The following is a 55,896-nucleotide window of genomic DNA, read 5'->3' as shown; positions in this document are numbered from 1 at the left end:
CCGTGGCGAGAAAGTTTATCACCGCGTGCGCATCGGCTTCTCCTCACCGAAGGATAGGAACCAGCTGGTTGCAGGCCTTATGATATTGAGACGTCTGTTGGAAAATGGCGGATCTGCCTACGACGGGGAAATCTGAACTGTTGCAAAATAGCGTCAGGATTGGGGAAAAGACCGCAATCGAAATACAAGCGCTTTACCGCTGAAACCTGCATGTTACCTCTTTCTCATTCCGCTGGTCGGGCGGGAATCAAGGGACAGCAGATGAAATCCGATTTCCGTTCACTCCTGTTGCGCCTCTCGAGTATCGCGTCGGTCGCAGTAATTGCCAGCAGTCTGGGAATGTCATCAGCGGCGCAAGCCGGAGACAAGATTTTCGACGAATTGCGCTTTGGCGCCTCCGCTTCCATCCAGGGCGGCCATTCGGGCGAAGACGGCATCTTCCCCGAAATAACGGCCCTTTTCGACCCGTTCGGCTTCGAGCAGGCGACGGACTGGAAGCAGCAGCTCATGCATCCGCGTGTTCATGTCGGCACCTCTATCGGTACGGCCGGCGAAGCGACCCAGTTTTTCGCCGGTTTCACCTGGACGGTCGACCTCAGCGACAAAATCTTTGCCGAAGCTGGCTTCGGCGGCGTCATCCATACCGGTGAACTTCGCGACAATGACGATGGCCCCGACCTCGGCTGTCGTGTGCTGTTTCATGAATATCTCGGCGCCGGCTATCGCTTTACCAGCAACTGGAATGTCATGGCGCAGATCGCCCATTCCTCGAATGCCAACCTCTGCGACGGTCCGAATGACGGCATGACCCGCGCCGGGCTGATGGTCGGCTATAAATTCTAGTCTTGCAGAGCCGGTCCTCGCGGCACGGATCGGCGCAGACGGCCGTTAAACAGCATGAAGGCGGCATGAAACGTGTCGCCTGTAGGATTTTCCCGACGGAACCTTGTTCAATCCAGTTCAGTCCTATTTGGACTTGGCCGATGCAAAAGCATCGAACCGGCATGTCAAACAATCTTTCCGCGGGCCACGACCGGCCAAGACTCGACTGACGCCAAACCGTTTCCTGCAACGTAAACCGCGTCGACCATGTTGGTGACCACGCACGCGTGGTTCGGCACGATCTGCAGTTTATCTCCCACCGACAGCCCTATTGGCCCGCTGCTAATCAGCCGGCCATGCTCCTCGGATAGTTGGTCGATGACGATATCGTCGCGCCCCCGCACATGGCCGTAACCTATCAGGCCTAAAAGATCCGATGTCAGGATTTTGGAGCCTGCGTCGACGATCACGCGGTTGGCAGCGGGCACAGAGACGACGGTTGTCAGCACGCTGAGTGCGCAATCCTCCCAGCCACAGGCGCCGCGCGACACGAGAGACCGGTCGTTGTAGACGTAGGTTCCGGGGCGATATTCAGTCGTAACCGGCGCGTCTGCTGCGTGCATCATCGAAGGCGTCCCGCCTGACGTGATGACGGGCACCGCGATGCCGAGCGCTTCGATGCGAGTCTTGGCCGCTATCATGAAAGCCTCGACGGCAGCCTCCCCGCCTGCAGGAGGATAGGTCATAAGACCACCGAAAACGACGCCAGGCAGCGTCTGGATAAGGACCGCGAGAGCCTCTGCCGCTTCGGGAGTGAGCACACCGCAACGGTTGGCCCCGGTGTCGCATTCCACCAGGACTGTCAGCGGCTGAAATTCGTTTCGGAAGGCCTCCGAGAGGCCGTTCACGACAGCCGCATTATCGGCAACGACCGACAATTTCACCTTCTTTGCGAGCGCCTTCAGACGTTCAAGCTTCTCAGCGCCGACGATGTTGTAGGTAATCAGCACATCGGTGATTGCACTATCGGCGGCAACCATCGCTTCGGCCTCCGATACCTTTTGACAGGTAATGCCAACCGCGCCGGCCGCAATCTGCAAATGGGCAATCGCCGGCAGCTTGTGCGTCTTGATGTGCGGGCGAACGCGCAAGCCGTGGGTATCCGCGTAATGCTGAAAACGGCCGATATTGGCGGTGGCGATATCGAGATCGATCAGAACGGCAGGAGTTTGAATGGCTGCGATATCCGCGGGCGAAAAAGTCATGGCAAACCTCGTATGGAACGAACCTGCGGTGCGGACAAATGTGCCGCTCTCTGGCGCCGCATCAAATATCAACCATCGCTATTGACAATTCATCAGCCAGGGGACTTGATATGTCAATCCGATAATACGGACAGATGTCCGATATATCGGATTAATCAGAAACACACGGTTCTCAGGGGAACAATCATGACCATATCCTTCCGCGCCGGCCTGATTGCGCTGGCCGCAACTGCAGTTCTTTCAAGCCCGGTCTTCGCCGCCGGAAGTAAGCTCGATGAGGTACTTGCTCGCGGTCATCTCGTTATGGGGACCGGCAGCACGAATGCGCCCTGGCACTTCAAAAGCGCCGACGACAAACTTCAGGGTTTCGATGTCGATATGGGCCACATCATCGCCAAGGCCCTCTTTGGCGACCCTGACAAGATCGAATACGTCAACCAGTCATCCGACGCTCGTATTCCCAACATCACGACGGACAAGGTCGACATCACCTGCCAGTTCATGACGGTCACCGGCGAACGCGCCCAGCAGATCGCCTTCACGATTCCATACTATCGGGAAGGCGTCGGCCTGATGCTGAAGGCCGATGGCAAATATGCCGACTACGCAGCGCTCAAAGCTGCTGGCTCATCGGTGACGATTTCGGTCCTGCAGAACGTCTACGCGGAGTCGATGGTTCACGCGGCGCTCCCCGAAGCTACCGTCGACCAGTACGACTCCGTCGATCTCATCTATCAGGCACTGGAATCCGGTCGTGCGGATGCAGTCGCAACCGACCAGTCGTCACTCGCCTGGTATATGGCCCAGAATCCAGGGAAATATCGGGATGCCGGTTACGGCTGGAACCCACAGACTTACGCCTGCGGCGTCAAGCGCGGCGATCAGGATTGGCTGAATTTCGTCAACACCGCCCTCCACGAGGCCATGACCGGCGTTGAATTCGACGCTTACGCCAAGTCGTACAAGACATGGTTCGGCAAGGATCTGACCCCTCCGCAAATCGGCTTCCCGGTCGAATACAAGTAACTGACCCGAGGGAGCGGGTCTTTCCCGCTCTCTCCCTGAAAAGGGCGGTCTGCCATGGGTTATACGCTGAATTTTGCTGCTGTCTGGCGCAACTTCGATTTTCTTCTTAGCGGCTTGATGTTGAGCCTTGGCTTGGCGGTCGTTTCGATCTTGATCGGGGCTGTCCTTGGCCTGTTCGTCGCATTCGCGCTGCTCTCGAAGAGCCGTGCCGCGGTCGCGCCGGCAAGAATCTACGTCACCGTTATTCGAAATCTTCCTATTCTCGTGCTCGTCCTGTTCGCGTTCTTCGCGCTGCCTCAGATGGGCTTCCGGCTGGACAAGATCAAAAGCTTCGTCTTGGTTCTCTCGCTTTATTCGGGAGCATATCTCGCGGAAGTTTTCCGCGCCGGACTTCTGTCGATTCCCAAGGGATTGAGCGAAGCCGGAATGGCGATTGGCTTGACGTCGATGCAGATACGCACATCGATCATAGCGCCGCTGATGTTCCGCAACGTACTGCCCTCGTTGTCCTCGACAATCATCTCTCTCTTCAAGGACACATCGCTTGCGGCAACGATCGCCGTGCCCGAGCTGACGTTTGCAGCGCGCAAGATCAATGTCGAGAGCTTCCGTATCGTCGAAACCTGGATGGTCACATCGGCTCTCTATGTCGTCACCTGTTTCCTCATTGCCGCTCTGATGCGTTTTGTCGAGCGGCGTCTGGCATTGCCGAGGTAAGCCAATGTCTCAGACCTTTCTCGATCAACTTTGGATCGCCCGTCATGTCATCCTGAATGGCATGGCGATGACCGTATCGATCTCCCTTCTGGCCATTCTCGCAGGCTCCGTGCTCGGCCTCTTCGTAGGTCTGGCGCTGGTCTACGGAAACAGTGTGCTGCGCCTGATCGTACGGGCCTATACGGATGTGATCCGAGGCACGCCCGTTTTGGTGCTCGTCCTCGCGAGTTACTACGTCTCCAGTGCCGTGGGCTTGGAATTGGGAGCATTCGCGGCGGGTGTTCTGGCGCTAGCGGTATTTTGTTCGTCCCACGTGGGTGAGATCGTTCGCGGTGCTCTTCAAGCCATCCCGAAGGGGCAAACCGAAGCCGCAAAAGCGATCGGCCTGACTTTCACGCAGACATTCACCTCCGTCCTATGGCCGCAGGCGCTGCGCCAGTGCCTGCCGGCCTGGGTCAATACGGCGGCGGAAATGGTGAAAGCGTCGACGCTGCTGTCGGTGATCGGGGTGGCGGAACTGCTGCTGCGCACGCAGGAGATCATCTCCCGCAACTTCATGAGCCTGCAATTCTATTTCCTGGCCGGGGCTCTCTATTTCGTCGTCAACTTCGGTATCGAGCGTTTCGGCAGATTCATCGAGCGCAAGACTGCCCTTCCATCCTGAGGAGGCCGATCGATGGCCAAAACAATGCTTGAAATCAAGAGCCTGCGCAAAAGCTACGGCCACCACGAAGTGCTCAAAGGGGTCGACTGCTCCGTCGAAGAAGGCGAGGTCATTTCCATCATCGGCTCGTCCGGCTCGGGCAAGACCACGATGCTGCGCTGCGTGAACATGCTGGAGGAATTCCAGGGCGGCACGATCAGCCTGGACGGCGAAGAGATCGGCTACCACGTTGAGGGTTCGACACGTCGGCGCAAGAGCGAGAAGGAGATTGCCCGCCAGCGCGCGCTCACGGGGATGGCTTTTCAGCAGTTCAACCTGTTCCCGCACATGACCGCAGCCCAGAACGTCATGCTCGGCCTCATCAAGGTCAAGAAGATGCCGAAGAACGAAGCGCGGTCGATCGCGGAGCGTTGGCTCGACCGGGTCGGCCTGTCGGCACGGGCCGATCATTATCCGGGCCAGCTTTCCGGCGGTCAGCAGCAGCGCGTGGCGATCGCCCGTGCGATCGCGATGTCGCCGCGTCTTATGCTGTTTGATGAAGTGACCTCGGCTCTCGATCCCGAACTGGTGGGTGAAGTGCTGCAGGTCATCAAGGGGCTTGCGGCGGATGGCATGACCATGCTGCTGGTCACCCACGAGATGCGCTTTGCCTACGAAGTGTCATCACGGGTCATCTTCATGAATCAGGGGGTGATCTGCGAGGAAGGCAATCCGAAAGAAATGTTCGTGAATCCAAGGACGGAGCGCCTGGCTGAATTCCTGAAGACATCCAGCTTCAACTAAAAAGGAAAATGACAAGAATGACTATCAAGCGTTATGGGGCTGGCGAGACAGGCGCAGGCGGACAGCCACTTCCCTTCGCCCGAGCCACCGAAGCAGGCGGCTGGCTCTATGTTTCCGGCCAGGTACCTATGGAGAACGGCGAGATCGTTGCTGGCGGGATCGTTGCTCAGAGCCGAAAGGCAATCGAAAACCTGATTGCCATTCTCAATGAGGCGGGCTACAGCCTTGAAGACGTCGTGCGTGTGGGCGTGTGGCTTGACGACCCGCGCGATTTCTGGAGCTTTAACGGCGTGTATGCTGAATATTTCGCAGAAAATCCTCCGGCCCGCGCTTGTGTCCAATCCAGCATGATGGTCGACTGCAAGGTCGAAGTCGATTGCGTGGCCTACCGCGCGGATCGCGCCTAGCATTGGAGAGAAAAGCATGGCTGAGGCCGGTATCGACACAGTATCGCGGCGCACCCGAGGACTGGATCGTGCCTTCGAGATCCTCGAGTTCCTGCGAGTGAAGCGACAGCCGATGCGGCCGAACGAGATTGCCGCCGAAATTGGCGCGCCTCGATCTTCGGTCTACGAGCTGGTCAATCTCCTGCTCAGCCACGGCATGCTCGACTACCATGGGGGAGACGGACGCGTTAATCTTGGTCGCCGCCTCTATTTCCTTGGAACGGCCTACGCCGAACAGTTCGATCTGATGCGGGAGTGCGACCGCATGCTGGTGCGGCTGGCCGAAGAAACCCGCGAGACGGCACAGATGTGCCTGCTCGAAGGACGCAAATACACCGTCGCCATGATGCGTGAGGGCATCCGGCCGTTCCGCATCTCCTCGAATGTCGGGGAGCTCGTTTCCATCCCCTGGACGGCGTCGGGCCGTTTGCTCGTTTCGCATCTGAGCGATCAGGAGATTATCGATCTGATCCCGCCGGAGGACTTCGTTCTCCCCAGCGGTCGGCAGATGAAGCCGGCAGAATTTATCGCCCAGGTGCGTCAGGCGTCCCGCGACGGGTTTTTCACCTTCAATAGCGAGGTGGAGAATTTCACGCATTGTTTCGCCGTACCGGTTCATCAAGCCGATGGTGCCTGCATCGCCACCCTGTGCCTCGTAACTCCGCGCGAGGACGGCGTGCGGAATAGAACAAAATATCTGGAGAGCTTGCTTGGTGCAGCCAACGAGATTTCGGAGAAGCTCGGATACCAGCGAGTTCAAAGGTCGGTCGACGTCGGGGGGGCAAGGCAGGGTCTCGGCCAATGTCCGGTAGTCGAATCTCTCGATCTGCGACCTCCAAGTCACCCGTAAGGAACCTAGGATGCCTGCCCTCTGTTGACGGCAGGCATTTTCCTGTCGCGCGCAGTTCTTACATAGGCTAAAGACACGGCAAACGCGCCTAGGCAGGGATTTTCGAGAGCTCATGACCATTCCCAACACTATCAAGATCACGCCGGAACTCATCGCCTCACACGGCCTCAAGCCGGATGAATATCAGCGCATTCTGGATCTGATCGGCCGCGAACCGACCTTTACCGAACTCGGTATCTTCTCGGCCATGTGGAACGAGCACTGCTCGTACAAATCTTCGAAGAAGTGGCTGCGCACGTTGCCGACCAAGGGACCGCGTGTCATTCAGGGACCGGGCGAAAATGCCGGCGTGGTCGATATCGATGACGGCGACTGCGTCGTCTTCAAGATGGAGAGCCACAACCATCCCTCCTATATCGAGCCCTATCAGGGCGCGGCGACCGGTGTCGGCGGCATCCTGCGCGATGTCTTCACCATGGGCGCGCGCCCGATCGCGGCCATGAACGCGCTGCGCTTCGGCGAACCGGACCATCCGAAGACCCGCCACCTCGTTGCCGGCGTCGTTGCCGGTGTGGGCGGTTACGGCAATTCCTTCGGCGTGCCGACGGTCGGCGGCGAAGTGGAATTCGATGCCCGCTATAACGGCAACATCCTCGTCAACGCTTTCGCGGCCGGCCTCGCCAAGTCGAATGCCATCTTCCTGTCGGAAGCCAAGGGCGTTGGCCTCCCGGTCGTCTATCTCGGCGCCAAGACCGGCCGCGATGGTGTCGGCGGCGCGACCATGGCATCGGCCGAATTCGATGAATCGATCGAAGAGAAGCGTCCGACGGTTCAGGTCGGCGACCCCTTTACCGAAAAGTGCCTGCTCGAAGCCTGCCTTGAGCTGATGCAGACCGGCGCCGTCATCGCCATCCAGGACATGGGTGCGGCCGGCCTCACCTGCTCGGCCGTGGAAATGGGCGCCAAGGGCGACCTCGGCATCCTGTTGGAACTCGACAAGGTGCCGGTGCGCGAAGAGCAGATGACGGCCTATGAGATGATGCTGTCGGAAAGCCAGGAGCGCATGCTCATGGTGTTGCAGCCGGAAAAGGAAGAGGAAGCCAAGGCGATCTTCGTCAAGTGGGGCCTCGATTTCGCCATCGTCGGCAAGACCACCGATGATCTGCGCTTCCGCGTCATGCACCAGGGCGAGGAAGTGGCAAACTTGCCGATCAAGGATCTCGGCGACCAGGCGCCGGAATATGACCGCCCCTGGCGCGAATCCGGCAAGCGTGCGCCCCTGCCCGCCAACCTGGTTGCGGCACCGGAAGATTACAACGAAGCGCTGCTGAAGCTCGTCGGCTCCGCCAATCAGTCGAGCCGCCGCTGGGTCTACGAACAGTACGACACGTTGATCCAGGGCAACTCCCTGCAGCTTCCGGGAGGCGACGCCGGCGTCGTGCGCGTCGAAGGCCATCCGCTGAAGGCGCTGGCCTTCTCCTCGGATGTCACCCCGCGTTATGTCGAGGCCGATCCTTTCGAAGGCGGCAAGCAGGCCGTGGCCGAATGCTGGCGCAACATCACCGCGACCGGCGCCGAGCCATTGGCTGCGACTGACAACCTCAATTTCGGCAATCCCGAAAAGCCGGAGATCATGGGCCAGTTCGTCGAGGCCGTGAAGGGCATCGGCGAAGCCTGCCGCGCACTCGACTTCCCGATCGTCTCCGGCAACGTCTCGCTCTATAACGAAACCAATGGTGTCGCGATCCTGCCGACGCCGACCATTGCCGGCGTCGGCCTAATGCCCGACTGGCGCAAGATGGCCCGCATTGGCGGCGCTGCCGAAGGCGACAAGGTTCTGCTCATTGGCACCGACGGCAGCCATCTCGGCCAGTCCGTCTACCTGCGCGACATTGTCGGCAGCACCGAAGGTCCGGCTCCGCAGGTCGATCTCTTCGCTGAGCGTCGCAACGGCGATTTCGTCCGCTCGGTCATCCGCAACGGCCAGGCGACCGCTTGCCACGACATTTCCTCCGGCGGCCTCGTGCTGGCGCTTGCCGAAATGGCGATGGCATCAGGCAAGGGCCTCAAGATCAGCCTCAGCGAAGGCAAGGGTGCTGCGCATGCCCTGCTCTTCGGTGAGGATCAGGCGCGTTACGTGCTGACGGTTCCTGCCGACGTCGCCGATTTCGTCTGCGCCAACGCAGAAGGCGCAGGCGTGCCCTTCCGCCGCCTCGGCACTATCAAGGGCGATGCCCTCGTCATCGACGATCTGATTGCGCTGCCGATTCAGCAATTGCGCGATGCCCATGAATCGTGGTTCCCTGATTTCATGGATAACAGCGGCGAGCTTGTCGCTGCGGAATAATGCGCAAGGAGTAATGATCATGGCCATGAAACCCGGCGATATCGAAGACATGATCAAGGCCGGGATTCCCGGTGCCAAGGTAACGATCCGCGATCTGGCAGGCGACGGCGATCACTACGCCGCCGAAGTCGTTGCGGAAGCCTTCCGCGGCAAGAGCCGCGTGCAGCAGCACCAGATGGTCTATGAGGCGCTGAAGGGCAATATGGGCGGCATCCTGCACGCGCTTGCCCTGCAGACCTCCGCACCGGATTGAGCGGGATTTGCGCCGGCTTGATGAGGCGCCTTCCTTACCGGGCCGGACTCAAAACGTATTATCGAACTGTAGGCCAATTTTAAGTGCTCACCGTGCATTTGTCGGATACCTGGTTGGAGCCACGCCATGCAGATCGATCTGTCAATCAATTCCCGCCATACGGAAGAAATTGTGTCCGGGAAAAGGCCTTTAGCGATCTGGCGAATCTTCATTGCCGTCTACGCGGCCGCACTGGCGATCGCGCTTCTCGACCTTGCCGACGTGCACAGCTTTCTCGGCGACATCGACGATCGCATGCGTGAACTGCAGATACGCCATTTTTTCTCTGCGGGCGGAAGCTGGTACGATCTGAGCCTGCCGGTGATCGCGACCCCGGATGCATATAGCTCTCCGTGGTCGAGACTGATCGACCTTCCTTTTATCGCAATCACCACGGCGCTGGCCCCGGCTTTCGGCCTTGAAAAGGCGATGTCTATCTCGTTCGACATTTGGCCGCCGATGATGCTTTCCTTTTTCTGTTTGCTGGTTGCGATAGTCCTGCGCCCCCAGCTTCGGGCGACTGCCCTGCTGAACTATACCCTGACGATCACGGCAGTCATTCTGATGACATTCGCTGTTTGGGAGTTCGTTCCCGGGCGCATCGACCATCACAATATGCAGATCGTCGGTCTTATGATGATCCTGGCCGGCCTCCAGAAATGGGATAGGTCAGGTGGCATTCTTGCCGGCGTGGGCACCCTTCTGTGCTTCGTCATCAGTCTCGAAGGTCTGCCATTCATCGCTGTCGGCTTCGCCGGCCTGGTTCTGTGCTTTCTTCTGAATGTGGAAGGCACGCGACGAATTTTGTTTGCCGCAGCCACGACAATCCTTGTTCTGACTATCCCCGCCGCGTTGGTTTTCATCGGTCCCAAAGCAAGCCTGTCGATGCAGTGCGACGCCTTCTCCGCGCCCTACATTCTGCTTGCAATCGGCTTCTCCGGCACTCTGGCCGCCGGTGTCGCATTTCTTGGCCACAAACGCCTGCATATGAAGCTTCTCGGCCTCGGCCTGCCGGCCGCCTGCGTCGCAACCGCCGCTGCCCTCTTGTTTCCGCGCTGCCTCTCTGGGCCTTACTGGATGATCGATCCGCTCTCCAAGGCCGATTGGCTGGATAGGGTTTCCCAGGAATACAGTTTCTTTTACTTCCTCCAACATGGGCAATTCTTCATCGTGGTAATGCTGGCAGTGCTCGGCTGTATCGCCGTGATGGCGGTGCCCGGCATAATCGAAGAGACGCGGAAGCATCGCCCTGCGATGGCCATCATCTTTGCGATTGCCGTCACCAGCCTGCTGCTGACACTGCTTCAGACGCGAAATATTCGCTTTGCCTTTGCGTTCATTCCGCTCTTCTTGCCACTCGCCATCCAGCTCGGGGCGCGAATGGAAAGTTCCGTTGCCGATCGATCACGTGGACTTGCGGCATTTGCCGCCGTGCTAGTCATCGTGGCGATCATCCTGTTGCGATTTGCCGTTCCTCCCCAAACGTCGCAGTACGACGCCATCGACTACATGGCCTATGACGAATGTCTGGGGCAGGACTTCTCCGTACTTTCGAGCCAAAAGCCCGGCGGAATTGCGGTGCCGCAAGGGCTGGCTCTGCCCCTTGTCTTCGCAGCACCTGACGGCTTCTCCGTTGCAGCCGTTCCATTCCATCGGGCATCGCCCGGGATGAAGCGAATGTTCGAGGCCTTTACGACACATGACAGCGAAGTCCGCCGCACGGCACTCCTGCCGTTCGATTATGTCGCGGTCTGCCGTTTTCGCCTCGCCGCGGATCCGAACCAGGCGCCGCTTTATGCCGAATTGGCTAAAGGCGGCTCGTGGCCAGGTCTCGAGCGTGTGCCGGCGCCGTCGAAAACGGATTTTCAACTCTTTCGCATAGATCACGCCGCGTTGCGATAAGATGCTCGAAAGCTATGGCATTGCATTCTCGGAAGCTCGAAAGTGCAAGGAGAGAATGAAAGATGGGTCAAGTCATCGATACCGATCTCGTTTCCCCAGGCAAACGCGCGTCATATCTCTTCGAGGCTGTGGAAGGTTCGCCGCTGCCGGTCATCGATCTCTCCCGGTCGCGCTTCAAGGATCGTAATTTTCGCGCGAGTTTTTCGGGACGCATGTTCGGCAATGCCTTCCTCACGCGTTTCAACGCCATTGCGGTTCATCTGGCGCGTGCCTAGAATGAAATTTCCGAGCGCTCCAGCAAGATGCTCCTGCTCGCCTTGCTGCATCAGGGAACCTATGAATAGCTCTTCGACTATCACGCACCTTTCCCCTACACCCGGCCCGGCGATATCCTGCTGCTCGATCTCGATGCGCCACAAAGCGTGACCTTTTCCAGAACTCGCCGTTCTCGGCCTTATCTCCACGGCTGCCGCCTTCGGCCTGCAGACCGTCGCCCAGCGTTATACGACGGCATCGCGGGCGGCTGTTCTGGTGTCGGGCGAAAGCATTTTCGGCGCACTCGGCGCCTATGTCTTTCTCGATGAGCGGCCGCAATGGCATGTGCTGACAGGTGCCTTGCTGATCTTCACGGCGATCATGATCGTGGCGCTTTCCGGCCATGTCCCCGCTGCCAAACTGGAGGTGGAACAGGAGGGGTGAGAGCGGTCAGAGCGGCAGCTTGCTCTGCTCGGGATCGGCAAAGGCCGATGCCGGCATCGGGCCAGCCGTCAGCAGCGTAAAATCGAAGGCTGATTTCATGTCTGGCCCCAGCACATATTGGCGGTGCACGCGTAACTGATCCCCACGGATTTTCTTGTAATGTTCAGGGGTCAGCATATGCCGCACGCGGATATGGATCATGCTCGCCTGCGGCGCATCCGGATGGCCGGAAACGCTGACGACGGGCACTTTGTAGAAGTTGATCGAGTCCGTCAGGCACTGCACGTCGAGCCAGAAAATGTCAGGACAGCGGGCGATCAGGCCGACGCGCGAGCGCAGGAGCGTCGCCGACGACATCAGCGCGCATTGAAGGATCGCGCAGCCAAGTGTGGCAAAGACCACCCGCTTGCCCTTGAAGACATCCGGCTCCCGCTCCAAGAGAATGCCGACGACATGCGCCGCGACGCTGGAGCCCATGCTGTGTGAGGAGATGACATATTCATCGGCCTCCTCCTCGAGTGCCTCGCGCACCGACGTCGCGCATTGATCGAGCCAGTCGTTGAAAACAGGCCTGTCCATGCGCGCCAATGCCACCGCCATTTCCCAGTCGGCGAAAAGATGTAGCGTGTGGAAGCGCTCCGAGAATGGCAGGAAACCGAAGATGAAGAAGATGGCCGCCAGCGGCGCACTCCAGCCGACGTGCCAGCCGGGAAGCCCCAGCCAGTAATGCAGCGTCAGGATCTGCAGCGTGATGACGATTGCAAGCGCCGTCAGGAGGAAGGGAAAGATGAAGAAGAGGCCAAAGCGCCAGGCGTGGCGGAAATAGCCGGCCATGCCGCCCTCGCGCACCACCTGCCAGAAGCTCTTGAAGCCCAAGGCGATCCGGCTTGCCGTATTGCCCTTGCGCAGCTGCTGCACCAGGTCGTTATGGTCGAAGACATGGACGCGCGTCTGCGTCTGCCAACCGTCGGCGCCGGTGTCGACATCGAAGGAAACAAAATCCCCCTCGCTAGCCGTACCCGTTGAAACCTGGTATCCCCACACGGATGCACTCTGCCGGGCGGTGCGCTCATACCGCGCCCGATGCGCTTTTCCGTCCAACGGCTCAAATCCGGGGAAATGCAGAACGACCCGCTTCTCGACGAGTTTCATAAGTCTTTTTCTTCTTTCCGGCGTGTTGTGATCGCCGTTGCTCGACTGACGGTTCGCCCGAAAATGCGGCGAAAAACCGGATAAAACCTTCGAGCCGTCTTGCTAAGCGAACTCTTCCGGAATTCAATGGGGTAAGGCGCATTTCGATAGGATTAAGGGGAATTTTGTGGCCAATCTCGTGAATGAACTGGTGTCAGGCGTCGTCAGTAGCGTGCTCAAGGAAATCCTGAAGAAGACCACGGGCCGTACCACCAAGCGCAAGCGCCGCAAGGCAGCGTCTGCAACGGCGAGCCGCACCACCCGCAAGGCAACGCCGGTGAGTCGCAAGCCTGCTCGCAAGCAGGTCAGCAAGCGCCGCACGGCAGCAGGCCGCAGCAGGCAGCGCCGCGCCTAAAGCCTCCTCCACTGAGAGCTGCAGGGCCGCTTCACCGATACCGAGATTGAAGAGATCAAGATCTGCCGCAATGGGGCGTAACGCATGGGCAACAATCTCTGCCGCTAAGTGTCGCGGATTGGTCTTTTTTGGTTTGGGCGGGTGGAATTCCGCCCTCCGCATGCTATCTAAAGAAAACGATTGAAACGGCGGGCCTTTACCCCGCCTGTTGAAAGGATTAGGTCCCATGAGCGGTATCAACGAATTCATCGAAAACGAGATCAAGAGCAACGACGTCGTCCTTTTCATGAAGGGCACGCCACAGTTTCCGCAGTGCGGTTTCTCCGGCCAGGTCGTGCAGATCCTCGACTACATCGGTGTCGACTATAAGGGCATCAACGTGCTCGCCGATTCGGAAATCCGCCAGGGCATCAAGGATTACTCCAATTGGCCGACGATTCCCCAGCTCTACGTCAAGGGCGAGTTCATCGGCGGCTGCGACATCGTCCGGGAAATGTTCCAGGCCGGTGAGCTCCAGCAGCATCTCCAGGAAAACGGCGTCACCATCAAGACCGCCGTCGCCTGATCGGTCACCGGGCGTCTGTCCGGTTTCCAAATCCGTATTTTGAGTTCGAGGCGCTGCGCCAAGCAGCGCCTTGACCTGTTTATGGGAATTTCATCGTGACCGATTCATCACAAGCCATGTCCGCGGGTCGGCTGCCCATGGGCAAGCTGGAATTTATCGCGCTTGCGGCTTTCCTGATGGCCGTCAACTCGCTCGCAATCGATATCATGCTGCCCGCATTGCAGCAGATTGGCTCCAGCCTCGGTGTCGAAAACGAGAATCATCGCCAGTATGTCGTTTCTGCCTATCTTTTCGGTTTCGGCCTCGCTCAGCTTTTCTATGGGCCGCTTTCCGATCGCTTCGGTCGTCGCGTTCCGCTGCTGATTGGCCTTGCCATCTATGTCGTTTCCGCCTTCGGCATCGCCGTCGTGCCGGCCTTTGCCGGGCTTCTGGCGTTACGCTTCATCCAGGGTCTGGGTTCCGCCGCCACCCGTGTCATTACGATTTCCATTGTCCGCGACGTCTACGGCGGCCGACAGATGGCGGAGGTCATGTCTCTGATCATGATGGTCTTCATGATCGTTCCGGTCATTGCGCCCGGCGGCGGTCAGATCATCATGCTCATCAGTACCTGGCATATGATCTTCGTCTTCATCGGCGCCATGGGGACGGCCGTCGGCACGTGGATGTATCTGCGCCTGCCGGAAACACTTGACCCCGCCAATGTCCGTCCGTTCACGGTCCGCTCGGTGGCACAAGGTTTTGCGATCTTCTTTTCCAACCGCATCGCCCTCTGTTACACCATTGCCAGCACGATCCTCTTTGGCGCGTTGTTCGGCTTCATCAACTCCGCCCAGCAGATCTATGTCGGCATCTACGGGCTCGGCGTCTATATGCCGGTCGCCTTTGCCGCTGTGGCGCTGTTCATGGCCTTCTCGTCCTTCATCAATTCGCAGCTGGTCGGCCGCTTCGGCATGCGTCGCCTGTCGCACGCGTCGATCCTCGGTTTCTGCGCATTGAGTTTCATTTGGCTGATGGTGCAGATATCGGGGCCGCAGCCGATGCCCTTTGTGATCTTCATCATCTTCTTCGCGCTCGTCATGTTCCAGTTCGGCTGGATCGGCTCCAACTTCAATTCGCTTGCCATGGAGCCGCTCGGCCATCTTGCCGGCACCGCCTCCTCAGTGATCGGCTTCATGAGCACGATCGGCGGCGCATCGATAGGTGCCATGATCGGACAGGCCTTCGACGGAACGGCAACGCCAATGATTGCGGGTTACTTCATTGTTTCGCTTGTTGGGATCGTTTTCGTGCTGATCGCCGAAAAGGGGCGGCTGTTCAGGCCGCAGCACGCACCGCTCTCGAAGGACGCATCAATTTCGGACTTCACCGATACCGGGCACTGAAGCTTCCAGACACATCGAGTGGCGGAACGCCATGGTAGGGACTCCGCCGCCCTTCCACATCAAGTTCGGCCGCGTTTGCAGCAGCTCTTCCGTCATTCAGGGGGATTCGAATGACTCCGACACACAAACCACACACGGAAAACCAGGGTTCGGCCCGCATCGGCATGGGTTTCGTCGAATTCGTGGTGACCATCGCCATCATGACCGCCAGCATTGCCATGGCGATCGACAGCATGCTGCCGGCGCTGCCCAATATCGGCCATTCGCTGGGGGTAACCAGCAACAATGACGCGCAGCTCGTCATCGGCGTCTTTTTCTTAGGGTTCGGCGCGTCGCAGATCATCTTCGGCAGCCTGTCGGATGCCTTCGGCCGCCGCAACATCCTGCTCGGCGGCCTGGTCTGCTATGTGATCGGCATGTTTGCCGCCGCGGCCACCGGCAGCTTCGAAATGCTGCTGATCATGCGCTTCGTTCAGGGTATCGGCGGTGCAGCTGTGCGCATCACCACAATGGCGATTGTCCGCGACTGCTTCGGCGGCCGCGAGATGGCGCGCGTCATGTCCTATGTCATGATCGTCTTCATGATCGTGCCGATCGTCGCCCCTTCGGTCGGTCAGCTCATCATCACCTACGCCAACTGGCACTGGATTTTCATCCTGCTCGGCATCATCGCTTCGATTCTCTTCGTCTGGGCGCTGCTGCGCTTGAAGGAATCGCTACCGCCGGAAGAGCGCATTCCACTGTCCTTCGACGCCGTCGCTGACGGCTTCAAGACGGTTCTCACCAACCGCATCACCTGCGGCTACATGATCGGGCTCACCATGTTCACCGGCGTTATCAGTGCCTATGTGATCTCGGTGCAGCAGGTGTTCGGCGAGGTTTACGGCCTCGGCGATTGGCTGCCGATCGCCTTTGCGGCAACCGCGGGCGGCATCGCCGTCGCCAACTTCGCCAATGGCATGCTCGTGCGCACCTTCGGCATGCGCCGCATCTCGCATGCGGCCATGCTGCTCTTCACCATAATCTCTTCGATCGGCTTGGTCGCGGCGCTCGGCGGCACGCCGTCCTTCGCCTTCTCCTATGCACTCTTCTCGATCCTGCTGATCATGTTTGCCGTCATCGCCACCAACTTCACGGCGATCAGCCTGGAGCCGATGGGCAATCTTGCCGGCACGGCAACCGCCATCACTGGTTTCGTGTCGACGACTTTCGGCGCCCTCCTCGGCGGCGGCGTCGGCCAGCTGTTCAACGGCACAGTCCAGCCGCTCTTCGGCGGCTTTACGCTCTTCGGCGCCGTGACCGTTCTCATGGTCCTCTGGGCGGAAAAGGGTAAGCTTTTCACCCATCCCGGCGACAGCCCGCAGATCGACCCGGGCGCCGTGCACATGTAATGGTGCTGCAGCATAAACTGGAAGATCACCATGAGCCGTTTCTGGAGCCCCGTTGTCCAATCCTTGAGGCCCTATGTGGCGGGCGAACAGCCCGTCATTGACGGCTTGGTCAAGCTGAACACCAATGAGAACCCCTACGGCCCATCGCCCCGTGCGCTGGCCGCGATCTCGGAAGCCGTTAACGACACGCTGCGGCTCTATCCCGAGCCGACGGGCCTGAAGCTGCGCGAGGCGATTGCTGCAAGCTACGATCTCGATCCCGGCGAAGTCTTTGTCGGCAATGGCTCGGACGAGGTCCTGGCGCACACCTTCCAGGCGTTGTTGAAGCACGAACTGCCCCTGCTCTTCCCTGATATCACCTATAGCTTCTATCCGACCTATTGCGGCCTCTACGGTATCGACTTCCACGAGGTCCTGCTGGACGAGAAGATGCAGGTCAGGATCGAGGACTATCGGCAGCCCTGCGGCGCGATTATCCTGCCCAACCCGAATGCGCCGACGGGCTCCGCCTTGCCATTAGCGGCAATCGAGGCGCTGATATCAGAGCATCCGGATCAGGTTGTCGCCATCGATGAAGCTTATGTGGATTTCGGCGGCGAAAGTGCCATCCCGCTGGTACGGAAGTATCCGAACCTGCTGGTCGTCCAGACTTTCTCGAAATCGCGCGGCCTTGCCGGCCTCCGTGTCGGTTTCGCCGTCGGTCAGCGGCCGCTGATCGATGCACTGGAAAGGGTCAAGGACAGCTTCAATTCCTACCCGCTGGACAAGCTGGCTCAAGCCGGCGCCGTGGCTGCCTGGGAGGATCAGGACTGGTTACGGAAACATTGCGACTTGATCGTCGCAAGCCGCGAGCGCCTGATTGCCGCTCTCAGGGAACTCGGCTTTGAGGTCCTGCCCTCCTCCGCCAATTTCGTCTTCGCCCGGCATGGAGAACGCGGTGCTGTGGAGCTTGCCGCGGAGCTGCGCAAACGCGCGGTCCTCGTGCGGCATCTCCGCGGGGAGCGCACCGAGAATTTCCTGCGCATCACCATCGGCACCGATGCCGAATGCGACAAGCTCCTGGACGCGCTGAAGCAGATCCTCGCCTGACGGCTCAGACCGTGACGACCTCACGGCGCAGGATGTCCCAGCTTTCCTTGTCGGGCGTGATCAGCAGTCCGCCGGTGACATGATGCGGCAGATAGGCCGAGCCGTCGAAACGGGCGGCATAGCCGCCGGCTTCCTGGCTGATCAGCGTTCCGGCCAGATGGTCCCAGGGCATCAGCTTGTTGTACATCAGGTAATGCACGTGCCCACCGGCAAAGGTGCGGTATTCATGGGCCGCGCAGCGGTAGTTGATGAGGAAGCGCACCTTGGCGAGATTGCCGAGGATTTCGGCGCGCTTCTCCTGCGGCAGGTAGCCGGTCGAAGCCATGCCGACCATCTGGTCGAGCGCGACAGGCTCTGCCACTCGCAGCCGCTGCGCCTCGCCATCCGGCCGCCGCAGCCAGGCGCCGCCGCCCTTCTCAGCCATGACCCAGTCGTCGCCCATCGGATCATAGATGATGCCGGCAACCGTCTCGCCCTTGGAAACCACCGATGCCATGACGCCGAAAGCCGGAATGCCCGAAGCAAAGTTGAAGGTGCCATCGACGGGATCGACGACGATGGCGAGATCGGCACCTTCGAGCTTCTCGAGAAGGGCTTCGTCGGCGGCAACCGATTCTTCGCCAATGAAGAGCGCCTCCGGCCAGAGCCGCGCGGCCTCGACTTTCATCATCCTTTCGGCCTGCTCATCGGCCTCCGTCACGAGGTCGGTCGCCTCCGTCTTGGCGCGCACATCACTGCTGCCCAGCCTGCGAAAGCGCGGCAGGATCTCGGCTTTCGCTGCCTGCCGCAGGAGATCGGCAAGCTTCATCGTATCTATGGCAGTCGTCATAGCGCGTTCCTTTCGGTTTATCGGTAGCCGACGATCTCGTTTCGGATCATCTGCCAGCTTTCCTTATCGGGAGCAGAGATGATGCCGCCGGAAATCTCGCCGGGTCTGTAGGGCGTTCCGTCGAATTTGGCGGTATGCCCGCCGGCTTCCTGATGGGTCAGCACGCCGGCCAGATGATCCCACGGCATCAGCTTGGGGTGACCTATGAAATGCAGCTTGCCCGAGGACACCATCCAATATTCGTAAGCCGAGCAATTGAACGCGAAGGTCATCTTGACCTTCGCCATATTGGCGGCAACACGCGAACGATCCGGCTCGTCCATATGGCTACAGGCCATGGCGCCGATCATACGGCTCAGCTCCAAGGGGTCCGCGACCTTGAGGCGGACAGGCTCGCAATCGCCCTTCTGCTGGAAAGCGCCGGCGCCCTTAAGGGAAACGACCGTGTCACCGAGCACCGGATCATGAATGATGCCGGCAACCGTTTCACCCTTGACGGTCACGGCAAGGATCGTACCGAAAACCGGCATGCCGGCCGCAAAATTGAACGTGCCGTCGACGGGATCAATGACGAAGGCAAGATCGGCATCGGCGAGCGCCGGCACGACCGAACGATCCGCCTCATAGGCTTCTTCACCGACGATGAGCGCGCTGGGAAAGCGCTCGCGGATCGCTGCCGTAAGGTAAGCCTCGGAGCGCAGGTCGGCTTGCGTTACGAGATCGACGGAAGACGTCTTTTCGGAAACATTGGCCGCAGCCGCATTGCGGAAGCGCGGCATGATCTCTTCTTCGGCGACATGCCTGAGGCAATCACCGAGGAACTCTATGTCTTTGTCTGAGAAAATCATTTTGGACTCGTTGCATGGAACTGCTGAGGCTCATAGCAAGTCCATTATGACGTTTGGGTGACGGCCAGCGCAGAAAAGTCGAAAAGTTTCGGATCGAGCAGGTGTGACGGGTTCACATGCGCGAGCGCACGCAGCATCGTGTCCTTGCGGCCGGGCATGCGGCGCTCGATATCGGCGAGCATATCCTTCATCGCATTGCGCTGCAGACCGTCCTGAGAGCCGCAGAGATCGCAGGGAATGATCGGAAACTGCATGGCTGCGGCAAACTTGGCCATGTCGTCCTCGGCGCAATAGGCAAGCGGCCTGAGCACCATCAGATTGCCTTCGTCGTTGAGGAGCTTCGCCGGCATGGCGGCCATCCGCCCACCATGAAAGAAGTTCATGAAGAAGGTTTCGAGGATGTCCTCGCGGTGATGGCCGAGGACCAGCGCGTCACAGCCCTCTTCTTTGGCAATACGATAGAGGTTGCCGCGGCGCAGGCGCGAACAGAGGGAACAATAGGTGGCTCCTTCCGGCACCTTCTCTTTCACGATCGAATAGGTATCGCGATATTCGATGCGGTGTTTGACGCCGATCTTGGAAAGGTATTCCGGTAGCACATGCTTCGGGAAATTCGGCTGACCCTGATCGAGATTGCAGGCGATCAGCTCCACCGGCAGCAGCCCGCGCCACTGAAGATCGAGGAGCAGCGCCAGCAGGCCGTAGGAATCCTTGCCGCCGGAAATACCGATCAGCCAGCGTTTCTGGCCCTTGAGCATGTCGAAATCGTCGAAAGCCTGGCGCACCTGCCGCAGGAGACGCTTGCGCAGCTTGTTGAAGGAGACCGAGTGCGGCGCATCGGCAAACAGCGCATGGCCGATGCCGGCTTCAGCCGTTTCCAGATCATCGGCAATATTGGCTGCGATATTCATCTTCTTACCTGTCTGATGTGCCAGCCCTGCTTAACAGAAACCGCCAGCCCAACCCAGCCTCAATCGCCAAAAACAGACCAGCCGGTGCGCGCTGCGAGCATCTCCAGCGCCACGGCACCAAGCTGCGAATTGCCGACCTTATTAAGGCCAGGCGACCACACCGCGATCGAAGCGATACCGGGCGCGACCGCGAAGATGCCGCCACCAACGCCGCTCTTGCCCGGCAGGCCGACATGATAGGCGAAGTCGCCCGACCCGTCGTAGTGGCCGCAGGTCAGCATCAGCGCATTGATGCGCCGCGCGCGCTTCGGCGACACCACCGAATGGCCGGTCAGCGGATTGCCGCCGCGCGCAGCCAGGAACAGGCCGGCCCTGGCCAGTTGCTCGCAGGTCATCGAGAGTGCGCACTGGTGGAAATAGACGCCAAGCACATGATCGACCGGATGATCGAGATTGCGATAGGAGCGCATGAAATTGGCGAGCGCGAAGTTGCGATAGCCGGTTGCCGTTTCCGAGCGCGCCACCTTGTCGTCGATGGTGATGGATTCGTCGTCAGCGAGGTAACGCACGAAGCGCAGCAACTCGCCGATCGCCTCGCGCGGCGCATGGCCGGCCATGACGACATCGCTGACGGCGATCGCGCCGGCATTGATAAAGGGATTGCGCGGGATGCCGTGTTCATGCTCGAGCTGGACGATGGAATTGAAGGCTGAGCCCGAAGGCTCGCGGCCGACGCGTTTCCACAGTCCCTCGCCCACCTTGCCGAGCGCCAGCGTCAGCATGAAGACCTTGGAAATGCTCTGGATGGAAAAGGCGACATCGGCATGGCCGACGCTGTAAACCTTGCCGTCGACGGTAATGAGCGACATGCCGAACTGATTCGGATCGACCTTGGCAAGTTCGGGAATATAATCCGCGACCTTGCCCTCGCCGATGCGGGGCGTCAGCTCCTTGTAGATGCTGTCGAGGACTGCCTGCAAATCCACCATCTTCCCTCCGGATACGAAAAAGCCGCCCCGAGAGGCGGCTTTTCCAGAATGCGAAAACGCCTCGCGTATTAACGCGAATAGAATTCGACGACCAGATGCGGTTCCATGACAACCGGGTACGGAACGTCGGACAGCGTCGGAACGCGTGCGAAAGTGGCAACCATCTTGTTGTGGTCGACTTCGACATATTCAGGAACGTCGCGCTCTGCGAGCGAAACGGATTCCAGAACCGTAACGAGCTGCTTGGACTTTTCACGAACTTCGATGACGTCGCCGGCCTTGCAACGGTAGGAACCGATGTTGACGCGCACGCCGTTGACCGTAACGTGGCCATGGTTGACGAACTGGCGGGCAGCAAAGACCGTCGGAACGAACTTGGCGCGGTAGACGATCGCGTCGAGACGGGACTCCAGAAGACCGATCAGGTTTTCCGAGGTATCGCCCTTGCGGCGGGAGGCTTCAGCGAAGATCGCGCGGAACTGCTTCTCACGCAGGTCACCGTAGTAACCCTTAAGCTTCTGCTTGGCGCGCAGCTGCACGCCGAAATCCGAAAGCTTGCCCTTGCGGCGCTGCCCGTGCTGGCCCGGACCGTATTCGCGGCGGTTCACCGGGGACTTCGGACGGCCCCAGATGTTTTCGCCCATACGGCGGTCGATCTTGTATTTGGACGATTCGCGCTTGCTCATCGTATTTCCTTTCAAAGTGTTATGACGGTTTGTTGCCAAACCGCGCGAAGGAAACACGCCCTCCTTTGATCCCGTTTCCGAGACCCGACAGGATCTTTCCATTACGCGAACGGATCTGATCCACGGGACATGTCAAATGAAACACCGGACATTGCTGCCCGGTGCTGGCGCGGTCTTTAGGGATAAGTCACAGGATTGTCAAACAGAATCTGCCGCGGCAGGGCCTTTCTCGTCTGCCCGTTCGAGCGAACCGGCAAGTTTGCGCAAGAGTCCGGCCAGCGCCCGACGCTCGTCCTCGTCCAGCTCGTCGAGATGGCCGAGTTCCCGCCTCATGTCTTCGCGGAAGGCGGCTTCGGCCCGGCGGATGCCCTCATCCGTCAGCGCTACTTCGAAGCTGCGCTTGTCCTCGGCCGAGCGTTCCCGTCGGATCAGCCCGGATTTCTCCAGCCTGTCCAGCCGGTGTGTCAGCCCGCCCGAGGAGATCATCAGAAGGCTGTAGAGCTCCGTCGGGATCATTCGGTACGGCGGTCCAGCGCGCCGGATCGTCGCGATCACGTCGAACTCCCCGCGATCGAGATCGAATTCCGAGAATGTCGCCTCGATGGACGGCCGCACCAGATTGGAGATTCGGTAAATGCGCCCGAGAATGCTCATTGGCGTCGTATCGAGATCGGGCAGCTCCTCTGACCAGAGCGCGCGCAACCGGTCGACATGGTCTTGCTTTTCCATGGTCACTCCAAAACTATCTTGACGAGAAGATAAATTGGGAAGATTATCTTCTCGTGAAGATAAATATAGCGAACCTGCCGCGTGATCCAAGGAGGAAATCATGTTCCACGTCATACCGCGTGAAAGCCAGCAGCAGTTCGCCAATCGCACCATCCGTTTTGAGGGCGGCGATTACGGCGCGCCGGTCTCGATCTTCCTGATCGACAACGAGCCTGGCCAGGGCCCGGACCTGCATGTTCACCCCTATACGGAATTGTGGATCGTCCGCTCCGGCAAGGCGCGTTTCACCGTTGGCGAGCAGACGCTGGAGCCCAACGTCGGCGATATCGTCATCGTCAACTCCGAGACGCCGCACTGCTTCAAGAATGTCGGGACGACGCGGCTGGAGCTCACCTGCATCCATGCCAGCCCCGAGATCATCCAGAGCTGGGTCTGAGAGGCTTATTCTGCGGCGCTCTTCAGGGCGTCGGTGTCAGGCGCATCGGCCGAACCCGGTGCGGTCTCAGCCTGCAGGTCCGGGAAGGCGACGATGCGTTTGCCGGTAAAGTCCGTGTGGACGACGATAAGCCCCTGCTCTTCGAAATAGCCAAGCAGCCGGCGTGCGCGCCGGGCAGAATGCGTACCATAGGCGCGCGCGATACGAGCATCCGACGGGCAGGCCTCGCCCCCGATCGCGGCCTTCGCCATCATCAGGAACACACCCTGAAGATCGTCGGTGACGCCATTGGAGAGCGAAAGCGCCGTCGCCCAGGCTTCCCCTGCGGCCATGTCGGGATCGACGCCGGAGCGGGAAACCGCCACGCGCCGCCGGAATTCCTGCAAGGACATCGGCGCTCCCGGAACACGGCGCATGCGCAGCCGTACCAGAAACTCCTGATAGAGAACCGCATCCGTGCGGAAACCGGAGCCCGGATCGTCGAGGATCTCGGAGAGCACGCCGGAAAGCCGTTCCTCGCGTTCTTCGGCCGACAGTTCCGGCTGTGCCGCACGCGGCTCGGCGGCCTGCATGGGGCTGGCGGCCGGCGTCGAGCGCGAGAGCTCGGCCAGAATATCGGTGGTCGGGCGCGGCGCCGGTGGAGCACGCCGCACGATCGGCCGCTGGAACTCCTCCGGATCCGGCGTGAAGATCAGGTCTTCGACATCCTGTGGCGAATCCGGCAGCGGCATCAGCTTGGGGCTCGAAGAGCGCGCCGAGGTCTCGACATTGCCGATCTGGATCGGCAGCGGGCGGCGCGACAAGGCAGGACCGAGGGCGACGAAATGGCCACGCTTCAAATCTCGGAACATTTCCGCCTGCCGGCGGTCCATGCCGAGCAGATCAGCGGCGCGCGCCATGTCGATATCGAGGAAGGTGCGGCCCATAAGGAAGTTCGAGGCTTCGGCCGCGACATTCTTTGCAAGCTTGGCGAGACGCTGCGTGGCGATGACGCCGGCAAGCCCGCGTTTACGTCCACGGCACATCAGGTTGGTCATGGCGCCGAGCGACGCCTTGCGCGCATCTTCCGAGACATCGCCGCCGACCGAGGGCGCAAACATCTGCGCCTCGTCGACCACGACCAGAACCGGATACCAATATTCGCGATCGGCATCGAACATGCCGTTAAGGAAGGCGGCCGCCGCCCGCATCTGCTGCTCGATATCGAGCCCTTCCAGCGTCAGCACGCAGGAAACGCGGTGCTGGCGGATACGGTTGGCAATGCCGGCAAGCTCGGCCTCGGTGCGCTCGCCATCCACGACGATATGGCCGAACCGGTCGGACAGCGTGACGAAATCACCTTCGGGATCGATGATGACCTGCTGTACCCATTGTGCCGATTGCTCGAGGAGACGGCGCAGCAGATGCGATTTGCCGGAGCCGGAATTGCCCTGCACGAGCAGACGCGTCGCCAGCAATTCCTCGATATCGAGCGTCGCCGGGTTGCCGGACGCCATTCCCATATCGATGCCAACCTGCACGTCCAATTCCCCTTACAAATTCCAGCCCCCGTCTCTAGCAGATTCGCAGGCACTGTTGTCGTCAAACCTTTAAAAACCCACAGGGAAAGTCAGGCCTGGAAAGAAGCCTTCACTGCCTCGCGCTCGACGAGATCGCCCGCCATGTCGTTCTGCGTCGGAATCAGCAAACGGGTGCAGAGCAGGCTGACGAAGAGTGGTACCAGCAGGACCGCGAGCCCCACGCGCAAGCCCAGGAGTTCGCCGAGAAAGCCAATGATCGGCGGCCCGATGAGAAAACCGCTGAGCGCCGCGAAGGAGAGTATGGCAACGCTTGAAGCAGGCGGTCGGTCGGTCAGCGAAGCGACGGCCGTCACCGCAAGCGGGAATCCGACCGAGACGCCGACACCGACGGCTGCAAAGCCAAGCAGCGCAAGCGGCGTCACCGGCGCAAGCAGAACGACGAGCATGCCGGCAAGCGAGGCGATGCCGCAGCCGCGGGCAATGGCAACCGCACCGAAACGGCCTTTCATGTAATCACCGCTGAAGCGCCCCGCCGCAACCATGAAGGCGAAAACCGAATAACCGAGGCCGGTTTGCGCACCTTCGGCATTCATGACATCGCGGAGATAGACCGCCGACCAGTCGGCGATCGCACCTTCGGTCATGGTCACGCCGAAGACGAAGGCACAGATCCCGAGCAGGGCAAGGCTGGGCGGCTTGAAGCCGCTCTTTACCTGCGAATTCTCCTCATGGTGACTTTCCGGCAATTTCGGCAGGCGCAGGCTGGCAATGAGCGCGATCGGCAGGACGATGATCGCCGTGATCAGGATCGACCAATGCGGTGAAAGCCCGATGGCAATGGCGCCAACGCCGATCAGGCTGCCGGCCATGATGCCGAAGCTCCAGAAGCCGTGGCAGCGGCTCATGATGATTAGTCCCGTCGCCTTCTCCGTCACATCGGCCTCGACATTCATGCCGAGTTCCACCGTCGAAAGCGCGACGCCGACGATCATCAAGGCAAAGAACAGAAGCACGGTGCTGGGCGCGAAGGCCGGCAGCGAAACCACGGCAAGAAAGAAGATGAAACCGTAGATGATCGCCATGCGCCCGCCGATGCGCGAGACGAGGCGGCCGGCAAATGGCAGGGTGATCAGGGTACCAATAGGCAATCCCAGAAGGGCTACCGCGAGATCGGCGGTGCCGAGTTCCAGCTTCGCCTGGATATCGGGAATGCGCGGCAACCAGGCGCCGAAGGCGATCGGTTGCAGAAAGAAGATCAGCATGACAAGTCTTTGCAGCGACACGGCGCACCTCTTTGCATCTTGAGCGGCAAACAGCTGCTCGCGATTCCCCGCGGGGATCTTGCGTGATGAGACAGGGGAAATAAAGCGCGCAGTGCCTTATCGTGTGCTCAGCCCGAACCCTTGCATCAGCCGCCGCGTGGCAAAATCCGGATTGCCCGAAGTGAAGAAGGCAAAGTCGAAATTGTCAGGATGAACGGCGTCCGCAACGTGCGGTACCAGCGTGCGGGCGCGGCGCGCAATCGCTTCCGCTGGATCCAGCCAGTCCACCGGCCAAGGCGCCAGCCTGCGAAACATATTCGCCATAAAGGGATAATGCGTGCAGGCGAGCACGACGATGTCGGTCTTGCGCCCATCCTTCTCGACAAAACACTGATCGATTTCGGTGAGCACTGCCTCGTCAGAAACGGCGTCACCGCGGATATAGGCTTCAGCCATGCGTGCCAGGTTTTCGGAGCCGACCAGCCGCACATGGCATTGCTGCGCAAAGGACTGGATGAGGTCGCGTGTATAGGCGCGTCTGACCGTGCCGGGGGTCGCCAGCACCGAGACCAGCCCGGAGCGCGTGCGCTCGGCAGCAGGCTTTATCGCCGGCACCGTGCCGACGAAGGTCATCTGCGGAAAGGCGGCGCGCAGGTCGGCGCCCACAAGCGTGAAGGCCGTGTTGCAGGCAATGATGCAGACCTCGGGATCGTAATCTTCGAGCAGCTTGGCGAAGAGCCCGATGATCCGCTCCTTCAGCGCCTGCTCTTCCCAGCCGCCATAGGGAAAGCCGGCATCGTCGGCGATGTAGATAAAACCGCGTTCCGGCATCAGCACGCGCGCCTCGCGCAGCACGGTCAGCCCGCCGATGCCTGAATCGAAGACGAGGATGGGTTTCAGCTCATTTGTCGGCGCTGTCATCGGTCGGGGCACCCTTGGCGGATCGAGTAGAACCGCCTTTGCGCGGGCTGTTGCGCGAAAAGCGGTCGAGAGAGGAGATGACGCCGCGCAGCACGCTGATTTCCTGCTCCGTGAAGGCCCGGCGGGAGAGAACTGCGCGCAGGTTGTCGACCATTTTCGGCTTTTTCGAGGGCGGATGGAAATAGTTGCGGGAATCGAGCGCCTCTTCCAGCTGGTCGAACAGGCCGAAGAGCTGTTCCTTGGTGGAGGGCCGCTGTTCAAGCGCCTGGAACGGCACCGCCTCCAGATCCTCCATGCCGGATTTCATCCATTCATAGGACATCAGCAGCACTGCCTGGGCGATATTGAGCGATGCAAAGGCCGGATTGACCGGAAAGGTGACGATCTCGTCGGCAAGCGCCACTTCCTCGTTGGTCAGTCCCCAGCGCTCGCGGCCGAACAGGATACCCGTCGCCTCGCCTGCTCTGAAGCGGCTGCGCAGGTTTCCGGCGGCAAAGACCGGTGAGCGCACCGGCTTGTAATTGTCACGGCTGCGCGCCGTCGTCGCATAGACGAAGTTGAGATCGGAAATCGCCTCTTCCAACGTAGCGAAAACCTTCGTGCCTTCGATCACGTGATCGGCCTTGGAGGCCGCAGCCTGGGCCCTCTCGTTCGGCCAGCCGTCGCGCGGATTGACGAGGCGAAGATCGGCAAGGCCGAAATTCGCCATGGCGCGCGCCACCATGCCGATATTCTCGCCCATCTGCGGCTCGACCAGAATGATAACAGGCCCTTCGGCCAAAAGTTGACGCTCGCTGTTGGTGCCCGCCATGGTGCTTATTGTACTTCCTATTCCTGATTTACGGGCGCAATAGCTTTGCCGGCCGCAAACGGCAAGTCCTGCGTCTCTGTCGGATAGAGCCGTTCGATGGTCGAGCCGATCATTTCGACGGCGAGCCGCGCCCCTTCCTGCCACAGTGGCAGGTGACGGCTGACGTGCCGCATCTGCTTGCGGGTGACGAGGAAACACTCCGAGCCGCGCGGCGTAAATCTGTCCAGAAGGCCAATATCTGCGGTGATCCGTCCCTTGAGATCCTCGTCGACGGCATCGGCCGTATTGTTGCGGGCCAGAATGCGCGACCAATAGGTAACCGAGAGGAAAATCGCCAGCGTCTGGCGAATTTGTCCCGGCCTGGTGACAATGGACCAGGTCGAGCCGAGCGGGCGCGCTGAGAGCGTGATGTCGCGATAGCAGGCATCGACCTTCTGCGAGATGACGATGAGTTCCGGCTGGCTCTTCTTGTCCGACACGGCCGACAGGAGCTCCTTCAGAGCGTCGAACCACTTGGCGACTGCCGTATCGAGCGCACCGCGCGTGCGTGTCGGCAGGACGAGGAAGGCCACTAGCATTCCCGCGACCGCACCGATGACGGTTTCCTCAAGTCGCAGCTTGAGGAGATCGAAGGTCAGGACACCCATCACGCCATAAACCAGGCAGAGCACGATCGAGATAAAGAAGGTCATCGTCGCATAGGAAATCTGCAGGAAATAGAAAGCAAGGAAGACGCAGGCGATTGAAACCGCGATGGCGGCAGCCAGGTGGTGCGTCAGCAATGTCGCCAGCACCAGGCCGAAGGCGATGCCGAACAGCGTACCGATCGAACGCTGCAGCGCCTTGATGGCAGTATCGCCGCGCGAATTGGTGTTGGTGAAGACGAGGAAGGAGGCAAGCACCGCCCAGAACCAGCGCTCGCGCGACAAGGCGAGCCCGAGCGTCATGGCAATTGCCGCTGCCAGCGTGATCTGCAAGGCCGAGCGCATCAGCGGGTTTCTGAACGAAAAATCGATGTTGGCAGGTGCGCTGGACTCTTCCACCGAAGCGATCTCGGCGAAATCCGACCTGCGTCCGGCATCGATCGTTTCCACGAGCTGCCTGCGCGCGGCGGCGAGCCAGAGGAGCGCACGCACCGTCTCTCCCTGCGGCCGGCCCTCCATGTCGGCGACGGCCTTTTCCTCAGCCGAAAGTACTGCCTTGTCGTCCTCGATCACGGCATGGACCAGAGCAAAAGCCGGCGCACTTTGATAGCTCAGCACGATGGCGCTTTCCGTCGCCAGGTGCGCGTCGAACAGCCGGATCGCCAGTTCCGCGGCCGGCGGTGAAGCACCATCGAAGACGCCGCCCGGCGGGCGCGGAATGAAGCTTTCGGCCATCAGCACCACTTCCTTCAGCCGGTCTTCCAGCTGGCGCAGTTCCTGCCGGTCGGCCTCATCGACCTTTCCATCCGTTGCAAGTGCCGCGAGCTTGAAGAGGATCTGGTTTATGCGGCCTCGCACGCTCTCCAGTGAGCGCAGGAGGTCGCGCCGCCAATTGTCTGGCAAAAGCACCGCCCTCACCCAATGGCTGACGAGCGCAGAGACAACTGGGCCGATCACGACCACAGGCAATTCCCCGATCGTCGGGTGGAAGTAGGCGCCCATAAAATAGGAGGTGAAGGCGAACATGCCGATGGCAAATCCACGCGGCCCATAAACACGCGCAGAGGAGGCGAGGAAGATCACCACGAGGAAGATGAAATCCGAAAGGTAGCGTTGCGATTCAAGCGCGGCGGCGATGCCGACGACGACGAGGCTTGCAAGACAGCCGAGCAGCCTGGTGATGAGCTGGCGGGTCGAGCCCTTGTCGCGCACGGCAACCCCGCCTTCGATCGACAGCACGATGCCGAGACCATAGGAGGCGGTCGGCAGCGGCACGATGAGCATATGGATAACGAGCAGCACCGTGAAGGATAGCATGATCGACAGAGTGACCCGGCAGCCCATGCGCAGGCGCGAAAGCGCCGGGTCATTGGCAAGCAGCCAGTCTCGGAACTCAAAGCCGGAAATCACCCTTGCCAGTCCTCATGCGCCGGATGTGGCGAACCCGAAATCGAGATACCGCCGCCTCAGCAAAAATCAAATCACACCTTGGCTTGGTTTGCTGCGAACAGCCGGCGTATCATTCGCCGTTGGCGATTTGCACCATGGTTTCCTTGAGCGAGATCGGCCCGTTCCCCTCTTCTCCCTGGATCATGATATCGTCGATGACGGGTTTGCCCGCTTCCTCGATCACCTCGAAACGCACAGTGGTAAAGGCATCTCTGTTGGGTGTGCCTTCCAGGCAGGTCGCCGCCTTGAACTTCACCGTCACCTCGGTCGTGCCGTTTGCCGGTTGGCCGTTTTCGATGGAGAGATCCTGCAGCGGGCAGGCATCCTGGCCATTGACGATCACGTCATAGTCGAAGGGCGAAATGCCATCCTCGTCGGCTGCCGGGTTCTTGGCGGCCGCCTTGTATTTGTCGCCGAAATCCTTGCTGTAGAGCCGATCGAGCATGCTTTCCTGGAAAATATCGATCCAGTCGCTGACGTCGCTCGCCCAGTTCTTCTTCGTATCATCAATGATTTCCTTGACCGGCGCGGTGGCATCGGACGCAAGCGAAAGGCCTGGTGCGACGGACAGGGCGGCGACGAGGCCAGCGAACAGAACGGCGATCTTTTTCATGGCAAAATGTCCGGGACTCGGGAGCTTATGCGGGCGAGACTAGCCATTTTCCGGCACATGGCAATGGCGGCAAAAACGTCACGGTTCCGCCCGTTCGGCTTTGCGTTCCCGGCTCACAATGCTATAGCGCTCCGGACCACATCACTCACCCGGGACAGCTGTCCCTTTCTTAAGCTTACGAGGCAGATACATGAAGAAGATCAAGGTCGCCAATCCTGTCGCCGATCTCGACGGCGATGAAATGACTCGCATCATTTGGCAGCTCATCAAGGACAAGCTGATCCATCCGTATCTCGACCTCGACATCGATTATTACGACCTCTCGGTCGAAAACCGCGACGCCACAAACGACCAGGTGACCGTCGATGCCGCCAACGCCATCAAGAAGTACGGCGTCGGCATCAAGTGCGCGACCATCACTCCGGACGAAGCCCGCGTGAAGGAATTCAACCTCAAGGAAATGTGGAAGAGCCCGAACGGCACGATCCGCAACATCCTCGGCGGCGTCATCTTCCGTGAGCCGATCATCTGCCGCAACGTTCCCCGACTCGTTCCGGGCTGGACGCAGCCGATCGTTGTCGGCCGTCACGCTTTCGGCGACCAGTACCGCGCAACCGACTTCAAGTTCCCCGGCAAGGGCAAGCTGACGATCAAGTTCGTCGGCGAAGACGGCACGGTTATCGAGAAGGAAGTCTTCAACGCACCGGGCGCCGGCGTCGCCATGGCCATGTACAATCTCGACGAGTCGATCCGCGAGTTCGCGCGCGCCTCGATGATGTACGGCCTGATGCGCAAGTGGCCGGTCTACCTGTCGACCAAGAACACCATCCTCAAGGCCTATGACGGCCGCTTCAAGGACATCTTCGAAGAAGTCTACGAGACCGAATTCAAGGATCAGTTCAAGGAAGCCGGCATCACCTATGAACACCGCCTGATCGACGACATGGTCGCTTCCGCTCTCAAGTGGTCCGGCGGCTACGTCTGGGCCTGCAAGAACTACGATGGCGACGTTCAGTCCGACACGGTCGCCCAGGGCTTCGGCTCGCTCGGCCTGATGACCTCGGTTCTCCTGACGCCGGATGGCAAGACGGTTGAAGCCGAAGCCGCTCACGGCACGGTCACCCGCCACTACCGCCAGCACCAGAAGGGCCAGGAAACCTCGACGAACTCGATCGCTTCGATCTTCGCCTGGACGCGTGGCCTGGCGCACCGCGCCAAGCTCGACGACAATGCCGAACTCGCCAAGTTCGCCTCCACGCTGGAAAAAGTCTGCGTCGACACCGTCGAAGCCGGCTTCATGACCAAGGACTTGGCGCTGCTCATCGGCCCCGATCAGCCGTGGCTCTCGACCACTGCCTTCCTCGACAAGATCGACCAGAACCTGCAGGCTGCCATGGCCTGAGCTCTGCTCGGATGAAGCATCGGAAAACCCGGCCTTTGTGCCGGGTTTTTTTCGTCGTGGCCGATAATCAGTAATCACCAATAAAATGCAAGTTTCGCGTAAGTTGCAAAGCCTATCAATCTACTCGCCTGGGCGTGGAGGTTCTGATGGCCAAGAAGAGTTTCGTTCCCGAGTTTCTGCAACTTGCGAGGCTGATGGCGCGCCGCGAAGGCCAGGATATGATCGTCTTCTACCTTGATCTTGCGCAGATCGAGACGCAGACCCAGCATTACCGTCAGCGCTGGCGATCCGCTTCCGCCGAAACCCCTGGAGCTGATGTACTGCCGGCGACAGAGGTCATTCCTCGATCCGCCGCGAAGAGCTCGCCTGCGCCAAAGGTTGAAATCTCTCGCACCAATGCTACGAAGAAAGCATGGGAGAGAGGAGAGCAGGATGACCGAGAAAATCACCTTCTACACGAACCCGATGTCGCGCGGCCGGATAGCACGGTGGATGCTGGAAGAAACCGGCGTACCATATCATACTGAAATGCTGACATTCGGTGGGACGATAAAGGAGCCGGCCTATATGTCCATCAACCCGATGGGCAAGGTGCCGGCGGTCCGACATGGCGAGACGGTCGTGACGGAATGCGCCGCGATCTGTGCGTATCTTGCAGAAGCATTTCCGCAAGCAGGCCTCGCCCCCCAGCCCGATGAGCGTGCCGATTATTACCGCTGGATGTTTTTCGCCGCCGGGCCGCTGGAAACCTCCGTCATGCTGAAGGCGCTTGGCTTCGAAATCCCGCAGGAGCGGTTGCGTATGGCCGGCTGCGGCTCCTTCGGCGATGTCATGGGAACGCTGGAAAAGGCGGTTTCGGCCGCCTCTCCTTATATCACCGGCAACCGGTTCACGGCAGCTGACGTCTATGTCGGCTCGCATATCGGCTGGGGCCTTGCCTTCGGCGGCATCGAAAAGCGCCAGGCGTTCGTCGATTATTTCGGCCGCCTTGCCGAACGTGATGCCTATAAGCGGGCAACCGCGCTCGATGAAGAGGCAGCGAAAGCGATGCAGGCTGCCTAGCCTCCCCGGCTAGGCAAGCGGCATGTAGATATCCGTTCGCAATTCGGTCGGCGCGACTTCGCGCGGATTGTTGAGATATTCCTCGAACATGACGCAGTCCCGGATCTGCCGGCCGGATCCCGGCAGACACTGGGCGTAGAGCCACTGATAGGCCTTGTACATATCGGCGTAAGGCCCCTTGTGGTGCAGTACGGCATAATCGCCGCCTTCCACCACACGTCGCTCCAGCGGTGCGTTGGCAGCCGTCTCCTCACCTGCCGCGACACAGGCGACGGAGCGCAGGTTCTCGGGTTGCACGAGATCGGGGTCGTCAAGATAGACGCCGATCATGCGCATCTCCGGCTTTGCGAGCCCGCGGGCATAGAGCGTGCCGAACAGCGTCTCGAAAGCCTTGCCGATCTCCATATAGGAGCCGGTGTGTGGAACGCCGACGAGTCCGAGCGGCGGGATGGTTTTCAGGGTGACATCAAACATGGCTGGTGCCTTTCCGGTGTGTGAGGGTTCGAAGACTGTGTGGCTTCCCTCTTTCCGGTAGCGTGCCGGCGGCATTCCGTAGACCGATTTGAAGATGCGGTTGAAGGACTGGAGATTGGGATAGCCTGATCGCTTCGCAATCTCGCTGACATCGAGATCCGTGCGGACGATGTCGCCCGCCGCGCGATGCAGTCGCAGTCGCTTGACAGTCGCCGCCAGCGTCTCACCGTAAATCGCCCTGTAGATCCGATGCCAGTGATAGCTCGACAGGCAGGCGATTTCGGCCAGCCGCTCCATGTCCAGATCCTCGTCCAGATGATCGTGGATATAGGCCGAGACCCGTCTCAGACGGTCTTCGTAGAGCGCCCATGCCGTTTCACCCACCATGTCAAACCTCATGCAAATCGATCGGCTGCAGCAAAGCATAGTCCGGTTTGACAAATCCTGCGGACTTTCCATGAAATGCAAGAGCGTGCGCTTTCATCCTCTTCGGGAAAAGCCCACGCAGAATGGAAGGGGCGTTCGCTTAAACGAAAGGCGGGAACATGTCCCGCCTTTGCAATCGATCCGTATCAGAAGCTCAGCCTGCAAGTGCCGCTGCAACTGCCTCGAGCGCCTCGTCGGCCCTGGATCCATCAGGGCCGCCGGCCTGCGCCATGTCGGGACGGCCGCCGCCGCCCTTGCCGCCGAGCGCTGCGGAGGCGACGCGCACCAGATCGACAGCGCTGAAGCGGCTGATGAGATCGGGCGTAACGGCCACGACAGCACTTGCCTTGCCATCATCGGATACGCCGATCAGCGTCACGACGCCGGAGCCGATGCTGGCCTTGCCGTCATCGGCAAGCCCCTTGAGGTCCTTCGGGTCGACGCCGGCCACGGCTTTGCCGAGGAACTTGACGCCGGCGACGTCGCGCACGGCATCGGCAGAACCGCCCTGCCCGCCGCCCATGGCGAGCTTGCGCTTGGCGTCCGCCAGTTCCTTTTCGAGCTTGCGGCGCTCGTCCATCAGCGCCTCGACGCGCGAGAGCACTTCCGACGGCTGAACCTTCAGCGAGGCAGCGAGTGTCTTCACGCGATCGTCCTGTTCGGCGAGATATTCGCGCGCAGATTCACCGGTGACGGCTTCGAGACGGCGAACGCCGGCACCGACGGCGCTCTCGCCGAGGATGCGAATGAGGCCGATCTGGCCGGTCGCCGATACATGGGTGCCGCCACAGAGCTCGACCGAATATGGCTTGTTGCTCTTCGCACCATGCAGGCCCGTACCCATCGAGACGACACGCACTTCATCGCCGTACTTCTCGCCGAAGAGCGCCATGGCGCCTTCCGCGATGGCGTCGTCGACGCTCATTAGGCGGGTCGTGACAGGCGCGTTCTGCAGCACGATCTCGTTGGCCATCTCCTCGACGACCTTGAGCTCGTCAGCCGTCATCGGCTTCGGATGCGAAACGTCGAAGCGCAGGCGCTCGGGTGCGACCAGCGAGCCCTTCTGGGCCACATGGGTGCCGAGTACTTCGCGCAGCGCCTCATGCAGCAGGTGGGTGGCCGAGTGGTTGGCGCGCAGGCGCGAGCGGCGCGCATGATCGACCGTCAGCACGACCGCATCACCGGCCTTGATCACACCTTCAACGACCGTACCCAGATGCACGAACAGGCCCTCGCCCCTCTTCTGAGTATCTGAAATCTCGATCTTGCCGTGGTCGGACGAGATCACGCCGGTATCGCCCATCTGACCGCCGGATTCACCGTAGAATGGTGTCTGGTTGACGACGATCTGCACCTTGTCGCCGGCCTTGGCTTGGTCGACAACGGCGTTGTCCTTGACAACAGCCTGGACGACGCCTTCAGCCGTTTCGGTGTCGTAGCCCAGAAATTCGGTCGCGCCGTGCTTCTCCTTGAGCTCGAACCAGACGGTTTCCGTCGCTTTCTCGCCGGAGCCGGCCCAGTGCGAACGTGCTTCGGCCTTCTGGCGCTCCATCGCATCGGTGAAACCCGAAATATCGACACCGATTTCGCGGGCGCGCAGCGCATCCTGAGTAAGGTCGAGCGGGAAGCCGTAGGTGTCGTAGAGCTTGAAGGCGGTCTCTCCATCCAGCATGTCGCCCTTGGAAAGGTCGGTGGTCGCGTCTGACAAAAGCGACAGGCCGCGCTCCAGCGTCTTGCGGAAGCGGTTTTCCTCGAGTTTCAGCGTCTCGGAGATCAGCGCCTCGGCGCGCACCAGTTCCGGATAGGCGCGGCCCATCTCCTGCACCAGCGTCGGCAGCAGCTTGTACATCAGCGGTTCCCTGGCGCCGAGCAACTGGGCGTGGCGCATGGCGCGGCGCATGATACGGCGCAGCACGTAGCCGCGACCTTCATTCGACGGCAGCACGCCGTCGGCGATCAGGAAGGCCGAGGAGCGCAGATGGTCGGCGATGACGCGGTGGCTGGCACTGCCCTCCGCCTTGACGCCCATTGTGTCCTCGATGGCCCCGATCAACGTGCGGAAGAGATCGGTGTCGAAGACGCTCTGGACGCCCTGCAGGATGCAGGCCATGCGTTCCAGGCCCATGCCGGTATCGATCGACGGGCGCGGCAGCGGGTTTCGCACGCCTGGCTCGGTCTGTTCGAACTGCATGAAGACGAGGTTCCAAAATTCGAGGAACCGGTCGCCATCCTCTTCCGGCGAGCCGGGAGGGCCGCCCCAGACATTCTCGCCCTGATCGATGAAAATTTCCGAACACGGACCGCAGGGGCCGGTATCGCCCATCTGCCAGAAATTGTCAGAGGTTGGGATGCGGATGATCTTGTCGTCGGAAAAGCCGGCAATCTTCTTCCAGAGAGTCGCGGCCTCCTCGTCCTCGGAATAGACGGTTACCAGCAGCCGGCTCTTCGGCAGGTCGAAACCTTCGGTGACGAGCTTCCAGGCAAGCTCGATCGCATTCTCCTTGAAATAATCGCCGAAGGAGAAGTTGCCGAGCATTTCGAAGAAGGTCAGGTGGCGTGCAGTATAGCCGACATTGTCGAGGTCGTTGTGCTTGCCGCCTGCGCGTACGCATTTCTGCGAGGTGGTCGCCGTCGAATAGGGACGCTTTTCGAGACCGGTGAAGACATTCTTGAACTGCACCATGCCGGCATTGGTGAACATCAGCGTCGGGTCATTGCGCGGCACGAGCGGGCTCGATGGAACGATCTCGTGGCCGTTCTTCTTGAAGTAGTCGAGGAAGGTCGACCGGATATCGTTTACACCGCTCATTTCATGCCCTTCGATGCTGCCTGCAGGCAGGTAAAATTAAATCCATCGGCTTTTATCGTTCGACCTAGCCACTGTCCAGCGAACAAACAAAACCGGCCGCATTCTCGTGAGGGAATGCGGCCGGCAGGAAATCTGCTTCAACGGTAGAGGCGAAAATTACATATCGCCATCACCCGCGTCATCACCGGCATCAGGGCCGCCATTCTGCAGGAAGCGGTCGGCGATGAGGCCGGCGTTCTGGCGTAGACCCGTCTCGATCTCGCGGGCGAGATCCGGATTGTCGCGCAGGAATATCTTGGCATTCTCGCGGCCCTGGCCGAGGCGCTGGCTGTTATAGGAGAACCAGGCACCAGACTTTTCGACGATGCCGGCCTTGACGCCGAGGTCGATGAGTTCACCGGTCTTGGAAACACCTTCGCCATACATGATGTCGAATTCGACCTGCTTGAAGGGAGGCGCCATCTTGTTCTTGACGACCTTGACGCGCGTCTGGTTGCCGATCACCTCTTCGCGCTCCTTGACCTGGCCGATGCGGCGGATGTCGAGGCGGACGGAGGCGTAGAACTTCAGAGCATTACCGCCCGTTGTCGTTTCCGGCGAGCCGAACATGACGCCGATCTTCATGCGGATCTGGTTGATGAAGATCACCATGCAGTTCGACTTGGAGATCGAAGCCGTCAGCTTGCGCAGCGCCTGGCTCATCAGACGGGCCTGCAGGCCTGGCAGGCTGTCGCCCATTTCGCCCTCGATTTCGGCGCGCGGCGTCAGCGCGGCGACCGAGTCGACGACGAGGACGTCGATGGCGCCGGAGCGCACCAGTGTATCGGTAATTTCGAGCGCCTGCTCGCCGGTGTCCGGCTGGGAGATCAGGAGGTTCTGCAGGTCGACGCCGAGCTTGCGGGCATAGACGGGGTCGAGTGCATGTTCGGCATCGACGAAGGCGCAAATGCCGCCCTTCTTCTGTGCTTCGGCAATGGTCTGCAGAGCGAGCGTCGTCTTACCGGAGCTTTCCGGACCATAGATTTCGATGATACGGCCCTTCGGCAGACCGCCGATGCCGAGCGCGATGTCGAGGCTGAGCGACCCTGTGGAAACCGTTTCGATCTCGACGATGCCCTCGTTCGAGCCGAGTTTCATGATCGAGCCCTTGCCGAACGACCGCTCGATCTGTGAGAGTGCCGCTTCGAGCGCCTTGCTTTTGTCCACCGATTTGTCCTCTACGAGCCGCAATGAATTCTGAGACATTCGATCCACCTTTAGGTTATTGACGCTGCTCTAGCAATGTCGCCGCTGATGCGAAGTTTGTACCCCATTTGTTCTTATTTCGCAATGGGGTTGCAAATAATTGAAAGAAAAAGGTAAAACGGCCCGTGTTCTATTTTTGTCTTATCGATGTAAAGCAACGGCTTAGTCTGCTCTGCGCGATTAACGAGGCCGCTTTGGCCTCCATTCGATTCGCTTCGGGGGTGCAGAAATGAGCGGCAAGATTCTTGTTCTCGGCGGTGCCCATATCGATCGCCGCGGCCGCATTGCCGGCGAGACGGCGCCGGGCGCCAGCAACCCCGGAACCTGGTTCGAAGAACCGGGCGGCGGCGGCTTTAATGCGGCGCGCAATCTCGCCCGGCTCGGCTTCGAGGTGACGATGATTTCGCCGCGTGGCGGCGATCCGATCGGCGAGATGGTGAGCGAGGCGGCCGATATTGCCGGAATTAACGACCGCCCCTTCGTCTTCCTCGACCGCAAGACGCCGAGCTATACGGCGATCATTGAGAAGGACGGCAATCTCGTCATCGCGTTGGCGGATATGGAGCTTTACCGCTTCTTCGTGCCGCGGCGGCTGTCGATCCGCTGGGTGCGCGATGCCTTCGCTGCCACCGATTTCATCCTCTTCGACGCCAACCTGCCCGAGGACACGGCAGCTGCGATCGTCGCAAGGGCCAAGGCGCTCGGCAAGCCGGTGGCGGCAATCGCCATTTCACCGGCCAAGGTGGTGCGCCTCCTGCCCTGCCTGGAAGGTATCGACTATCTCTTCATGAATGAGGCCGAGGCTGCAGCCCTCACTGGCAAGCGGCCGGACAATGCTGCCGGGTGGCCGTCGCTGCTCGGTGACATCGGCGTTAGCGGCGCGGTCGTCACCCGCGGCCAGCGCGAGCTTGTCGCCTTCAAGAACGGTCGCGCACTTCTCCTGCAGCCGCCGATCTCTGATGAGGTGGCCGATGTCACCGGTGCGGGAGATTCGCTTGCGGCGGGCACACTGTCTGCTTTGATGCACGGCCATCCGCTCGAAGAAGCGGTCCGCCATGGCGCGGCGGCAGCAGCCCTCACCGTCCAGTCGCGGCATGCGGTGAACGAAAATCTCGCGTCGGACCTTCTTCGCGACATGCTTTCGCTTGTCCCGGCGGCGAGAATTCTGCAATGAAGCGGCAACATCGATAAACGGATACGGACCATGACCAAACCTATCTCGCCCCTCCTGCCGATCTCCTATTCCAAGGAAGTGGCCGCCGCCAAGCAGCGCGGCGCCCCGATCGTGGCGCTCGAATCGACCATCATCACCCACGGCATGCCCTATCCCGGTAATATCGAGATGGCGCGCAGCGTCGAATCGATCATTCGCGATCAGGGGGCGGTTCCCGCCACCATCGCCGTCATCCACGGCACTCTGCATGTCGGCCTCGAAGCCGCTGAGCTTGAGCAGCTCGCCCGGGCGACGGATGTCTTGAAGGTGTCGCGCGCCGATCTCGCCTTCGCGATCGCCGAGCGTCGCACCGGCGCGACGACCGTTGCCGCCACGATGATCGCGGCAGCTCGCGCCGGCATCAAGGTCTTCGCGACCGGCGGCATCGGCGGCGTGCATCGCGGCGCCGAAGAAACTTTCGATATCTCCGCCGATCTGGAAGAACTGGCCCGCACCGGCGTCATCGTGGTCTGCGCCGGCGCCAAGGCGATCCTCGATATTCCGAAAACGCTGGAAGTGCTGGAAACCCGCGGTGTGCCCGTCGTCACCTATGAAAGCGATGAATTCCCGGCGTTCTGGTCGCGCTCCTCGGGTATCCGCAGCCCGCTGACGCTGAACAGCCCAGCCGCGATCGCCAACTTCCAGACGACGCGCGAACAGCTCGGCATCGATGGCGGCATGCTGATTGCCAACCCGGTGCCGGAAGCCGACGAGATCGCTCGCGAGGAAATGGAAATCTATATCGAACGCGCCCTCGACAGCGCCGAGCGCGATGAAGTTACCGGCAAGGCGGTAACACCTTACCTGCTGAGCACGATCTTCGATCTTACGGATGGCCAAAGCCTGAAGACGAATATTGCGCTTGTGGAGAACAACGCGCGGCTTGCAGCGGAGATTGCCGTGGCGCTTGGCGAGTAAGCCAACATCTGGCGCCGGCACCGCCAACGAGATCCATCGCGGAATGGCTTAAGGGGCGCACAGCGCCCATTAATCATATCAACTATCCAGCGTCTCTTTCACCACCACAGCCAGCTGCTTCAGCGAGAACGGCTTCGGCAGGAAGCCGAACTTCGCTTCCGGCGGCAGGTTGCGGGCGAATGCGTCCTCGGCATAGCCTGACACGAAAATGAACTTCAGGTCCGGATAGTTCTTGCGCAACTCGCGCAGCAAAGACGGCCCGTCCATTTCAGGCATCACCACGTCGGAGACGACGATGTCCACCTTGCCTTCCAGCTCTTCCATGATCTCGAGGGCCTCGACGCCAGAGCCCGCCTCATGGACCGTATAGCCGCGCGTCTCCAGCATGCGCTTGCCGCCTCGCCGCACCGCTTCTTCGTCCTCGACGAGCAGGATGACGGCTGAGCCTGTCAGGTCTTCCGGCTGCTTCGGCTGGACGAGTTCCACAATCTGCGCACCGCCGGCCGCAACGGCCTGATCGGCGGCTTCCGCTTCGGCAGCCACCGCCGGTTCGACGATATGGCGCGGCAGGAAGATGCGGAAGGTCGTGCCCTTGCCGACTTCCGATTCCGGCTGGATATAACCACCGGATTGCTTGACGATGCCGTAGACCATGGCGAGGCCGAGACCGGTACCCTTGCCCACTTCTTTCGTCGTGAAGAAAGGCTCGAAGATCTTGTCCATGATCTCGGGCGCAATACCGGTGCCGGTATCGGTCACTTCCACCAGCACCATGTCCTCATGCGGCATGTAGGAGTAGTTGAAGGCGGCGACTTCGGCGGCCGGCAAGTTACGCGTTCGCAGCGTCAGCGTGCCGCCCTGGGGCATGGCGTCGCGCGCATTGACGCAGAGATTGATCAGCACCTGCTCGAATTGCGAAAGATCGGTTTTAACAGGCCAGAGATCGCGACCGTATTCGACGTCGAGTTTGACGTTGGTACCCGAAATCAGCCGGTCGACGAGCATGCGCAGATCGCCGACGACATCGGTCAGGTTCATCACCGTCGGCCTCATCGTCTGCTTGCGCGAGAAGGCGAGAAGCTGGCGCACAAGCACTGCCGCGCGATTGGCGTTGCGCTTGATCTCTATCAGATCGGCGAAGCTTGCATCGGCAGGTCGCGCCTGCAGGAGCAGATGGTCGGAAGAGAGCAGGATCGCCGTCAGCACATTGTTGAAATCATGAGCGATGCCCCCGGCAAGCGTGCCGACCGCATTCATCTTCTGTGTCTGCGCCATCTGCGCTTCGAGCGCCTTCTGCTCGGTCACTTCGACCGCATAGACGATGGCAGCCTCTTCCGGCGCCTCGTCGGACTGATCGATGACGGCATTCACATAGAAGCGGAAGAACCGCGCCTCGTCGGTCGGCGTGCGGGAATCGATCGGCGCGATATCGCCTTGTCGGTCCTTTGCGGCGGCCAGCGCTGCGGCAATCTGTGGCCGGTCGCTCTCCTGCACGATCGTTTCCAGAAGCGCGCCGCGCTCCAGATCGTCACGCGAGACGATATTGGAAAAGAGTTTCAGGAACGGTGCATTGGTGCGCAGGATCTTGCCATTGCCGTCGACGGAGGCAATCGCCATCGGCGTATTATTGAAGAAGCGGGTAAAGCGCATGGCGGCCGCCGAAGCCGACTGGCCGTTCTCGCCGTCCTTGTCGCGCGTCAGCACGATCGTCCGGCTCTCGCCCGGCGCCCCGTCACGCATGGAGGTGACGCGGTGGATGATCTGGACCGGCAGGCTCTGGCCGTTTGATTTGCGCAGGTCAAGCTCGAGTGTGACGGTCTTCTTCAGACCCGGCTCGGCCTGTACCGACTGGATCAGCGCCAACCCCTCGCCCGCGACGAGATCTCCGATAGTCATCGAGCCCGGCATGAATTTGGTGAGGTCGAGACCCAGCCATTCTGCTAGCGTTGCGTTCAGGTAGAAAATCTCACCCTTGCGTCCGGCTGAGAAGAAACCGGCCGGAGCATGGTCAAGATAATCGATGGCGTTCTGCAGCTCTTTGAAGAAGCGTTCCTGGTCCTCGCGCTCGGCGGTGATGTCGGTGATCTGCCAGATCTGCAGCGGCTTGTTGCCGCCTTCTTCGGGTGTCAGCTGCCGCGCCTTCAGGCGATACCAGTGGGCGCCGGCGCTGCTTCCAGGCCCGACGGCACGTAGGAGGCGGAATTCCTCGCGGCCTTCCCGGCCCTCGCGCAGGCCGTTCACCAGCCGATAGAGCGCCTCGTTCGATTCCCGGTGGCGCGACAGCAGCGTCTCGAGTGTCTGCACTTCAGTTGCCTTGCGTGCGCCGGTCAATGCGCCATAGGCGGCATTGGCATAAACGATGCGGCCCTTCTCGTCTGTTATCAGCGTTCCGTCGGGATGGCTGTTGAGAAAAGCACGCGCCAGACTGTCTGACTGGCGCTGCGGCATGACCTCGATGAAACCGATGACCGAGGAGACGAGGAAGAAGATGCCGACCATGGCGAGAACGCCGAGACAGCCGAGGACCAGCTCGTTGCCGAGGGAATCCTTGAAGAAGACGAAGCCTGCCGCCGCCGCGATCAGAACGATCGCCAGCAGAATGATGCGTATCGCCGTGCCGGAACGCCCCCCATGATCCACGAGCGGTGCGTTATAGTCGTCGACCTGACGCGATTTCGTCATCTATTCCTCGCATAAGCCCTTCCTGCCGCGCTCGCAATGCCGCTACGAAACAGGAATCAGGCAGTCTTTCCTTCTTATCAACTTGCTGCGCCCGCAAAAACACCAGCTTTCGTCAGACTGCTTGAATTCACAGGCAAACGCGCCAGTTTGCCTCTAAGCTCGCCCGGCCAAATAAGTTGCATGACACGAAAAGGCCTTCGTTGGTGCCTGGACAGAGCCGGCGGCTCTTGCCTAAGAAACGGAAAAGTCGTCTCTTGTGCCATAATGCGAAATGGAGTGCGTGCCTATGTTCGATGATGTTGTAGGAGCTTACGGTAGCCGCTTCCTGCTTGCCGCCGGCGGCGTTGGTATTGCGCTCATCCTGCTCATCGCCATTCTCTGGTTCCTGCGCAACCGTGCGCCCTCGCCCTTCGTTCGCGGCGGGCGCAACCGCCAGCCGCGCCTTCAGGTGCTCGATGCAGCAGCCGTCGATGCCCGTCGCCGTCTCGTGCTCGTGCGCCGCGACAATGTCGAACACCTCGTCATGATCGGCGGTCCGACCGACATCGTCATCGAAAGCCGCATTCTGCCGGAGCAGGAGACGGAAATGGCAGGCGAGTTCCGTCCGCTGCAGGCCGAAGAACGCGCGCTCATCCAGCCGCCGCCTGCCCCGCAACCACGGCCAAAACCGGTCGCACCGCCTGTGGCCAGAACCGGTGAATCCGATTTCGAAACCCACAGGCCGGAGCCCGCTCCGGTCATCGCGCCACCGGCCGAGCCCGTCCGTCATCGGACCGAAGTGCCGGTCACTCCGGCCGTCGCCCCGCCGATGGCCAGCCAGCAGCAGACGTTCGCTCAGCAGGCACCCGTCCAGCCGAACCCGATTCCGACGCTCACGGCCGAACGTGGCGATCCACAGCGCCCGGTGCCGATTCAGCCGTGGCAGCCCGAACGCCCCGCCCCCGTGCAGGACGCGGCCAACGCCGCCGATATTCTCGATGCAGCCCGTCAGCGCGTGCTGCCGCAGCAGCGCATCGAACCGCAGGTATCCGCACCGGCCCAGAGCGTTTCCGCCGTTTCGCACGTCCCCCGTGTCGCAACGGAAGACGGCGGTTTGCAGTCAGCCGACATTCGCCGCGATTTCCAGCGCATCCTCGATGAAGAAATTTCAGCCAATCCTGCCGCCGAGCGCGTGGTTCCCTCACCCAATACCCAGCAGGCTCGCCCTGCCTCGCAGCCCGGTTCTTCGCAGTCCGGCTCCCCTCAGTCCGGCTCCCATCAGTCTGGCTCAATGCCGCGCCGTGATCCCGAAATGGCGCCGATCACAGGTGCGGATGCCGCCCTTCAGAAGGAAGTTGCCCGCATCTTCGGCGAAATGAGCGTCAATCGTGACAAGTGAGCGGGCGGGACAAGTAAAAGCTGGGGTCGTATGATCCGGAGCAAGAACCGCCAAAACAAAAAGGCACCGCGATCGTCTCGGGGTGCCTTTTCATTTCCATCTGGGAAGTGATTATTCCGGGAGCGATTATTCGTCCCGGTAAACCTTTTCGCGGCGCTCGTGGCGTTCCTGCGCTTCGATCGACAGCGTGGCGATCGGGCGGGCGTCGAGGCGTTTCAGGCCGATTGGTTCGCCGGTTTCCTCGCAGTAGCCGTAAGTGCCATCTTCAATACGCTGCAGGGCTGCGTCGATCTTGGAGATCAGCTTTCTCTGTCGGTCGCGGGCGCGAAGTTCGATCGCCCGGTCGGTTTCAGAGGATGCACGGTCTGCGAGATCGGGGTGGTTTGCGCTTTCCTCAGCCAGATGGTCGAGTGTTTCGCGCGCTTCTCTAAGGATATCGTTTTTCCAGGCAACCAGCTTGGCTCTGAAGTAAGCGCGCTGGTTCGTATTCATGAACTCCTCGTCTTCCGAGGGTACATAATTGCTAAGATCGATCTTCTCACTCAACGCGATTCTCCTGAAGAACATCTCATCTGGCCGGGTGTATATCCCAAGGGCTATCCGCGATTCAAGCCAAATAAGACAGGCAAACAGATTTTTAAATCTGTCATAAATTTAAGCTAACAGACTATTTTCGCATCGTTATTCCGAATAGCGATTTTTGCTTCGCTTTCAAAACGCGGTGTTTGAGCTTCGCTTTTGCGACCTTGGAAGCCTGTGGGCGGTTGACGTTGCCGGACTGCAACCGCTACTGAAAAGGCTCCGTTCGAAGCTGGATTTGCCCATGGCCGCCCTCCTGCCTCCACCCCACCGGATCTACCTGCTGCGTCATGCCGAAGCCGCCTGGGCCGAGCCGGGACAGCGCGATTTCGACCGCCCACTGAACCAGAAGGGTTACGGCGATGCCGAGATCGTCGCCGACCGCGCCGCCGACAAGGGTTACCGTCCTGATGTCCTGATCAGTTCCACCGCGATTCGCTGCCGTGACACCGCCGAAGCCATGCATCGGGCCATGGGCGAAACGCTCGACATGCGCTTCGTCGACACGCTCTACAACGCCTCGGTCGATACTTATCTCGAAATCATCGACGCGCAGGACGTTGGCACCGTCATGCTCGTCGGCCATAATCCGACTATGGAACAGGCCCTGCAGGCACTGATCGGCCATGAAGCAATGGCCTACTCTCTGCCGTCAGGTTTCCCGACATCGGGTCTTGCGGTCATCGATTATGATGCTTCCGCTTTAACTTGGCGTCTCATCGATTTCGTCATCGATTAGAGCTTTTCCGCCGCTTCTTTTTCAGGCAACGGCGGTTTCCTATATGTTGGGCCTATATTGCGGACAGTGCCATCAGGGATTCCGATTTGCCGCCACGCCTGACATCCTTTGCTGACGATGCGCTGATCGCGCTGGACAATCTTGCAGACCGCGCCAGCGGTCTCGTCAATCCGACGATCCGGCTCGGCGTCACCGGCCTTTCCCGCTCCGGCAAGACGGTCTTCATTTCTTCTCTGGTCCACAATCTTCTGCATGGGGGCCGCCTGCCGCTCTTCGAGGCCGTGCGGTCCGGCCGCGTTTCGGCTGTGCGCCTGGAGCCGCAGCCTGATGACGCCGTGCCGCGCTTCCAGTATGAAGATCATATCCGAGCGCTGGTGAAGGAGCGGATCTGGCCGGATTCCACCCGGGCGATCTCCGAGCTGCGCATCACGCTCGACTATCAGAGCGCCAGCTCCTGGACGCGCATGTTCTCACCCGGCCGCCTGTCGATTGATATCGTCGATTATCCCGGCGAATGGCTGCTCGACCTGCCGCTGCTCGGCAAAGATTTCCGAACCTTCAGCGAGGAAACCATTGCTCTTGCCGCAACCGGCATCCGCTCCGAGCTGTCGGGCGCCTGGCTTGCGATGACGAAAGCGACAGATATCACCGCTTCCGCCGACGAAATGGTCGCCCGCGATCTCTCTACCAGCTTTGCCGACTATCTGAAGGCCTGCAAAGCCGACGAACGCTCGCTTTCCACGCTTCCGCCCGGCCGCTTCCTGCTGCCCGGCGATCTCGAAGGGTCGCCCGCGCTGACTTTCGCGCCGCTTGCCCTACCCCCGGATGGAAGGCCCGAGCGCGGCTCGCTTTGGGCGATGATGGATCGCCGCTACGAGGCCTATAAGTCCGTCGTCGTCAAACCCTTCTTCCGGGAGCATTTCGCGAGGCTTGACCGGCAGATCGTGCTGGTTGATGCATTACAGGCCATGAACCGCGGTCCCGAAGCCGTGCAGGATCTGGAGCGAGCGCTGACGGATGTGCTCGCCTGCTTCCGCCCCGGCAGCAATTCCATCCTCTCCTCGCTGCTCGGCCGGCGCATCGACCGCGTGCTGGTGGCCGCCACCAAGGCGGACCATTTGCACCACGAAAGCCACGACAGGCTGGATCGCCTGACGCGCCGCCTCGTCGATCGCGCCATCGAGCGCATCGGCATGGCCGGCGCCGGCATCGATGTCATGGCGCTCGCCTCCGTACGCGCCACGCGGGAAGCCACGGTGCGCCGCGACGGCCACGACCTGCCCGTCATCGTCGGAACGCCCATGGCCGGTGAAAAAATCGCCGGCGAAATCTTCGACGGGGAGCGCAAGACGGCAATCTTCCCCGGCGATCTGCCGGAAAATCCCAAATCCCTGTTCGAGCTCATCGAAGCAGGCGACGCCTCGGTCGAGTTGCCCGATGTCAATGTCGTGCGCTTCCGCCCGCCGCAGCTCGAGGAAACCGGCGGCGGCATCAAACTCTCCGTGCCGCATATCCGCCTCGACCGTGCCATGCAGTTCCTGTTCGGAGACCGACTCGCATGAGCAAGCCGCCAATCGATGAACCCAATCAGCCGCGCCGCGCACCTGCCGCCTTCACCTATGTGGAAGAGAATTCGGCGCCCGAAGCCCCGCGCACAGAACGTCGCAAGCCCGCAAGCTTTTCCGGTGAGGTGGTGCTGACGCCGGATGACGAAGATCCGTTCCTTAATCCGGAACAGGATCTGAGCCCGGTACCTGTCGCCACTCCGCACAAGCGCCGTACCTCCTTTGCCAGCATCGCCGCCGGCGCTTTCGGTATTCTCCTCTCGCTCGCTTTCGGCCTCTGGACCGACCGGCTGATCCGCGATCTGTTCAGCCGCGCCGACTGGCTGGGTTATGCCGCGCTTGCCGTTCTCGCGATCGGCATCCTCGCCGTCATTGCCATCGTCATCAGGGAGACGGCAGGCATGATGCGGCTTGCCGCGGTGCAGACAATCAAGGCTGAGGCCGATGCCGCGGTCCTGGAAACCCGCCCCGCCAAGGCTCGCGCAGTCGTCGCTCGCCTGACAGGTCTGCTCGGAAACAAGCCGGAGACCGCCAAGGGCCGCGCCACGTTGAAGGAAACCGAAGGCGAGATCATCGACGCTCAGCATCTGATTGCGCTTGCTGAGCGCGAATTGCTGGCACCGCTGGATCGTCGGGCACGCGCGCTGATCGTCAATTCGTCCAAGCGTGTCTCGATCGTCACGGCCGTCAGCCCGCGCGCCATCGTCGACCTGCTCTATGTCCTCTATGAGGCTGCCCGCCTGATCCGCGCCATGGCCGAACTGTATGGCGGCCGTCCCGGCACGCTCGGCATGCTGAGATTGATGCGTGACGTGCTCGCCCACCTTGCGGTGACCGGCTCGATTGCCATCGGTGACAGCCTCGTGCAGCAGGTGCTCGGCCATGGGCTCGCTTCCAAGCTTTCGGCTCGATTCGGCGAAGGCGTCATCAACGGACTGATGACGGCGCGGATCGGCATTGCCGCCATGGATCTCTGCCGTCCGCTGACCTTCCGGGCGCTGAAACGGCCGGGAATCGGCGATTTCATCGGTGACCTGACGCCGTCGATGACTGCGCGCAATGGCAATCCTTAATAAATCGCCGGATTTAGACACATGCATGCCTTCTTATTCAAGCTGCGGAAAATCCGAGCGAATTCAATGTGCTACATCCACCTCTTCAAAAGTCTTGCCTTGCGGAAGCCCTGCATTTCCGCGCATTTCGGCGTCTCGGAAAGAAAGGGTTAACCATTCTCCGGCAAAACTGCCTGCCAGTTCCAGAGTGGTGTTTGCCAAGGAAAATCCATGTATTCGCGCAAGTTTCTGTTTGTATGCGGCCTGGCCGCCGCGGCATTGTCTCCGGTCGCAGACGTCGCTCCTCAAGCTACTGCTGCAACCCGCGACAAGGCCTTCTTCGAATCCGTCGCCGGCACCTGGAAGGGGCCTGGCGAAATCGTCGCCGGCAAGTACAAGGGCACCAAATTCACCTGTAATCTCGTCGGCTCGCCGGCCGATGATTCCGCCGCCGGCATCAAGCTCGACGGCACCTGCCGCGTCGGCGTCTTCAAGCAGCCGATGAGCGCCGTCATCTCGCAGTCCGGCTCCACCTACAAGGGCAAGTTCCTCGACGGCGCCGAAGGTAAAGGCCTCGATGTCGTTTCTGGCGCCGTTACCAACGATACCGTCGTGGTCGGCATCAACCGCGCCAAGCTGAACGGCGCGATGATTGCCCGCGTGCGCGACGACAAGACCATGAATGTTACGGTCTCCGTCAAGGTCGAAAGCCAGATGATCCCGGTGATCGGCCTGACGCTGACTCGACAGGTCGATGAAATAGCCGTCGGTTCGATCGAGTAAAGTCATTATCGCAGACCGGGTTTTCCTGAAGCGGCGGTTTTCCGCCGCTTTTGCTTTTTGGCATGGGGAACCATGAGCATCGGCCCGGGTTGTGTGGAACGAACAACCCGGAGATCGATCATGCCCCTGAAAGCCGTTGCCCTTAACGCCACCCTGAAATCCGGCGGCGGCGAGCCTCCTCCACCGATCGTATGCTTGCCCTCATCGGCGAAGCCATGCGCAAACAGGATGTCGATACGGAGACGATCCGCCTTGCCGACCATAACATCTTGCCCGGCGTCACCTCCGACGAGGGACCTGGCGATGCCTGGCCCGATATCCGCAGGACGATCCTCGATGCTGATATCCTCGTCTTCGGCACACCGATCTGGCTGGGGCAGCCCTCGAGCATTGCCAAGCGCGCGTTGGAGCGCATGGATGCCTTCATTGAAGAAACGGACGATCAGGCCCGTATGATCTCGTATGGCCGCGTAGCGGCCGTCGCGGTCGTCGGCAATGAGGACGGCGCCCATCACGTCTCGGCCGAACTCTATCAGGCACTGAACGATGTCGGCTTCACCATACCTGCCAATGCCGTCGCCTATTGGGTGGGCGAAGCCATGGCCAGCACCAATTTTGTCGATCTCCAAGAGATACCCGAAGTGGTCACGACGGCGGTCGACATGCTCACCCGCAACACGGTTCATCTGGCGCACCTGCTTAAGCAGAACCATTATCCGGGCGAGAGGCAATAACTGCCCGGCGACGTGGTTTACGGTTGAAACGAAGACATGAAAAAAGCCCGCTTCTGCGGGCTTCTTCTTTCCATATTGGTCAGATTTTTAATGAGAGTTCTTGTGACTCTGCTGACCGGCCTTCACATGCTGTTCATGCGTGCCGCCGCGGGTCCCCGAACCGGACTGATTATCGCGCGACGACGAAGCCTGCTGCGAGCCGGTATTCTTGTGGCTCTGCTGGCCTGCCTTGACGTGCTGTTCGTGTGAACCGCCTTGGTTTGCCATGATAAATTCTCCTTTGGATTGTTTTGCGAGAGCGGCTGGCTGCCGCCTCGATAAGGAAACCGCGGCAGCGCGACATCGTTCCGCATTTAATATTTCGTGAACTCCACAGGATCATTTCGGCATCTGCACAGTTCTACGAAAACAAAAACGGAGAACTGCGATGAAGGCCCTTACCTGGCACGGCAAACACGACATCCGCTGCGAAAGCGTCCCAGACCCCAAAATTCAGGACGGCCGCGACGCGATCATCAAGGTCACCGCCTGCGCGATCTGCGGCTCCGATCTTCACCTCTTTGACGGCGTTATGCCTGAAATGCGCAGCGGCGATGTCATGGGGCACGAAACCATGGGCGAGGTTGTCGAGGTCGGCAAGGACAATACCAAACTCAAGGTCGGCGATCGTGTCGTAGTGCCTTTCACCATCTCCTGCGGCGAATGTTTCTTCTGCAAACGCGGCTTCTTCTCGGGATGCGAGCGTAGCAATCCCGACTCGTCCAAGGTGCGAAAGCTGTGGGGAAACTCGCCGGCCGGCCTGTTCGGCTATTCGCATCTGCTCGGCGGCTACAGCGGCGGACAGGCAGAATATTTGCGCGTGCCCTATGCCGACATCGGCCCGATCAAGGTTCCGGATAGGCTGACGGACGAACAGGTCCTCTTTCTCTCCGATATTTTCCCCACAGGCTATATGGCAGCCGATTTCTGCAATATTCAACCGGGCGATACGATCGCCATCTGGGGTTGCGGCCCGGTCGGCCAGATGGCGATCAAGTCTGCCTTCATGCTCGGCGCCGAACGCGTCATCGCTGTCGATACCGTGCCGGAGCGGCTGGCGTTGGCCGAAGCTTCAGGCGCCGTCGTCCTCGATTTCATGGATGAGGATATTTACGACAAGATTATGGATCTGACGGACGGCCGCGGAGCCGATGCGTGTATCGATGCTGTCGGAACCGAGGCCGAGGCTGCCGCTAGTTGGGATTCAAGGCTCGACCGCATCAAGGTCGCCACCTTTATGGGCACGGACCGACCGCATGTCCTTCGCCAGGCTATCCATTGCTGCCGGAACTTCGGCACCGTTTCCATCGTCGGCGTCTATGGCGGCTTTCTCGACAAGATTCCGATGGGCTCGGCGATCAACCGCGGCCTAACCTTCAAGATGGCCCAGACGCCGGTGCAACGCTACCTGCCGCTGCTGTTGGAGCGCATTGAGAAGGGCGAAATCGATCCGTCCTTTATCATTACTCATCGGGCATCCCTGGAGGATGGCCCCGACCTCTACAAGACTTTCCGCGACAAACAGGATGGCTGCATCAAGGTTGTCCTGAAGCCATAAGGAGAAGCGACATGGCTGATACTGCTTCGACCAAGGGCCTCGCCGTCGTTACGGGGGCGTCCACCGGCATCGGTTATGAACTTGCCAAATGCGCGGCACAGGATGGCTATGACCTCGTCATCGCCGCGGATGAAGCGCGCATTGTCCAGGCGGCCGCAAATCTCAAGGAATTCGGCGTGGCCGTCGAGGCTGTCGATACCGATCTTTCCACTATTCAGGGCGTCGATAAGCTAATGGAACGGGTCGAAGCCGATGGCCGGTCAGTTGACTTGCTGATGGCGAATGCAGGTCGCGGCCTCGGGAAGGGATTTCTCGATCAGGATTTTGCGGAGGCGAGGAAGGTTGTCGACACCAATATTATCGGCACGATCTATCTGGTCCAGCAGATCGGCAATCATATGCGGGCGCGGGGGCAAGGACGCATCCTTCTTACCGGTTCGATCGCCGGTTTCATGCCGGGCTCATACCAGGCCATCTACAACGCTACGAAAGCCTTCATCAACAGCTTCTCCTTTGCTCTGCGCGAAGAGCTGAAGGAAAGCGGCGTCACGGTGAGTTGCCTGATGCCCGGTGCAACCGAAACAGAATTCTTCAAGCGGGCGGATCTGCTGGATACGTCGATCGGCCAATCGAAAAAAGATGACCCTGCCGACGTAGCCCGCATCGGCTACGACGCTATGTTGGATGGGCAAGGCGATGTCGTCAGCGGCTGGAAGAACAAGCTGCAAGCCGCGGTCGCCAACGTCACCCCCGCCAGCATGCTTGCCCACCAGCATGCGAAAATGGCGAAGCCGGCTTCTGGTGAAAAGTGAGGCCCGCCCAGACCACACAAAGCAAGGGAGATCAATGAAATGAACGCGACCAATACGGATACGGAAACGAGAAGCCTGAAGCTCGCCAAGGAATATCTGCGCCTCGGCGGACACCGCCGCTCCAAGATCGACGATAACATCACCACTGTGCGCCAGTGGGAAAAAGATCCGCCGGAGGCCGAACGCTTTTGGAAGGAACAAGTCGAGCCGCTTTCTGCCGCTGACCGCAAACAGGTCGAGGATTTCCTGCCCACCATCAATTCGCCCTGAATCTGGAAGCTGCAGGTCCGATGCCCGACAACTGGATCCATCTCTGCGTCGATATGCAAAGAATGTTCGCGGAACAGACAGCATGGCATGTGCCATGGATGGCGACGGTGTCGCCCCAGATCATCGAACTCGCAGGACGATACCCCGAGCGAACGATTTTCACACGCTTTATTCCCCCGCCGACTGCTGATGCCATGCCGGGCATGTGGAGGAACTATTACGAAAAGTGGCCGATGATGACCGGCGAGCAGTTGCTGCCGGAACTCACGGATATCGTTGCTGATCTCAAGGCTTTCGCCCCACCTGCCCGCTTCTTCAACAAGCGAACTTATTCTCCCTGGGTCGACGGACGGCTGTATGAAACACTCACTCGAGACAAGGTCGAGACCGTCGTCATTACCGGCGGCGAAACGGATATCTGCGTGCTCGCTGCAGCACTCGGCGCAATCGATCTCGGTTATCGAGTCATCCTGTTGAAAGACGCCGTCTGCAGCAGCGCAGACGAAACGCATGACGCCACGCTCGAATTGCTGGGCGGCCGCTTTTCGGTGCAGGTGGAGATTACCGAAACGGACGCATTCCTCTCCAGTCTCTGATTCGCCGTTCCCCTTACTCCTTGGGAATGATGCTGATGTTGCCGCTCACCTCGAGAATTGCAAACCGGATATCTTCGACACTCTCAATGCCTTGCGCCGTTCTTGCAGCTTCCATCACATCCTCTCGCTGAAGTCTCGAACCCTTCAGGGCAGCCTCGTCATAAACGCCGTTGGTAACGAGAACGGTCGGAACGCCGTCAATCAATCTGGCGGTCCGGCGCGACCAGCGCTTCAGGTAGGAAAGCGCAATGTCGGTCGTAAACAGCGTCAGGATCAGGAGCACGGAATTGGTGATCGAGAAATCGTCAGCCAGCATCGCTTGCTGTGTCGTCTCCGAAATCACCAGCACGATGACCAAGTCGAAGGGTGTCATCTGGGCGAGCGTGCGCCGTCCCGACAGGCGAATGATTACCAGAAGGGTGAAATAAATGGCAACGCCACGAACGACTGCGTCCATCGGCTTACGGCAAGATGAGGACCGAACGTTCGATAACGTTCTGGTCGATGCCAATGCGGAAGGAATGCAGCCCCGGCGTCTGCGTATGCAGCCTCAGGATCACCTGGCTCGGGGCGGCAGGATCGGCTGGAAAGACATAGCCGATATGGCCATTCTCGTAGTTAGCCGCCTTCTGCGGCGGGTCGATGCCTTCGATGGAGAAGATCGTGAGGAAATCGGGATCGAGGACGAGCCTGCGGTCTGAAGAGGATGGCAGGAAAAAGACGCGCAGCTCGTCGGGCGAATTCCACCGAGTAACGATCGGAAGCTCAAGGCTGCCGCTGGTAAACTTCAATTCCTGTCGGGCGAGAGGCCCGCCGCGCCCGAGCGCCCCGAAAAGCGCGGCACCGAGAATGGCGGCGAAACCAATCCATGCCCAACGCTGCGCACACCAGAAGCGCTGCTGGAAGCGAGTATGATCTTCGATGCCTTCCGGAAGGCTGCTGCTCATTTTCGGCATATCAGTACCTGAACGAGCAGCCTTTCCGACCGCTGTTGAATTGCCTCATGCTATCTCCGGCTCAGTCGCCATTGGGAGTTAGCGCGGCCGGTGCAGGCGACAAGATGTTGCGAACACGAGGAAAGGGTCTCTCATGACGGCGCTCAGAGGGGTGTTCAGGTCCAGCAGCCTGCGCGTGATGGCCCCTCAGGCCTTCCACCAATCGCGGCTCTCGTCCGCAATCTCGATCCCAGCGGTGTCGGCGCCGGCCAGCCAATCGGCAACCGTCCTGCCGCGGACCATGAGTTCGGCCGCGATATCCGCAAGCGGCATCAGCACGAAGCCCCGCTCCGTCATGCGCGGATGCGGCAGTTCCAACCGCGGCGCATCCTGATCGACGCCCTCATAAGTCAATACATCGATGTCGAGTGTGCGCGGCCCCCAGCGCTCGATGCGCTCGCGCTTCATCTCCCGCTCAATCGACAGGCAGAGATCGAGAAGCGCTTCCGGTGCAAGCCGTGTTTCCACTGCCGCGCAGGAATTGAAGAAATAAGACTGGTCGGTTTTGCCCCAGGGCGGCGTGCGGTAAAGCCGCGAGACCGCGGCCACACGACAATCCTGATGGGCGTCCAGCACCGCAAGCGCTGACGCCATGGACTTGACCGGATCGCCGATATTGCCCCCGAGGCCGAGCGTTGCGAGACGATGCGGATTATCGCGCACGATGCTCAACGGTCACCTGCACGAAATCGAGCACGCCGGGGATCGGCGCATTCGGTTTGCGCACTGTGATCTTGGCCCTGATGATCTGCGGGAATTTATTGGAGAGCCCCTTGGCGATATCGAGTGCCAGCGCCTCGATCAGGTAACGCCGCTGACCGACGACGATCCCCTCGATGATGGTGAAGGCAGTGCCGTAATGGACGGTCTCGTCGATGGAGTCGTTTTCGAGTGCGCCGCCCGCTTCCACCTCAAGTTCGGCATCCACGAAGAAACGCTGGCCGAGGAATTCCTCCTCGGCATGCACGCCATGACGCGCGAAGAAGGCACAGTTCTGCATCAGGATCGTATAGGTGCTCATGATGGCCTCCCCCTAAAGCATGCCGAGCAAAAATGCGCAGCGGTTTTGCGACAACGACATGTGTCAAACAACGGCTTAACGCATGGCATGCGGATCTGAAAGACCGTGGCGCGCGCTAAAAGCGTCGTTTCAAGCGGCCAGCATAGCATCGGCGACGGCAAGCGCATCCCTGTTGATTGCGACATTGTGTACCCGGAAAACAGCCGCCCCCTGCAGTCTGAGCAGCGCGCTCGTCGCCGCCGTCGCCGCATCGCGCTCCGCCGGTTCCCGGCCGGTGACGGCGCCGAGGAAGCGTTTGCGCGAGGTGCCGGCGAGAAGCGGCAGGCCGAAGCGATGCAGCTCTTCGAAACGCGCCATCAGCTCAAGATTTTCCTTCGGTGTCTCCTTGGCAAAACCGAAGCCGGGATCGAGCACGATTTGGTCGCGCTGGACGCCGGCAGAGGAAGCGATTTCCAGCGAACGCTCGAGAAAGAAGACCTGGTCATCGATGATATCGGCAAGTTTCTGCCGTTCGCGGCCTGTATGCATGATGCAGAGCCCTGCCCCGGTCTCAGCCGACAGCGCAGCGATACCAGGCTCCTTCTGCAGGCCGAAGACGTCGTTGACGATGTGGGCGCCGGCGCTGATGGCAAATCGCGCCGTTTCCTCGCGGTACGTATCGATGGAAATCAAAGCTTGGCTGCGTCCGCTGAGCGCCTCGATGACGGGCAGAACGCGCGCCTGTTCCTCCGCCGAACTGATCGAGGCTGCATCCGGCCGCGTCGATTCACCGCCGATATCGAGGATTTCAGCGCCCTCCGCGACTGCCTGCAACGCATGCTCGACGGCCCTGTCGACGGTATCGTAGCGCCCGCCATCGGAGAAGGAGTCCGGCGTCACGTTGACGATCGCCATGATCACCGAGCGCTTGTTGAGCTCGATCTCGCGGCCATGGGCCACACGCCAGAAACTGCTATCGAGCTGTTTCACCAGTCCAATCCCGTCGCTAGCCAAAAAAGCGGCTATCCGATATTGCTCTTGCGGTGGCTATGCCCCAAGCTCCGCCAAACTTCAACACAGGTTCAGTTCAGAATGCCGCTTGCGTTGCGTTATATGCGCCTTCCCATC

58 protein-coding genes and 3 pseudogenes (2 of these 61 cut by a window edge) are annotated in these 55,896 nt (G+C 60.3%); 35 read left to right on the top strand and 26 right to left on the bottom strand.

The window, feature by feature from the left end:
* Window positions 1–136, top strand: partial view of a PLP-dependent aminotransferase family protein gene (locus tag FHT78_RS18225; protein WP_183746914.1) — the 3' portion only. Its footprint begins 1,283 nt before the window's first position; only the last 136 of its 1,419 coding nucleotides appear in the window; its start codon lies beyond the left edge, outside the window; its stop codon occupies window positions 134–136.
* Between the two features lie 125 nt (window positions 137–261).
* On the top strand, window positions 262–843 hold the full coding sequence (locus FHT78_RS18220) for an acyloxyacyl hydrolase (RefSeq protein ID WP_183746910.1): 582 nt from the start codon (window positions 262–264) through the stop codon (window positions 841–843).
* A 164-nt stretch (window positions 844–1,007) separates the two neighbouring features.
* On the opposite strand, the gene FHT78_RS18215 is transcribed toward FHT78_RS18220, so the two are convergent.
* A complete protein-coding gene (locus FHT78_RS18215) occupies window positions 1,008–2,087 on the bottom strand; it encodes a D-TA family PLP-dependent enzyme (RefSeq protein ID WP_183746907.1) in 1,080 nt (359 codons plus the stop codon).
* 186 nt (window positions 2,088–2,273) lie between these two features.
* On the opposite strand from FHT78_RS18215, the gene FHT78_RS18210 reads away from it, so the two are divergent.
* The 11 genes and pseudogenes from FHT78_RS18210 to FHT78_RS18160 form a co-directional block, all read left to right on the top strand.
* On the top strand, window positions 2,274–3,113 hold the full coding sequence (locus tag FHT78_RS18210) for a transporter substrate-binding domain-containing protein (RefSeq protein WP_183746904.1): 840 nt from the start codon (window positions 2,274–2,276) through the stop codon (window positions 3,111–3,113).
* Between the two features lie 54 nt (window positions 3,114–3,167).
* Entirely contained in the window at window positions 3,168–3,830 is a 663-nt protein-coding gene (locus FHT78_RS18205; RefSeq protein WP_183746901.1) for an amino acid ABC transporter permease, read from the top strand.
* 4 nt (window positions 3,831–3,834) lie between these two features.
* Entirely contained in the window at window positions 3,835–4,494 is a 660-nt protein-coding gene (locus FHT78_RS18200) for an amino acid ABC transporter permease (protein ID WP_183746898.1), read from the top strand.
* Window positions 4,495–4,506: 12 nt separating this feature from the next.
* Window positions 4,507–5,277 (top strand): amino acid ABC transporter ATP-binding protein, encoded by a 771-nt coding sequence (locus FHT78_RS18195; RefSeq protein WP_183746895.1) that lies wholly within the window; start codon window positions 4,507–4,509, stop codon window positions 5,275–5,277.
* A gap of 17 nt (window positions 5,278–5,294) precedes the next feature.
* Window positions 5,295–5,684 carry a RidA family protein gene (locus FHT78_RS18190; RefSeq protein WP_183746893.1) on the top strand — a complete coding sequence of 130 codons (390 nt, stop codon included), beginning with the start codon at window positions 5,295–5,297 and terminating at the stop codon, window positions 5,682–5,684.
* Window positions 5,685–5,700: 16 nt separating this feature from the next.
* Entirely contained in the window at window positions 5,701–6,573 is an 873-nt protein-coding gene (locus tag FHT78_RS18185) for an IclR family transcriptional regulator (RefSeq protein WP_183746889.1), read from the top strand.
* Window positions 6,574–6,685: 112 nt separating this feature from the next.
* Window positions 6,686–8,920 carry a phosphoribosylformylglycinamidine synthase subunit PurL gene (purL, locus tag FHT78_RS18180; protein WP_183746887.1) on the top strand — a complete coding sequence of 745 codons (2,235 nt, stop codon included), beginning with the start codon at window positions 6,686–6,688 and terminating at the stop codon, window positions 8,918–8,920.
* 19 nt (window positions 8,921–8,939) lie between these two features.
* A complete protein-coding gene (locus FHT78_RS18175) occupies window positions 8,940–9,173 on the top strand; it encodes a BolA family transcriptional regulator (protein ID WP_007826248.1) in 234 nt (77 codons plus the stop codon).
* A 126-nt stretch (window positions 9,174–9,299) separates the two neighbouring features.
* A complete protein-coding gene (locus FHT78_RS18170) occupies window positions 9,300–11,114 on the top strand; it encodes a hypothetical protein (protein WP_246715344.1) in 1,815 nt (604 codons plus the stop codon).
* A 62-nt stretch (window positions 11,115–11,176) separates the two neighbouring features.
* Window positions 11,177–11,389: a hypothetical protein gene (locus tag FHT78_RS18165; protein WP_183746884.1), complete on the top strand. Its 213-nt coding sequence runs from the start codon at window positions 11,177–11,179 to the stop codon at window positions 11,387–11,389.
* Between the two features lie 175 nt (window positions 11,390–11,564).
* A pseudogene (locus FHT78_RS18160) lies at window positions 11,565–11,813 on the top strand (DMT family transporter); the annotation flags it as partial.
* 6 nt (window positions 11,814–11,819) lie between these two features.
* Here FHT78_RS18160 and FHT78_RS18155 read toward each other — a convergent pair.
* Complete coding sequence (locus tag FHT78_RS18155; protein ID WP_183746881.1) at window positions 11,820–12,965, bottom strand: hypothetical protein; 1,146 nt, start codon at window positions 12,963–12,965, stop codon at window positions 11,820–11,822.
* A gap of 166 nt (window positions 12,966–13,131) precedes the next feature.
* On the opposite strand from FHT78_RS18155, the gene FHT78_RS18150 reads away from it, so the two are divergent.
* The 5 genes from FHT78_RS18150 (at window position 13,132) to hisC (ending at window position 17,789) form a co-directional block, all read left to right on the top strand.
* Entirely contained in the window at window positions 13,132–13,359 is a 228-nt protein-coding gene (locus FHT78_RS18150) for a hypothetical protein (protein WP_183746878.1), read from the top strand.
* A gap of 226 nt (window positions 13,360–13,585) precedes the next feature.
* A complete protein-coding gene (gene grxD, locus FHT78_RS18145; RefSeq protein WP_007826252.1) occupies window positions 13,586–13,924 on the top strand; it encodes a Grx4 family monothiol glutaredoxin in 339 nt (112 codons plus the stop codon).
* A gap of 137 nt (window positions 13,925–14,061) precedes the next feature.
* The gene (locus FHT78_RS18140) at window positions 14,062–15,309 is read left to right on the top strand and encodes a multidrug effflux MFS transporter (RefSeq protein WP_183747591.1); all 1,248 of its coding nucleotides are present in this window, start codon (window positions 14,062–14,064) and stop codon (window positions 15,307–15,309) included.
* Window positions 15,310–15,419: 110 nt separating this feature from the next.
* Entirely contained in the window at window positions 15,420–16,700 is a 1,281-nt protein-coding gene (locus FHT78_RS18135; protein WP_183746875.1) for a multidrug effflux MFS transporter, read from the top strand.
* A gap of 30 nt (window positions 16,701–16,730) precedes the next feature.
* Entirely contained in the window at window positions 16,731–17,789 is a 1,059-nt protein-coding gene (gene hisC, locus FHT78_RS18130; RefSeq protein ID WP_183746872.1) for a histidinol-phosphate transaminase, read from the top strand.
* 4 nt (window positions 17,790–17,793) lie between these two features.
* Here hisC and FHT78_RS18125 read toward each other — a convergent pair whose 3' ends face one another.
* The 6 genes from FHT78_RS18125 to FHT78_RS18100 all read right to left on the bottom strand — a co-directional run bounded on the left by FHT78_RS18125 (window position 17,794) and on the right by FHT78_RS18100 (window position 22,781).
* Window positions 17,794–18,618 (bottom strand): inositol monophosphatase family protein, encoded by an 825-nt coding sequence (locus tag FHT78_RS18125; protein WP_183746869.1) that lies wholly within the window; start codon window positions 18,616–18,618, stop codon window positions 17,794–17,796.
* A 17-nt stretch (window positions 18,619–18,635) separates the two neighbouring features.
* Window positions 18,636–19,466, bottom strand: a complete 831-nt coding sequence (locus tag FHT78_RS18120) for an inositol monophosphatase (RefSeq protein WP_183746866.1) — start codon at window positions 19,464–19,466, stop codon at window positions 18,636–18,638.
* 44 nt (window positions 19,467–19,510) lie between these two features.
* Complete coding sequence (gene ttcA, locus FHT78_RS18115) at window positions 19,511–20,377, bottom strand: tRNA 2-thiocytidine(32) synthetase TtcA (RefSeq protein WP_112547753.1); 867 nt, start codon at window positions 20,375–20,377, stop codon at window positions 19,511–19,513.
* A gap of 59 nt (window positions 20,378–20,436) precedes the next feature.
* Entirely contained in the window at window positions 20,437–21,366 is a 930-nt protein-coding gene (locus tag FHT78_RS18110; RefSeq protein ID WP_183746864.1) for a glutaminase, read from the bottom strand.
* A gap of 68 nt (window positions 21,367–21,434) precedes the next feature.
* Window positions 21,435–22,052 (bottom strand): 30S ribosomal protein S4, encoded by a 618-nt coding sequence (gene rpsD, locus FHT78_RS18105; protein ID WP_183746862.1) that lies wholly within the window; start codon window positions 22,050–22,052, stop codon window positions 21,435–21,437.
* Between the two features lie 198 nt (window positions 22,053–22,250).
* The gene (locus FHT78_RS18100) at window positions 22,251–22,781 is read right to left on the bottom strand and encodes a MarR family transcriptional regulator (protein WP_183746859.1); all 531 of its coding nucleotides are present in this window, start codon (window positions 22,779–22,781) and stop codon (window positions 22,251–22,253) included.
* A gap of 100 nt (window positions 22,782–22,881) precedes the next feature.
* On the opposite strand from FHT78_RS18100, the gene FHT78_RS18095 reads away from it, so the two are divergent.
* Window positions 22,882–23,217 carry a cupin domain-containing protein gene (locus FHT78_RS18095; protein WP_183746856.1) on the top strand — a complete coding sequence of 112 codons (336 nt, stop codon included), beginning with the start codon at window positions 22,882–22,884 and terminating at the stop codon, window positions 23,215–23,217.
* 5 nt (window positions 23,218–23,222) lie between these two features.
* On the opposite strand, the gene FHT78_RS18090 is transcribed toward FHT78_RS18095, so the two are convergent.
* From FHT78_RS18090 to FHT78_RS18065, 6 genes are all read right to left on the bottom strand, one after another.
* Entirely contained in the window at window positions 23,223–24,737 is a 1,515-nt protein-coding gene (locus FHT78_RS18090; protein WP_183746854.1) for an ATP-binding protein, read from the bottom strand.
* An 89-nt stretch (window positions 24,738–24,826) separates the two neighbouring features.
* Window positions 24,827–26,020, bottom strand: coding sequence for an MFS transporter (locus tag FHT78_RS18085; protein ID WP_183746851.1), 1,194 nt, complete (start codon window positions 26,018–26,020; stop codon window positions 24,827–24,829).
* Between the two features lie 96 nt (window positions 26,021–26,116).
* Complete coding sequence (gene murI / locus FHT78_RS18080; RefSeq protein WP_183746848.1) at window positions 26,117–26,920, bottom strand: glutamate racemase; 804 nt, start codon at window positions 26,918–26,920, stop codon at window positions 26,117–26,119.
* Window positions 26,901–27,731, bottom strand: a complete 831-nt coding sequence (locus tag FHT78_RS18075) for an RNA methyltransferase (protein ID WP_183746845.1) — start codon at window positions 27,729–27,731, stop codon at window positions 26,901–26,903. Before FHT78_RS18075 ends, murI begins: the two co-directional genes overlap by 20 nt.
* A gap of 17 nt (window positions 27,732–27,748) precedes the next feature.
* A complete protein-coding gene (locus FHT78_RS18070) occupies window positions 27,749–29,785 on the bottom strand; it encodes an FUSC family protein (protein WP_183746841.1) in 2,037 nt (678 codons plus the stop codon).
* Window positions 29,786–29,894: 109 nt separating this feature from the next.
* On the bottom strand, window positions 29,895–30,437 hold the full coding sequence (locus FHT78_RS18065) for a hypothetical protein (RefSeq protein ID WP_183746839.1): 543 nt from the start codon (window positions 30,435–30,437) through the stop codon (window positions 29,895–29,897).
* Window positions 30,438–30,627: 190 nt separating this feature from the next.
* Between FHT78_RS18065 and FHT78_RS18060 the strand changes: the two genes are divergently transcribed.
* From FHT78_RS18060 to FHT78_RS18050, 3 genes are all read left to right on the top strand, one after another.
* Window positions 30,628–31,839 carry an NADP-dependent isocitrate dehydrogenase gene (locus tag FHT78_RS18060; RefSeq protein ID WP_183746838.1) on the top strand — a complete coding sequence of 404 codons (1,212 nt, stop codon included), beginning with the start codon at window positions 30,628–30,630 and terminating at the stop codon, window positions 31,837–31,839.
* Window positions 31,840–31,985: 146 nt separating this feature from the next.
* The gene (locus tag FHT78_RS18055) at window positions 31,986–32,366 is read left to right on the top strand and encodes a hypothetical protein (protein WP_183746836.1); all 381 of its coding nucleotides are present in this window, start codon (window positions 31,986–31,988) and stop codon (window positions 32,364–32,366) included.
* Window positions 32,272–32,901 (top strand): glutathione S-transferase family protein, encoded by a 630-nt coding sequence (locus FHT78_RS18050; RefSeq protein WP_183746834.1) that lies wholly within the window; start codon window positions 32,272–32,274, stop codon window positions 32,899–32,901. Before FHT78_RS18055 ends, FHT78_RS18050 begins: the two co-directional genes overlap by 95 nt.
* A gap of 9 nt (window positions 32,902–32,910) precedes the next feature.
* Here FHT78_RS18050 and FHT78_RS18045 read toward each other — a convergent pair whose 3' ends face one another.
* From FHT78_RS18045 to recA, 3 genes are all read right to left on the bottom strand, one after another.
* Window positions 32,911–33,762, bottom strand: coding sequence for an AraC family transcriptional regulator (locus FHT78_RS18045; RefSeq protein ID WP_183746832.1), 852 nt, complete (start codon window positions 33,760–33,762; stop codon window positions 32,911–32,913).
* Between the two features lie 193 nt (window positions 33,763–33,955).
* Entirely contained in the window at window positions 33,956–36,610 is a 2,655-nt protein-coding gene (gene alaS / locus FHT78_RS18040; protein WP_183746829.1) for an alanine--tRNA ligase, read from the bottom strand.
* A gap of 156 nt (window positions 36,611–36,766) precedes the next feature.
* The gene (gene recA / locus FHT78_RS18035; protein WP_183746827.1) at window positions 36,767–37,855 is read right to left on the bottom strand and encodes a recombinase RecA; all 1,089 of its coding nucleotides are present in this window, start codon (window positions 37,853–37,855) and stop codon (window positions 36,767–36,769) included.
* A 229-nt stretch (window positions 37,856–38,084) separates the two neighbouring features.
* Here recA and FHT78_RS18030 point away from each other — a divergent pair, with 229 nt between their 5' ends.
* A complete protein-coding gene (locus FHT78_RS18030) occupies window positions 38,085–39,029 on the top strand; it encodes a carbohydrate kinase family protein (RefSeq protein WP_183746824.1) in 945 nt (314 codons plus the stop codon).
* Between the two features lie 30 nt (window positions 39,030–39,059).
* Entirely contained in the window at window positions 39,060–39,986 is a 927-nt protein-coding gene (locus FHT78_RS18025) for a pseudouridine-5'-phosphate glycosidase (RefSeq protein ID WP_183746821.1), read from the top strand.
* Between the two features lie 78 nt (window positions 39,987–40,064).
* On the opposite strand, the gene FHT78_RS18020 is transcribed toward FHT78_RS18025, so the two are convergent.
* Window positions 40,065–42,668: a PAS domain-containing sensor histidine kinase gene (locus FHT78_RS18020; protein ID WP_183746818.1), complete on the bottom strand. Its 2,604-nt coding sequence runs from the start codon at window positions 42,666–42,668 to the stop codon at window positions 40,065–40,067.
* Window positions 42,669–42,954: 286 nt separating this feature from the next.
* On the opposite strand from FHT78_RS18020, the gene FHT78_RS18015 reads away from it, so the two are divergent.
* Window positions 42,955–44,046, top strand: a complete 1,092-nt coding sequence (locus tag FHT78_RS18015; protein WP_183746815.1) for a flagellar biosynthetic protein FliO — start codon at window positions 42,955–42,957, stop codon at window positions 44,044–44,046.
* Window positions 44,047–44,172: 126 nt separating this feature from the next.
* On the opposite strand, the gene dksA is transcribed toward FHT78_RS18015, so the two are convergent.
* Complete coding sequence (dksA, locus tag FHT78_RS18010) at window positions 44,173–44,592, bottom strand: RNA polymerase-binding protein DksA (protein WP_007826301.1); 420 nt, start codon at window positions 44,590–44,592, stop codon at window positions 44,173–44,175.
* Between the two features lie 277 nt (window positions 44,593–44,869).
* Here dksA and FHT78_RS18005 point away from each other — a divergent pair, with 277 nt between their 5' ends.
* The 3 genes from FHT78_RS18005 (at window position 44,870) to FHT78_RS17995 (ending at window position 48,002) form a co-directional block, all read left to right on the top strand.
* Window positions 44,870–45,364 carry a histidine phosphatase family protein gene (locus tag FHT78_RS18005; protein WP_183746812.1) on the top strand — a complete coding sequence of 165 codons (495 nt, stop codon included), beginning with the start codon at window positions 44,870–44,872 and terminating at the stop codon, window positions 45,362–45,364.
* An 86-nt stretch (window positions 45,365–45,450) separates the two neighbouring features.
* Entirely contained in the window at window positions 45,451–46,926 is a 1,476-nt protein-coding gene (locus FHT78_RS18000) for a YcjX family protein (protein WP_183746809.1), read from the top strand.
* Window positions 46,923–48,002: a TIGR01620 family protein gene (locus tag FHT78_RS17995; protein ID WP_183746806.1), complete on the top strand. Its 1,080-nt coding sequence runs from the start codon at window positions 46,923–46,925 to the stop codon at window positions 48,000–48,002. The genes FHT78_RS18000 and FHT78_RS17995 overlap by 4 nt, the downstream gene beginning before the upstream one ends.
* Before the next feature lie 63 nt (window positions 48,003–48,065).
* On the opposite strand, the gene FHT78_RS17990 is transcribed toward FHT78_RS17995, so the two are convergent.
* The gene (locus FHT78_RS17990; protein WP_183746804.1) at window positions 48,066–48,203 is read right to left on the bottom strand and encodes a hypothetical protein; all 138 of its coding nucleotides are present in this window, start codon (window positions 48,201–48,203) and stop codon (window positions 48,066–48,068) included.
* Window positions 48,204–48,212: 9 nt separating this feature from the next.
* Here FHT78_RS17990 and FHT78_RS17985 point away from each other — a divergent pair, with 9 nt between their 5' ends.
* Both FHT78_RS17985 and FHT78_RS17980 read left to right on the top strand, forming a co-directional pair.
* A complete protein-coding gene (locus tag FHT78_RS17985) occupies window positions 48,213–48,764 on the top strand; it encodes a hypothetical protein (RefSeq protein ID WP_183746801.1) in 552 nt (183 codons plus the stop codon).
* 120 nt (window positions 48,765–48,884) lie between these two features.
* A pseudogene (locus FHT78_RS17980) lies at window positions 48,885–49,498 on the top strand (flavodoxin family protein).
* Between the two features lie 87 nt (window positions 49,499–49,585).
* Here the strand turns inward: FHT78_RS17980 and FHT78_RS17975 are convergent.
* On the bottom strand, window positions 49,586–49,765 hold the full coding sequence (locus tag FHT78_RS17975; RefSeq protein WP_183746799.1) for a hypothetical protein: 180 nt from the start codon (window positions 49,763–49,765) through the stop codon (window positions 49,586–49,588).
* Window positions 49,766–49,925: 160 nt separating this feature from the next.
* Between FHT78_RS17975 and FHT78_RS17970 the strand changes: the two genes are divergently transcribed.
* The 4 genes and pseudogenes from FHT78_RS17970 to FHT78_RS17955 all read left to right on the top strand — a co-directional run bounded on the left by FHT78_RS17970 (window position 49,926) and on the right by FHT78_RS17955 (window position 52,773).
* Entirely contained in the window at window positions 49,926–51,095 is a 1,170-nt protein-coding gene (locus FHT78_RS17970) for a zinc-dependent alcohol dehydrogenase (RefSeq protein ID WP_183746796.1), read from the top strand.
* Window positions 51,096–51,106: 11 nt separating this feature from the next.
* On the top strand, window positions 51,107–51,907 hold the full coding sequence (locus FHT78_RS17965) for an SDR family NAD(P)-dependent oxidoreductase (protein WP_183746793.1): 801 nt from the start codon (window positions 51,107–51,109) through the stop codon (window positions 51,905–51,907).
* A 54-nt stretch (window positions 51,908–51,961) separates the two neighbouring features.
* A pseudogene (locus FHT78_RS17960) lies at window positions 51,962–52,177 on the top strand (hypothetical protein); the annotation flags it as partial.
* A 20-nt stretch (window positions 52,178–52,197) separates the two neighbouring features.
* Window positions 52,198–52,773 (top strand): isochorismatase family cysteine hydrolase, encoded by a 576-nt coding sequence (locus tag FHT78_RS17955; RefSeq protein WP_183746787.1) that lies wholly within the window; start codon window positions 52,198–52,200, stop codon window positions 52,771–52,773.
* A gap of 13 nt (window positions 52,774–52,786) precedes the next feature.
* On the opposite strand, the gene FHT78_RS17950 is transcribed toward FHT78_RS17955, so the two are convergent.
* The 5 genes from FHT78_RS17950 to folP form a co-directional block, all read right to left on the bottom strand.
* Window positions 52,787–53,230: a YetF domain-containing protein gene (locus tag FHT78_RS17950; protein WP_183746784.1), complete on the bottom strand. Its 444-nt coding sequence runs from the start codon at window positions 53,228–53,230 to the stop codon at window positions 52,787–52,789.
* A gap of 4 nt (window positions 53,231–53,234) precedes the next feature.
* Window positions 53,235–53,720 carry a hypothetical protein gene (locus FHT78_RS17945; protein WP_183746781.1) on the bottom strand — a complete coding sequence of 162 codons (486 nt, stop codon included), beginning with the start codon at window positions 53,718–53,720 and terminating at the stop codon, window positions 53,235–53,237.
* Between the two features lie 195 nt (window positions 53,721–53,915).
* Window positions 53,916–54,440, bottom strand: a complete 525-nt coding sequence (folK, locus tag FHT78_RS17940; RefSeq protein WP_183746777.1) for a 2-amino-4-hydroxy-6-hydroxymethyldihydropteridine diphosphokinase — start codon at window positions 54,438–54,440, stop codon at window positions 53,916–53,918.
* On the bottom strand, window positions 54,421–54,789 hold the full coding sequence (folB, locus tag FHT78_RS17935) for a dihydroneopterin aldolase (protein WP_183746774.1): 369 nt from the start codon (window positions 54,787–54,789) through the stop codon (window positions 54,421–54,423). Before folB ends, folK begins: the two co-directional genes overlap by 20 nt.
* Window positions 54,790–54,918: 129 nt before the next feature.
* Window positions 54,919–55,758, bottom strand: coding sequence for a dihydropteroate synthase (gene folP, locus FHT78_RS17930; RefSeq protein WP_183746771.1), 840 nt, complete (start codon window positions 55,756–55,758; stop codon window positions 54,919–54,921).
* Window positions 55,759–55,860: 102 nt separating this feature from the next.
* Between folP and FHT78_RS17925 the strand changes: the two genes are divergently transcribed.
* Window positions 55,861–55,896, top strand: partial view of a DUF922 domain-containing protein gene (locus FHT78_RS17925; RefSeq protein ID WP_183746768.1) — the 5' portion only. It continues 594 nt past the right edge of the window; only the first 36 of its 630 coding nucleotides appear in the window; it begins with the start codon at window positions 55,861–55,863; the stop codon falls past the right edge of the window.

It is taken from the genome of Rhizobium sp. BK196 (genome assembly GCF_014193255.1).
Classification (GTDB): Bacteria; Pseudomonadota; Alphaproteobacteria; order Rhizobiales; family Rhizobiaceae; genus Rhizobium.
Note: the sequence above shows the minus strand (reverse complement) of the source record. Positions and strands in the feature narration are given on the sequence as shown.

Coding starts and splice junctions, on each gene's coding strand:
- FHT78_RS18220 (WP_183746910.1), top strand. CDS start 262: ATGAAATCCGATTTCCGTTCACTCCTGTTGCGCCTCTCGAGTATCGCG.
- FHT78_RS18215 (WP_183746907.1), bottom strand. CDS start 2,087: ATGACTTTTTCGCCCGCGGATATCGCAGCCATTCAAACTCCTGCCGTT.
- FHT78_RS18210 (WP_183746904.1), top strand. CDS start 2,274: ATGACCATATCCTTCCGCGCCGGCCTGATTGCGCTGGCCGCAACTGCA.
- FHT78_RS18205 (WP_183746901.1), top strand. CDS start 3,168: ATGGGTTATACGCTGAATTTTGCTGCTGTCTGGCGCAACTTCGATTTT.
- FHT78_RS18200 (WP_183746898.1), top strand. CDS start 3,835: ATGTCTCAGACCTTTCTCGATCAACTTTGGATCGCCCGTCATGTCATC.
- FHT78_RS18195 (WP_183746895.1), top strand. CDS start 4,507: ATGGCCAAAACAATGCTTGAAATCAAGAGCCTGCGCAAAAGCTACGGC.
- FHT78_RS18190 (WP_183746893.1), top strand. CDS start 5,295: ATGACTATCAAGCGTTATGGGGCTGGCGAGACAGGCGCAGGCGGACAG.
- FHT78_RS18185 (WP_183746889.1), top strand. CDS start 5,701: ATGGCTGAGGCCGGTATCGACACAGTATCGCGGCGCACCCGAGGACTG.
- purL (WP_183746887.1), top strand. CDS start 6,686: ATGACCATTCCCAACACTATCAAGATCACGCCGGAACTCATCGCCTCA.
- FHT78_RS18175 (WP_007826248.1), top strand. CDS start 8,940: ATGGCCATGAAACCCGGCGATATCGAAGACATGATCAAGGCCGGGATT.
- FHT78_RS18170 (WP_246715344.1), top strand. CDS start 9,300: ATGCAGATCGATCTGTCAATCAATTCCCGCCATACGGAAGAAATTGTG.
- FHT78_RS18165 (WP_183746884.1), top strand. CDS start 11,177: ATGGGTCAAGTCATCGATACCGATCTCGTTTCCCCAGGCAAACGCGCG.
- FHT78_RS18155 (WP_183746881.1), bottom strand. CDS start 12,965: ATGAAACTCGTCGAGAAGCGGGTCGTTCTGCATTTCCCCGGATTTGAG.
- grxD (WP_007826252.1), top strand. CDS start 13,586: ATGAGCGGTATCAACGAATTCATCGAAAACGAGATCAAGAGCAACGAC.
- FHT78_RS18140 (WP_183747591.1), top strand. CDS start 14,062: ATGGGCAAGCTGGAATTTATCGCGCTTGCGGCTTTCCTGATGGCCGTC.
- FHT78_RS18135 (WP_183746875.1), top strand. CDS start 15,420: ATGACTCCGACACACAAACCACACACGGAAAACCAGGGTTCGGCCCGC.
- hisC (WP_183746872.1), top strand. CDS start 16,731: ATGAGCCGTTTCTGGAGCCCCGTTGTCCAATCCTTGAGGCCCTATGTG.
- FHT78_RS18125 (WP_183746869.1), bottom strand. CDS start 18,618: ATGACGACTGCCATAGATACGATGAAGCTTGCCGATCTCCTGCGGCAG.
- FHT78_RS18120 (WP_183746866.1), bottom strand. CDS start 19,466: ATGATTTTCTCAGACAAAGACATAGAGTTCCTCGGTGATTGCCTCAGG.
- ttcA (WP_112547753.1), bottom strand. CDS start 20,377: ATGAATATCGCAGCCAATATTGCCGATGATCTGGAAACGGCTGAAGCC.
- FHT78_RS18110 (WP_183746864.1), bottom strand. CDS start 21,366: ATGGTGGATTTGCAGGCAGTCCTCGACAGCATCTACAAGGAGCTGACG.
- rpsD (WP_183746862.1), bottom strand. CDS start 22,052: ATGAGCAAGCGCGAATCGTCCAAATACAAGATCGACCGCCGTATGGGC.
- FHT78_RS18100 (WP_183746859.1), bottom strand. CDS start 22,781: ATGGAAAAGCAAGACCATGTCGACCGGTTGCGCGCGCTCTGGTCAGAG.
- FHT78_RS18095 (WP_183746856.1), top strand. CDS start 22,882: ATGTTCCACGTCATACCGCGTGAAAGCCAGCAGCAGTTCGCCAATCGC.
- murI (WP_183746848.1), bottom strand. CDS start 26,920: ATGACAGCGCCGACAAATGAGCTGAAACCCATCCTCGTCTTCGATTCA.
- FHT78_RS18075 (WP_183746845.1), bottom strand. CDS start 27,731: ATGGCGGGCACCAACAGCGAGCGTCAACTTTTGGCCGAAGGGCCTGTT.
- FHT78_RS18065 (WP_183746839.1), bottom strand. CDS start 30,437: ATGAAAAAGATCGCCGTTCTGTTCGCTGGCCTCGTCGCCGCCCTGTCC.
- FHT78_RS18060 (WP_183746838.1), top strand. CDS start 30,628: ATGAAGAAGATCAAGGTCGCCAATCCTGTCGCCGATCTCGACGGCGAT.
- FHT78_RS18055 (WP_183746836.1), top strand. CDS start 31,986: ATGGCCAAGAAGAGTTTCGTTCCCGAGTTTCTGCAACTTGCGAGGCTG.
- FHT78_RS18050 (WP_183746834.1), top strand. CDS start 32,272: ATGACCGAGAAAATCACCTTCTACACGAACCCGATGTCGCGCGGCCGG.
- FHT78_RS18045 (WP_183746832.1), bottom strand. CDS start 33,762: ATGGTGGGTGAAACGGCATGGGCGCTCTACGAAGACCGTCTGAGACGG.
- alaS (WP_183746829.1), bottom strand. CDS start 36,610: ATGAGCGGTGTAAACGATATCCGGTCGACCTTCCTCGACTACTTCAAG.
- recA (WP_183746827.1), bottom strand. CDS start 37,855: ATGTCTCAGAATTCATTGCGGCTCGTAGAGGACAAATCGGTGGACAAA.
- FHT78_RS18030 (WP_183746824.1), top strand. CDS start 38,085: ATGAGCGGCAAGATTCTTGTTCTCGGCGGTGCCCATATCGATCGCCGC.
- FHT78_RS18025 (WP_183746821.1), top strand. CDS start 39,060: ATGACCAAACCTATCTCGCCCCTCCTGCCGATCTCCTATTCCAAGGAA.
- FHT78_RS18020 (WP_183746818.1), bottom strand. CDS start 42,668: ATGACGAAATCGCGTCAGGTCGACGACTATAACGCACCGCTCGTGGAT.
- FHT78_RS18015 (WP_183746815.1), top strand. CDS start 42,955: ATGTTCGATGATGTTGTAGGAGCTTACGGTAGCCGCTTCCTGCTTGCC.
- FHT78_RS18005 (WP_183746812.1), top strand. CDS start 44,870: ATGGCCGCCCTCCTGCCTCCACCCCACCGGATCTACCTGCTGCGTCAT.
- FHT78_RS17995 (WP_183746806.1), top strand. CDS start 46,923: ATGAGCAAGCCGCCAATCGATGAACCCAATCAGCCGCGCCGCGCACCT.
- FHT78_RS17985 (WP_183746801.1), top strand. CDS start 48,213: ATGTATTCGCGCAAGTTTCTGTTTGTATGCGGCCTGGCCGCCGCGGCA.
- FHT78_RS17975 (WP_183746799.1), bottom strand. CDS start 49,765: ATGGCAAACCAAGGCGGTTCACACGAACAGCACGTCAAGGCAGGCCAG.
- FHT78_RS17970 (WP_183746796.1), top strand. CDS start 49,926: ATGAAGGCCCTTACCTGGCACGGCAAACACGACATCCGCTGCGAAAGC.
- FHT78_RS17965 (WP_183746793.1), top strand. CDS start 51,107: ATGGCTGATACTGCTTCGACCAAGGGCCTCGCCGTCGTTACGGGGGCG.
- FHT78_RS17955 (WP_183746787.1), top strand. CDS start 52,198: ATGCCCGACAACTGGATCCATCTCTGCGTCGATATGCAAAGAATGTTC.
- FHT78_RS17950 (WP_183746784.1), bottom strand. CDS start 53,230: ATGGACGCAGTCGTTCGTGGCGTTGCCATTTATTTCACCCTTCTGGTA.
- FHT78_RS17945 (WP_183746781.1), bottom strand. CDS start 53,720: ATGAGCAGCAGCCTTCCGGAAGGCATCGAAGATCATACTCGCTTCCAG.
- folB (WP_183746774.1), bottom strand. CDS start 54,789: ATGAGCACCTATACGATCCTGATGCAGAACTGTGCCTTCTTCGCGCGT.